Source organism: Frigoribacterium sp. 2355, from assembly GCF_054060695.1.
The window spans coordinates 55,740-107,221 of record NZ_JBSSDL010000010.1 but is presented as its reverse complement, the minus strand read 5'-3'; the positions used below and the strand labels follow the sequence as shown (position 1 = coordinate 107,221).

General features: G+C 72.3%; 54 protein-coding genes and 1 tRNA gene (1 of these 55 only partly in view). 23 read left to right on the top strand and 32 right to left on the bottom strand.

Going from position 1 to position 51,482, the window contains the following annotated elements:
* Nucleotides 1-403 precede the first annotated feature (403 nt).
* Together sigK and ACVJ1F_RS12320 are read left to right on the top strand one after the other, a co-directional pair.
* Nucleotides 404-988 carry an ECF RNA polymerase sigma factor SigK gene (gene sigK, locus ACVJ1F_RS12325; RefSeq protein ID WP_456886530.1) on the top strand — a complete coding sequence of 195 codons (585 nt, stop codon included), beginning with the start codon at nucleotides 404-406 and terminating at the stop codon, nucleotides 986-988.
* Between the two features lie 81 nt (nucleotides 989-1,069).
* A complete protein-coding gene (locus tag ACVJ1F_RS12320; RefSeq protein WP_456886528.1) occupies nucleotides 1,070-1,735 on the top strand; it encodes a haloacid dehalogenase type II in 666 nt (221 codons plus the stop codon).
* 123 nt (nucleotides 1,736-1,858) lie between these two features.
* Here ACVJ1F_RS12320 and ACVJ1F_RS12315 read toward each other — a convergent pair whose 3' ends face one another.
* Nucleotides 1,859-2,182 (bottom strand): DUF7882 family protein, encoded by a 324-nt coding sequence (locus tag ACVJ1F_RS12315; protein WP_456886526.1) that lies wholly within the window; start codon nucleotides 2,180-2,182, stop codon nucleotides 1,859-1,861.
* A gap of 477 nt (nucleotides 2,183-2,659) precedes the next feature.
* A complete protein-coding gene (locus tag ACVJ1F_RS12310) occupies nucleotides 2,660-3,124 on the bottom strand; it encodes a DUF4383 domain-containing protein (protein WP_456886524.1) in 465 nt (154 codons plus the stop codon).
* Between the two features lie 277 nt (nucleotides 3,125-3,401).
* On the opposite strand from ACVJ1F_RS12310, the gene ACVJ1F_RS12305 reads away from it, so the two are divergent.
* Both ACVJ1F_RS12305 and ACVJ1F_RS12300 read left to right on the top strand, forming a co-directional pair.
* Complete coding sequence (locus tag ACVJ1F_RS12305) at nucleotides 3,402-3,788, top strand: iron chaperone (RefSeq protein WP_056042961.1); 387 nt, start codon at nucleotides 3,402-3,404, stop codon at nucleotides 3,786-3,788.
* Nucleotides 3,789-3,969: 181 nt separating this feature from the next.
* Nucleotides 3,970-4,869: an SDR family oxidoreductase gene (locus ACVJ1F_RS12300; RefSeq protein WP_056042968.1), complete on the top strand. Its 900-nt coding sequence runs from the start codon at nucleotides 3,970-3,972 to the stop codon at nucleotides 4,867-4,869.
* A gap of 82 nt (nucleotides 4,870-4,951) precedes the next feature.
* Here ACVJ1F_RS12300 and ACVJ1F_RS12295 read toward each other — a convergent pair whose 3' ends face one another.
* On the bottom strand, nucleotides 4,952-7,429 hold the full coding sequence (locus ACVJ1F_RS12295; protein WP_456886522.1) for an ATP-binding cassette domain-containing protein: 2,478 nt from the start codon (nucleotides 7,427-7,429) through the stop codon (nucleotides 4,952-4,954).
* 163 nt (nucleotides 7,430-7,592) lie between these two features.
* On the opposite strand from ACVJ1F_RS12295, the gene ACVJ1F_RS12290 reads away from it, so the two are divergent.
* Complete coding sequence (locus ACVJ1F_RS12290) at nucleotides 7,593-8,840, top strand: zinc-ribbon domain-containing protein (protein WP_456886520.1); 1,248 nt, start codon at nucleotides 7,593-7,595, stop codon at nucleotides 8,838-8,840.
* A gap of 244 nt (nucleotides 8,841-9,084) precedes the next feature.
* On the opposite strand, the gene ACVJ1F_RS12285 is transcribed toward ACVJ1F_RS12290, so the two are convergent.
* The 3 genes from ACVJ1F_RS12285 to ACVJ1F_RS12275 are packed head-to-tail and all read right to left on the bottom strand — an operon-like array spanning nucleotide 9,085 to nucleotide 10,742.
* On the bottom strand, nucleotides 9,085-9,687 hold the full coding sequence (locus ACVJ1F_RS12285) for a GIY-YIG nuclease family protein (protein ID WP_456886518.1): 603 nt from the start codon (nucleotides 9,685-9,687) through the stop codon (nucleotides 9,085-9,087).
* A 44-nt stretch (nucleotides 9,688-9,731) separates the two neighbouring features.
* Nucleotides 9,732-9,965 carry a PLDc N-terminal domain-containing protein gene (locus ACVJ1F_RS12280; protein WP_159827332.1) on the bottom strand — a complete coding sequence of 78 codons (234 nt, stop codon included), beginning with the start codon at nucleotides 9,963-9,965 and terminating at the stop codon, nucleotides 9,732-9,734.
* Between the two features lie 33 nt (nucleotides 9,966-9,998).
* The gene (locus ACVJ1F_RS12275) at nucleotides 9,999-10,742 is read right to left on the bottom strand and encodes an SDR family oxidoreductase (protein WP_456886516.1); all 744 of its coding nucleotides are present in this window, start codon (nucleotides 10,740-10,742) and stop codon (nucleotides 9,999-10,001) included.
* Nucleotides 10,743-10,914: 172 nt separating this feature from the next.
* Here ACVJ1F_RS12275 and ACVJ1F_RS12270 point away from each other — a divergent pair, with 172 nt between their 5' ends.
* Nucleotides 10,915-11,760 (top strand): helix-turn-helix transcriptional regulator, encoded by an 846-nt coding sequence (locus ACVJ1F_RS12270; protein WP_056042983.1) that lies wholly within the window; start codon nucleotides 10,915-10,917, stop codon nucleotides 11,758-11,760.
* A 131-nt stretch (nucleotides 11,761-11,891) separates the two neighbouring features.
* The gene (locus ACVJ1F_RS12265; RefSeq protein WP_456886513.1) at nucleotides 11,892-12,929 is read left to right on the top strand and encodes a Gfo/Idh/MocA family protein; all 1,038 of its coding nucleotides are present in this window, start codon (nucleotides 11,892-11,894) and stop codon (nucleotides 12,927-12,929) included.
* A gap of 111 nt (nucleotides 12,930-13,040) precedes the next feature.
* Here the strand turns inward: ACVJ1F_RS12265 and ACVJ1F_RS12260 are convergent, their stop codons facing one another.
* Nucleotides 13,041-13,988, bottom strand: coding sequence for a hypothetical protein (locus tag ACVJ1F_RS12260; protein WP_456886511.1), 948 nt, complete (start codon nucleotides 13,986-13,988; stop codon nucleotides 13,041-13,043).
* Nucleotides 13,981-14,490, bottom strand: coding sequence for an RNA polymerase sigma factor (locus tag ACVJ1F_RS12255; protein ID WP_043594763.1), 510 nt, complete (start codon nucleotides 14,488-14,490; stop codon nucleotides 13,981-13,983). The genes ACVJ1F_RS12260 and ACVJ1F_RS12255 overlap by 8 nt, the downstream gene beginning before the upstream one ends.
* Before the next feature lie 248 nt (nucleotides 14,491-14,738).
* Here ACVJ1F_RS12255 and ACVJ1F_RS12250 point away from each other — a divergent pair, with 248 nt between their 5' ends.
* Nucleotides 14,739-15,482 (top strand): CHRD domain-containing protein, encoded by a 744-nt coding sequence (locus ACVJ1F_RS12250; RefSeq protein WP_267659366.1) that lies wholly within the window; start codon nucleotides 14,739-14,741, stop codon nucleotides 15,480-15,482.
* A gap of 1 nt (nucleotide 15,483) precedes the next feature.
* Nucleotides 15,484-16,146 carry a class F sortase gene (locus ACVJ1F_RS12245; protein WP_456886509.1) on the top strand — a complete coding sequence of 221 codons (663 nt, stop codon included), beginning with the start codon at nucleotides 15,484-15,486 and terminating at the stop codon, nucleotides 16,144-16,146.
* Nucleotides 16,147-16,185: 39 nt separating this feature from the next.
* Here the strand turns inward: ACVJ1F_RS12245 and ACVJ1F_RS12240 are convergent, their stop codons facing one another.
* The 8 genes from ACVJ1F_RS12240 to ACVJ1F_RS12205 form a co-directional block, all read right to left on the bottom strand.
* Nucleotides 16,186-17,379 (bottom strand): M28 family metallopeptidase, encoded by a 1,194-nt coding sequence (locus ACVJ1F_RS12240; protein ID WP_456886507.1) that lies wholly within the window; start codon nucleotides 17,377-17,379, stop codon nucleotides 16,186-16,188.
* A complete protein-coding gene (locus tag ACVJ1F_RS12235; protein WP_456886505.1) occupies nucleotides 17,376-18,638 on the bottom strand; it encodes a hypothetical protein in 1,263 nt (420 codons plus the stop codon). The genes ACVJ1F_RS12240 and ACVJ1F_RS12235 overlap by 4 nt, the downstream gene beginning before the upstream one ends.
* Nucleotides 18,635-19,333: a TenA family protein gene (locus tag ACVJ1F_RS12230; RefSeq protein ID WP_456886503.1), complete on the bottom strand. Its 699-nt coding sequence runs from the start codon at nucleotides 19,331-19,333 to the stop codon at nucleotides 18,635-18,637. The genes ACVJ1F_RS12235 and ACVJ1F_RS12230 overlap by 4 nt, the downstream gene beginning before the upstream one ends.
* Nucleotides 19,315-20,064 (bottom strand): glutamine amidotransferase, encoded by a 750-nt coding sequence (locus ACVJ1F_RS12225; protein ID WP_043593262.1) that lies wholly within the window; start codon nucleotides 20,062-20,064, stop codon nucleotides 19,315-19,317. Before ACVJ1F_RS12225 ends, ACVJ1F_RS12230 begins: the two co-directional genes overlap by 19 nt.
* 75 nt (nucleotides 20,065-20,139) lie before the next feature.
* Nucleotides 20,140-21,228, bottom strand: a complete 1,089-nt coding sequence (locus tag ACVJ1F_RS12220; protein ID WP_456886501.1) for a phosphotriesterase family protein — start codon at nucleotides 21,226-21,228, stop codon at nucleotides 20,140-20,142.
* Entirely contained in the window at nucleotides 21,225-22,280 is a 1,056-nt protein-coding gene (locus tag ACVJ1F_RS12215; RefSeq protein WP_052505095.1) for an ABC transporter permease, read from the bottom strand. Before ACVJ1F_RS12215 ends, ACVJ1F_RS12220 begins: the two co-directional genes overlap by 4 nt.
* Nucleotides 22,277-23,032, bottom strand: a complete 756-nt coding sequence (locus tag ACVJ1F_RS12210) for an ATP-binding cassette domain-containing protein (RefSeq protein ID WP_056043006.1) — start codon at nucleotides 23,030-23,032, stop codon at nucleotides 22,277-22,279. The genes ACVJ1F_RS12215 and ACVJ1F_RS12210 overlap by 4 nt, the downstream gene beginning before the upstream one ends.
* The gene (locus ACVJ1F_RS12205) at nucleotides 23,032-24,063 is read right to left on the bottom strand and encodes a substrate-binding domain-containing protein (RefSeq protein WP_159827362.1); all 1,032 of its coding nucleotides are present in this window, start codon (nucleotides 24,061-24,063) and stop codon (nucleotides 23,032-23,034) included. The genes ACVJ1F_RS12210 and ACVJ1F_RS12205 overlap by 1 nt, the downstream gene beginning before the upstream one ends.
* Nucleotides 24,064-24,318: 255 nt before the next feature.
* Here ACVJ1F_RS12205 and ACVJ1F_RS12200 point away from each other — a divergent pair, with 255 nt between their 5' ends.
* Complete coding sequence (locus tag ACVJ1F_RS12200; protein WP_456886499.1) at nucleotides 24,319-25,344, top strand: LacI family DNA-binding transcriptional regulator; 1,026 nt, start codon at nucleotides 24,319-24,321, stop codon at nucleotides 25,342-25,344.
* Between the two features lie 63 nt (nucleotides 25,345-25,407).
* On the opposite strand, the gene ACVJ1F_RS12195 is transcribed toward ACVJ1F_RS12200, so the two are convergent.
* The gene (locus tag ACVJ1F_RS12195; RefSeq protein WP_456886497.1) at nucleotides 25,408-26,514 is read right to left on the bottom strand and encodes a M20 family metallopeptidase; all 1,107 of its coding nucleotides are present in this window, start codon (nucleotides 26,512-26,514) and stop codon (nucleotides 25,408-25,410) included.
* Between the two features lie 106 nt (nucleotides 26,515-26,620).
* On the opposite strand from ACVJ1F_RS12195, the gene ACVJ1F_RS12190 reads away from it, so the two are divergent.
* Nucleotides 26,621-27,097, top strand: a complete 477-nt coding sequence (locus ACVJ1F_RS12190) for a hypothetical protein (RefSeq protein WP_456886495.1) — start codon at nucleotides 26,621-26,623, stop codon at nucleotides 27,095-27,097.
* Nucleotides 27,098-27,300: 203 nt separating this feature from the next.
* Nucleotides 27,301-27,933, top strand: a complete 633-nt coding sequence (locus ACVJ1F_RS12185; RefSeq protein WP_456886493.1) for a Pr6Pr family membrane protein — start codon at nucleotides 27,301-27,303, stop codon at nucleotides 27,931-27,933.
* A 212-nt stretch (nucleotides 27,934-28,145) separates the two neighbouring features.
* Here the strand turns inward: ACVJ1F_RS12185 and ACVJ1F_RS12180 are convergent, their stop codons facing one another.
* Nucleotides 28,146-28,718 (bottom strand): YdeI/OmpD-associated family protein, encoded by a 573-nt coding sequence (locus ACVJ1F_RS12180; protein ID WP_456886491.1) that lies wholly within the window; start codon nucleotides 28,716-28,718, stop codon nucleotides 28,146-28,148.
* Nucleotides 28,719-28,884: 166 nt separating this feature from the next.
* Between ACVJ1F_RS12180 and ACVJ1F_RS12175 the strand changes: the two genes are divergently transcribed.
* Nucleotides 28,885-30,348: a CDP-alcohol phosphatidyltransferase family protein gene (locus tag ACVJ1F_RS12175; RefSeq protein WP_456886489.1), complete on the top strand. Its 1,464-nt coding sequence runs from the start codon at nucleotides 28,885-28,887 to the stop codon at nucleotides 30,346-30,348.
* A gap of 46 nt (nucleotides 30,349-30,394) precedes the next feature.
* Here ACVJ1F_RS12175 and ACVJ1F_RS12170 read toward each other — a convergent pair whose 3' ends face one another.
* Nucleotides 30,395-31,027, bottom strand: coding sequence for a LysE/ArgO family amino acid transporter (locus ACVJ1F_RS12170; RefSeq protein WP_456886487.1), 633 nt, complete (start codon nucleotides 31,025-31,027; stop codon nucleotides 30,395-30,397).
* Between the two features lie 69 nt (nucleotides 31,028-31,096).
* On the opposite strand from ACVJ1F_RS12170, the gene ACVJ1F_RS12165 reads away from it, so the two are divergent.
* Nucleotides 31,097-32,047, top strand: a complete 951-nt coding sequence (locus ACVJ1F_RS12165; protein WP_456886485.1) for a LysR family transcriptional regulator ArgP — start codon at nucleotides 31,097-31,099, stop codon at nucleotides 32,045-32,047.
* A 163-nt stretch (nucleotides 32,048-32,210) separates the two neighbouring features.
* Here the strand turns inward: ACVJ1F_RS12165 and ACVJ1F_RS12160 are convergent, their stop codons facing one another.
* Nucleotides 32,211-34,421 carry an NADP-dependent isocitrate dehydrogenase gene (locus tag ACVJ1F_RS12160; protein WP_456886483.1) on the bottom strand — a complete coding sequence of 737 codons (2,211 nt, stop codon included), beginning with the start codon at nucleotides 34,419-34,421 and terminating at the stop codon, nucleotides 32,211-32,213.
* 121 nt (nucleotides 34,422-34,542) lie between these two features.
* The gene (locus tag ACVJ1F_RS12155; protein WP_236557041.1) at nucleotides 34,543-35,184 is read right to left on the bottom strand and encodes a GNAT family N-acetyltransferase; all 642 of its coding nucleotides are present in this window, start codon (nucleotides 35,182-35,184) and stop codon (nucleotides 34,543-34,545) included.
* Between the two features lie 92 nt (nucleotides 35,185-35,276).
* On the opposite strand from ACVJ1F_RS12155, the gene ACVJ1F_RS12150 reads away from it, so the two are divergent.
* The 3 genes from ACVJ1F_RS12150 (at nucleotide 35,277) to ACVJ1F_RS12140 (ending at nucleotide 38,120) form a co-directional block, all read left to right on the top strand.
* The gene (locus tag ACVJ1F_RS12150) at nucleotides 35,277-35,939 is read left to right on the top strand and encodes a TetR/AcrR family transcriptional regulator (protein WP_456886481.1); all 663 of its coding nucleotides are present in this window, start codon (nucleotides 35,277-35,279) and stop codon (nucleotides 35,937-35,939) included.
* Between the two features lie 56 nt (nucleotides 35,940-35,995).
* Nucleotides 35,996-36,538, top strand: a complete 543-nt coding sequence (locus tag ACVJ1F_RS12145) for a GNAT family N-acetyltransferase (protein ID WP_456886479.1) — start codon at nucleotides 35,996-35,998, stop codon at nucleotides 36,536-36,538.
* Between the two features lie 226 nt (nucleotides 36,539-36,764).
* Nucleotides 36,765-38,120: an APC family permease gene (locus ACVJ1F_RS12140; RefSeq protein ID WP_456886477.1), complete on the top strand. Its 1,356-nt coding sequence runs from the start codon at nucleotides 36,765-36,767 to the stop codon at nucleotides 38,118-38,120.
* 97 nt (nucleotides 38,121-38,217) lie between these two features.
* Here the strand turns inward: ACVJ1F_RS12140 and ACVJ1F_RS12135 are convergent, their stop codons facing one another.
* From ACVJ1F_RS12135 to ACVJ1F_RS12125, 3 genes are all read right to left on the bottom strand, one after another.
* Nucleotides 38,218-39,546 carry an ABC transporter substrate-binding protein gene (locus ACVJ1F_RS12135; RefSeq protein WP_456886475.1) on the bottom strand — a complete coding sequence of 443 codons (1,329 nt, stop codon included), beginning with the start codon at nucleotides 39,544-39,546 and terminating at the stop codon, nucleotides 38,218-38,220.
* Nucleotides 39,547-39,692: 146 nt separating this feature from the next.
* Nucleotides 39,693-40,526, bottom strand: coding sequence for a carbohydrate ABC transporter permease (locus ACVJ1F_RS12130; protein ID WP_056044474.1), 834 nt, complete (start codon nucleotides 40,524-40,526; stop codon nucleotides 39,693-39,695).
* Between the two features lie 89 nt (nucleotides 40,527-40,615).
* Nucleotides 40,616-41,548, bottom strand: coding sequence for a carbohydrate ABC transporter permease (locus tag ACVJ1F_RS12125; protein WP_456886473.1), 933 nt, complete (start codon nucleotides 41,546-41,548; stop codon nucleotides 40,616-40,618).
* Between the two features lie 294 nt (nucleotides 41,549-41,842).
* Between ACVJ1F_RS12125 and ACVJ1F_RS12120 the strand changes: the two genes are divergently transcribed.
* Nucleotides 41,843-42,865, top strand: a complete 1,023-nt coding sequence (locus ACVJ1F_RS12120; RefSeq protein ID WP_043593549.1) for a LacI family DNA-binding transcriptional regulator — start codon at nucleotides 41,843-41,845, stop codon at nucleotides 42,863-42,865.
* Between the two features lie 55 nt (nucleotides 42,866-42,920).
* Here the strand turns inward: ACVJ1F_RS12120 and ACVJ1F_RS12115 are convergent, their stop codons facing one another.
* Entirely contained in the window at nucleotides 42,921-43,361 is a 441-nt protein-coding gene (locus ACVJ1F_RS12115; RefSeq protein ID WP_456886470.1) for a MarR family winged helix-turn-helix transcriptional regulator, read from the bottom strand.
* A 72-nt stretch (nucleotides 43,362-43,433) separates the two neighbouring features.
* Between ACVJ1F_RS12115 and ACVJ1F_RS12110 the strand changes: the two genes are divergently transcribed.
* Nucleotides 43,434-43,796: a VOC family protein gene (locus ACVJ1F_RS12110; RefSeq protein ID WP_056043063.1), complete on the top strand. Its 363-nt coding sequence runs from the start codon at nucleotides 43,434-43,436 to the stop codon at nucleotides 43,794-43,796.
* Here the strand turns inward: ACVJ1F_RS12110 and ACVJ1F_RS12105 are convergent.
* A complete protein-coding gene (locus ACVJ1F_RS12105; RefSeq protein WP_456886468.1) occupies nucleotides 43,774-44,691 on the bottom strand; it encodes a phosphatase PAP2 family protein in 918 nt (305 codons plus the stop codon). The genes ACVJ1F_RS12110 and ACVJ1F_RS12105 overlap by 23 nt on opposite strands.
* Before the next feature lie 155 nt (nucleotides 44,692-44,846).
* Here ACVJ1F_RS12105 and ACVJ1F_RS12100 point away from each other — a divergent pair, with 155 nt between their 5' ends.
* Nucleotides 44,847-45,023 carry a hypothetical protein gene (locus ACVJ1F_RS12100; RefSeq protein WP_158612924.1) on the top strand — a complete coding sequence of 59 codons (177 nt, stop codon included), beginning with the start codon at nucleotides 44,847-44,849 and terminating at the stop codon, nucleotides 45,021-45,023.
* Between the two features lie 431 nt (nucleotides 45,024-45,454).
* Here the strand turns inward: ACVJ1F_RS12100 and ACVJ1F_RS12095 are convergent.
* The 4 genes from ACVJ1F_RS12095 to ACVJ1F_RS12080 all read right to left on the bottom strand — a co-directional run bounded on the left by ACVJ1F_RS12095 (nucleotide 45,455) and on the right by ACVJ1F_RS12080 (nucleotide 48,381).
* Nucleotides 45,455-45,526: transfer RNA gene (locus tag ACVJ1F_RS12095), tRNA-Arg, on the bottom strand.
* A 142-nt stretch (nucleotides 45,527-45,668) separates the two neighbouring features.
* Nucleotides 45,669-46,163 (bottom strand): HNH endonuclease, encoded by a 495-nt coding sequence (locus tag ACVJ1F_RS12090; RefSeq protein ID WP_159827583.1) that lies wholly within the window; start codon nucleotides 46,161-46,163, stop codon nucleotides 45,669-45,671.
* 364 nt (nucleotides 46,164-46,527) lie between these two features.
* Nucleotides 46,528-47,361: a C40 family peptidase gene (locus ACVJ1F_RS12085; RefSeq protein ID WP_456886465.1), complete on the bottom strand. Its 834-nt coding sequence runs from the start codon at nucleotides 47,359-47,361 to the stop codon at nucleotides 46,528-46,530.
* A 327-nt stretch (nucleotides 47,362-47,688) separates the two neighbouring features.
* On the bottom strand, nucleotides 47,689-48,381 hold the full coding sequence (locus ACVJ1F_RS12080) for a metal-dependent transcriptional regulator (protein ID WP_056043076.1): 693 nt from the start codon (nucleotides 48,379-48,381) through the stop codon (nucleotides 47,689-47,691).
* A gap of 88 nt (nucleotides 48,382-48,469) precedes the next feature.
* Between ACVJ1F_RS12080 and serC the strand changes: the two genes are divergently transcribed.
* On the top strand, nucleotides 48,470-49,582 hold the full coding sequence (gene serC / locus ACVJ1F_RS12075) for a phosphoserine transaminase (RefSeq protein ID WP_456886463.1): 1,113 nt from the start codon (nucleotides 48,470-48,472) through the stop codon (nucleotides 49,580-49,582).
* 96 nt (nucleotides 49,583-49,678) lie between these two features.
* Here the strand turns inward: serC and ACVJ1F_RS12070 are convergent, their stop codons facing one another.
* A complete protein-coding gene (locus ACVJ1F_RS12070; RefSeq protein WP_456886461.1) occupies nucleotides 49,679-50,326 on the bottom strand; it encodes a DUF3027 domain-containing protein in 648 nt (215 codons plus the stop codon).
* Nucleotides 50,319-50,696 (bottom strand): cold-shock protein, encoded by a 378-nt coding sequence (locus ACVJ1F_RS12065; RefSeq protein WP_043593516.1) that lies wholly within the window; start codon nucleotides 50,694-50,696, stop codon nucleotides 50,319-50,321. The genes ACVJ1F_RS12070 and ACVJ1F_RS12065 overlap by 8 nt, the downstream gene beginning before the upstream one ends.
* A 91-nt stretch (nucleotides 50,697-50,787) precedes the next feature.
* On the opposite strand from ACVJ1F_RS12065, the gene ACVJ1F_RS12060 reads away from it, so the two are divergent.
* Both ACVJ1F_RS12060 and ACVJ1F_RS12055 read left to right on the top strand, forming a co-directional pair.
* Nucleotides 50,788-51,066: a hypothetical protein gene (locus ACVJ1F_RS12060; protein WP_054146822.1), complete on the top strand. Its 279-nt coding sequence runs from the start codon at nucleotides 50,788-50,790 to the stop codon at nucleotides 51,064-51,066.
* Between the two features lie 39 nt (nucleotides 51,067-51,105).
* A protein-coding gene (locus tag ACVJ1F_RS12055; RefSeq protein WP_456886459.1) for a helicase-associated domain-containing protein crosses the window boundary here: on the top strand, nucleotides 51,106-51,482 show its beginning. Its footprint extends 1,483 nt past the window's final position; 377 of the gene's 1,860 nt are visible here — the first part of the coding sequence; it begins with the start codon at nucleotides 51,106-51,108; its stop codon lies off the right edge, out of view.

Sequence of the window (51,482 nt, the reverse complement as noted above, 5' to 3'; positions counted from 1 at the left end):
GACGCCGCGTCGCTGCTGAACCAGACCTTCAAGACCGACGCCGTCCAGGACGAGATGCTCGTCGGCGTCGCGAAGATCACCGCCGCCACGGAGTAACACCCGAGGCCGCACCCCGCCTCGCGAGGTGCGGCCTGGAACCCGGGTCGTCTCCGTGACGACGCACCGGCCCTCGCCCTGCCTCGAGGGCCGGTGATCCCGGTGGGCCCCCTCCTGCATCCGTGCAGGAGGGGGTTTTCCTCTGTCCGGGCCGGCCGACAGACGGGCGAGCGCCACCGTGTCGACCACCGCGGACACGACTCGTGCCCCTTGGTCTGGGGTCACCGCTTTGAATTCAATTGCATAGAGTTCGTCGGGTGCCGTCATCGGCACGAAAACCCCCTCCTCTGCCCCCGGACTGGACGCCATGTCTCTTGCACCTGCGCCACCCTTGGGAACCGAGCGCTCCGACGACGACCTCCTCGTCCTCGTCGCCGAAGGCAACCAGCAAGCTTTCGCCGTCTTCTACGACCGCACGGCCGCCCGTGTCCTCGGACTGGTCCGTCGCATCCTGGTCGATCCGGCGCAGTCCGAGGAGGTCACGCAGGAGATCTTCCTGGAGGCCTGGCAGACCGCCGGGCGCTTCGATCCCGCGCGTGGCAAGGCATCGTCGTGGCTGCTCACGATGGCGCACCGCCGCGCCGTCGACCGGGTGCGCGCCTCCCAGTCCTCACGCGACCGCGACCTCGCGGTCGGTGCGAAGGAATTCGTCGACGCACGGGACGACGTGGCGGAGACGGCCGAGACCCGGGTCGAGCACGAGCGAGTGACGAAGGCCATGCGGACCTTGACCGACCTGCAGCAGCAAGCCCTCGAGCTGGTGTACTTCGGCGGGCTGAGCCACAGCGAGGCTGCTCGTGAGGCCGGCGTCGCCATCGGGACGATGAAGACCCGCATCCGCGATGCCCTGATCACCCTCCGTCGACTGATCGCAGAAACGGAAGCGGCTTGACCGACCGAGAGATCCGGTCGGCCACCACCGCGAAACCCCGATCCGGGCCGTGCACCCGAGAGACGAGAGCACAGTGGTGAGATGACCCGGCAGCAAGCGACCATCGTCTTCGACGTCAACGAGACCCTCTCCGACCTCAGCCCCGTGGCCGCCTCGTTCGAACACCTCGGAGCAAGCCGAGAGCTGGCGACGACGTGGTTCGCCACTGTCCTCCGAGACGGTTTCGCTCTCACGACCTCTGGCGGCGACGCCTCGTTCCCCGACATCGCCTCGAACAACGCCCGCGACCTGCTGAGCACGTGGGTGCTGCCCCGGGACCTCGACGAGAGCGTGAACACCGTGATGACCGCGTTCACCCACGCGCCACCGCACCCCGACGTCGCCGACGGGCTGCAGGCGCTCCACGCTGCCGGACATCGGCTGTTCACCCTGTCCAACGGTCCCACCACCACAGCCGAACGACTGCTCGACGAAGCCGGCGCCCGAGGGACCATGGAAGAACTGCTGACAGTCGACGGCCACTCGCCCTGGAAACCCGCCCGATCCGCCTACACCGACGCCCGCGGACGCATCGGGGGCTCCGACCCCTTCTACCTCGCCGCCGTCCACCCCTGGGACGTCCACGGCGCAGCCAACGCCGGTCTCTCGACGATCTGGATCAACCGGTCCGGGCGGGACTACCCCGCGCACTTCTCGCCACCCACCCTCACCGTGTCGGGCGTCGACGAGATCGCCACCCACCTCTGACGCCGACTCGACCCGGGATGCGGGGCCGCCCACGAAGCGCAGGACCGATCTGCTCTGTCACGGTCTCGCGGTCGATGTCGTGGATCGTGTGGACGAACCCTCCGTGGTGGACGTCGACCCGGGTCACGACGTGACCGTTTCTGCCGACCTGATCGTGTCTTCGTCGATGAGGTGCAGCCCCTGGTGGGTGTTCGCGGCGACTTCGAGAGCATGAACCCAGTCTCCGTTGATCCGTGGGAGCCGGCTGCCGTAGAACTTGTACACCAGCGGGATCGACGGGTGCAGCCAGATCGCGGTGCGTCCGTTGCCGACTCGTTGGTCGTCTTTCCAGGAGAAGGAGAACGGCTCTCCCCGGCGTAGCTTCATCCCGATCACGATCTGCAGGTGAGCGAGGGTGCGGTCCTCGAAGTCGACCGACAACGAGTGGTCGTAGGTGAGCTTGCCCACGGGGCTCCCTTGTTCGACGAACGCGCATCCGGCAGGACACTCGTGTTCGCATCCCTGATCCCCTGTGGCGGGAGGGACCCCGTGAACCTATCGACCAGGTCCCTCTTTCCCGGGAGGGGTTGCTTTCACGAGCCCCATGGCAGTAATGCACCCGGCACGAGAAGGAGTCCCCCGATGAAGCGAAGCTGACGTCGGCACCACGGGTGCTGCTCCTCATCGGTCGAGCACTTCCATCCGGCCGAGGCGGCGCCGTTCACAACACCACCCGCAGACGGTCGCAATGATCGGCGCACCTGCGAGGCATCTCCGCCGTGCACCACGAGCCGACGGGGTCGCCGGCCTCCAGGACTCCGATCGACGAGCGCGACGCGGTCGCGCACGCGGTCAGCAACGCCCGGATGACGGGGACGGGGGAATGGACCCCTGTGCTGCGCTGACACACGTGCTCCTCGCCTTCACCTCGTCCTCCTGCGACCGTCAGTGATCGGCCCGGGCCGTACGTCGACGGCCGAGCAGCAGCCCGAGGCCGACCATGCCCACCGCGAGCACGAAGTGCAGCCAGTCGTCGGCCGTGTTGAGGGGCACGAAGTTCGCCTGGCTGCCCTTGTCGACCACGAGGCCGTAGATCCACAGCACCGCGTACACGAGCCCGCCCACGACCAGGTAGAGCCGGGCGGCACGGACCGTCCGGGCAAGGACGACGCCCACGACTCCGAAGAGCAGATGAACGACGTTGTGCAGGACCGAGACCTGGAACAGGCCCAGCAAGAGGGCGCCGGAGTCGTGGCCCGCGCCGTGCAGCTCCCCCACGTCCGTGGTGATGCCGGGCACGAAGCCGGCGACGCCGACGACGAGAAAGACGATGCCCACGACCAGGGCTGCTTTCTGGACGGGCGTCTCAGCGAAACGGCGACGGACGTTCGGGGTGCTCGACGCATTCATGGCGGAACTCCTCCTTCGATGCGGTCCCGTCATCCAGCCACTCCCCCGACCCACTCGTGAGGGCATTGACACCCAGCCCCACCACGTGAGAGGCGGTGGGGGATCTCCTCGTCGGCGGTCGTCGCAGGCTCTGCTCCACAGGGAGGACTACTGCACCTCGCCGGGAAACGCATCCTGATCGACGCGCACGGCGAGCGCACGCGAACGCTCGGCCCGGGGGCTGGCGCCCGCGCCCGTTCCGTCGCACACTGGTGCCCAGCGAACGAGAGGACTCGTCATGAGCGACACCGTGGTCGATCAGTACATCGCGGGGTTCCCGCCCGAGAGACGCGAAGCGCTCGAGCGGGTGAGACGGGCCATCCACGCCGGCTGCACCGGCGGCGTCGAGAGCCTGCGGTACGGCATGCCGGCCATCCGCTTCGAGGACGGGCAGACGCTCTACTTCGCTGCCTGGACGCGCCACCTCGGCATCTACCCCGTGCCCCGGTTCGACGAAGCCCTCGAAGGCGACGTCTCCCCTCACCGACGCGCCAAGGACACCGTCGCCTTCGGCTGGGGCCGCCCCGTCCCCGACCAGCTGGTCGAGCGGATCAGCCGCGCGATCGCGTGCGGCGCGGCGACGATCGTGGACGCGCCTCCCCCGGCGTTCGCCGTCACCCGCTGACGGGCCCCCGCACTCCGCCGACGATCCGGACGAGTGGTCGCCGATCGTCCTCCGCCACGATGGCGGGCACGGTCCGCGGTCACTCGTCCGCTGCGTCCGGGCCCGTACCCCGAACGCGCCGCGTCGGCGGAGGCGGCCCGGCGTAGCGTCCAGGGCACCCCAGAACCAGAGAGGACCCCGCATGACCCGCGACCAGTACACCTTCTCCGACCCGCGCACGCTCTACCCCACGATCAGCCCCGAGGTGCAGCACCAGGACGAGCCCGGCCTGCAGTCGCAGATGACGCCCGTCCCCGACCTCGGCGAGGAGACCTACCGCGGCACGGGACGCCTGCAGGGTCGCAAGGCCCTCATCACGGGTGCCGACTCGGGCATCGGCGCCGCCGTCGCGATCGCCTACGCCCGCGAGGGTGCCGACGTCGCCCTGAACTACCTGCCGAGCGAACAGTCCGACGCCGACCACGTCATCGCGCTCGTCGAGGCCGCGGGGCAGAAGGCCGTGGCCCTCCCCGGGGACCTGACCAGCGCCTCCTTCTGTCGCGAACTGGTGCAGAAGGCGGTCGACGGACTCGGCGGCCTCGACGCCGTCGTCAACGTCGCCGGCAAGCAGGTCTGGCACGAGGACATCGCCGACATCACCGACGAGCAGTTCGACCTGACCTTCCGCACCAACGTCTACGCCCCGTTCTGGATCGTCAAGGCCGCCGTGCCGCACCTCGCCCCCGGCTCGACGATCATCAACACCGCCTCGGCCGAGGCCCACACGCCCGCGCCCGACCGCCTCGACTACGCCGCCACCAAGGGTGCGGTCAACAACCTGTCGAAGGGCATGGCGCAGCAGCTCATCACGAAGGGCATCCGCGTCAACGTCGTCGCGCCCGGCCCGACCTGGACCGTGCTGCAGGTGACCGACGGCGTCGACCCCGAGTCGCTGCCCGAGTTCGGCTCGAGCGAGGCCCCGCTCGGTCGCGCCGGCCAGCCCGCCGAGCAGGCACCGGCCTACGTGTTCCTCGCCTCGGCCGAGTCGAGCTTCGTCTCGGGCGAGACGCTCAACGTGAACGGCGGCATGGTCTCGCCGTAGATCGACCGACGACGGAACCGAGGAGGCGCGGGTCGGCTGGACCGCGCCTCCTCGGCTCCTCGGGTCAGCGGCCCCCGGCGGCTCAGGCGGGCAGCGCCGCCGCGAGGTACGGCGCCGTGCGACTACCGGTCGCTCCGGCCACCTGTTCGGGAGTCCCGACGGCGAGCACGCGCCCGCCCGCGTCCCCTCCGCCGGGGCCCAGGTCGATGACGTGGTCGGACGCCGCCACGACGCCCATGTGGTGCTCCACCACGACGACCGTGTTGCCCGCGTCGACGAGCAGCTGCAACTGGGCGACGAGCAGCTCGACGTCGGCGGGGTGCAGGCCCGTCGTGGGCTCGTCGAGCAGGTAGAGCGTGTGGCCCGAGCGTGCCCGCTGCAGTTCGGTCGCGAGCTTGATGCGCTGCGCTTCGCCACCCGAGAGTTCGGTGGCCGGCTGACCGAGTCGCAGGTAGCCGAGCCCGACTTGCCGCAACGTCTCGAGGGCCCGGGAGGCGCTGGTCACCTCGGCGAGGAACGTCGCCGCCTCGTCGACCGTCATCGCGAGCACGCCCGCCACGGTCGCGCCGTGCCAGGTGACCTCGAGCGTCTCGGCGTTGTAGCGGGCTCCGTGGCACTCGGGGCACGGCGAGTAGCTGCCGGGCAGGAAGAGCAGCTCGACCGAGACGAATCCCTCGCCCTGGCAGACCTCGCAGCGGCCCCCGGCGACGTTGAACGAGAAGCGTCCGGCGCCGTAGCCCCGGGCCCGCGCCTCGTCGGTCGCGGCGAAGGCCTGGCGCACCGCGTCGAACAGGCCCGTGTACGTCGCGAGGTTCGACCGAGGAGTCCGGCCGATCGGCTTCTGGTCGACCTGCACGACGCGGTCGACCCGCTCGTGGCTCGTCGCCGTCTCGGCCAGCACGCCGCCGACCAGCGTCGACTTGCCCGAGCCCGACACCCCCGTGACCGCGGTCAGGACGCCCAGCGGCAGGTCGACGTCGACGCCGTCGAGGTTGTGCCGGGTGACGCCACGCAGTTCGAGGGTGGCGGTCGGCTCGCGGCGGACGAGCGACCCGCCCCGGGCGCGACCGTCGGCGGAGGGGTCGAGGAACCGCCTCGTGACGGAGTCGGCGACCCCGGCGAGCCCGGCGACGGGACCGCTGTAGAGCACCGCGCCTCCTTGGCTGCCGGCCCCCGGGCCGACGTCGACGACCCAGTCGGCGCGACGCACGATGCTCATGTCGTGCTCGACCACGAACACCGAGTTGCCGCTCGCCCGTAGCCGCTCGAGCACCTCGACGAGGGACTCGGCGTCGGCGGGGTGCAGGCCGGCGCTCGGCTCGTCGAGCACGTAGACGACGCCGAACAGGCCCGAGCGCAGCTGGGTCGCGATGCGGAGCCGCTGCATCTCGCCCGGCGACAGGGTCGGCGTCGCACGGCCGAGGCTGAGGTAGCCGAGCCCGAGGTCGGCGAGCACGGTCGTCCGGGCCAGCAGGTCGGAGGCGATGCGGACGGCGACCTCGGTGACCTCGCCCGACGACGCGTTCGACACCGCCGCCGACGCACTCGTCAGGGTCGCCGTCGGCCGCAGGACGTCGCCCAGCTCGGCGATCGGCAGGGCGTTGAGCTCGGCGATCGTCCGGCCGGCGAAGGTCACGGTGAGCGCCGCCCGGGTCAGGCCGCTGCCACCGCAGAGCGAGCAGGGACCGCTCTCGACGTACTGCAGGACCTTGGTCCGCTGGGTCTCGCTCTGCGAGTCGGCGAGGGTGTGCAGGACGAAGGCGCGGGCGCTCCAGAAGCGGCCCTTGTACGGCTTGGCGACGCGGTCGCGCTGGGGGGTCACCTCGACCACGGGCTGCTCCTCGGTGTAGAGCAGCCAGTCGCGATCGGCCTGCGGCAGGTCACGCCAGGGGCGGTCGATGTCGTAGCCGAGCACGCCCGTGACGTCGCGGAGGTTCTTACCCTGCCAGGCTCCCGGCCAGGCGGTGATCGCGCCGTCGCGGATGCTCAGGTCGGGGTCGTGGACGGCGGACGCCTCGGTCACCTCGTGCGCGATGCCGAGCCCGTGGCAGCGCGGGCAGGCCCCCGCGACCGTGTTCGGCGAGAACGAGTCGGACTCGAGCCGGTCGGCCCCCGATGGGTAGCTGCCGGCCCGCGAGTAGAGCATCCGCATCGAGTTCGACAGCGTGGTCAGGGTGCCGACGGTCGACCGCGAGCTCGGGGCGCCGCGGCGCTGCTGCAGGGCGACGGCCGGGGGCAGGCCGGTGATCTCGTCGACGTGCGGGGCGCCGCCCTGGGCGATCAGCCGCCGCGCGTAGGGGGCGACGGACTCGAAGAAGCGGCGCTGCGCCTCGGCGAAGATCGTGCCGAAGGCCAGCGACGACTTGCCCGAGCCCGAGACGCCGGTGAACGCGACGATGCTGTCGCGCGGGACGTCGACGTCGACCGCACGCAGGTTGTTCTCGCGGGCGCCCCGGACGCGGACGAAACCGCGGGCGTGGACATCGGCGGGGGTGTCGGCGGGGGCGTCGGAGGGGGCGTCGGGCACGTCGGGCACGTCGGGAGGGGCGGTGTCGGGCATCCGGTCGATGCTACGGGTGTCCGACGGAGTCGGCCCGGGTGCCGGTGGCCCGTCGGGGTGCCGGTGCGGCGTCGGCGGGGTGTCGGCGGGGCTGCGGGGCTGCGGGGCTGCGGGGCTGCGGGGCTGCGGGCCGAGTGTCGGTGGCCCGTCGTAGCGTGTGCGCGTGCCCGAGCCGATCGCCGCCTGGTGGGCGCGACGCCGGTCGTCGCGCGGCCTCGCCGTGCCCTACCCCGTGGGCAGCTACCGCGAGGCGTGGGCGTCGTACCCGGTGCTCGTGCGGCAGTACCGGCCCGAACACAACGGCGGCATCGTGCTCAGCCAGATCCCGCCCGCGGCCGACGTGTGGCTGTGCTGGCTCTGCGACGCGGGCCACGTCTTCGTCGCCACCCCCGACGAACAGCGGCACCGGCCCGGGCGCGAGCGCCGGCGGTCGTCGTGGTGCCCCGAGTGCAGCGAGCTCGCCGCTCCGCGCGCCCTGCCGATGAGACCGCCGATGGCACCCGCGGCGGCGGTCCGCGCACAGGCCGAGAGCATGCCGGCGCAGGGCGCGAGCGCACCGGGCCAGGCCCGGCCGGCACCGGGCGATGCCGGGACGGCGTCCGGCCAGGCCTGGGCGGCCCAGACCGCAGGAGGCGCGGTGCCGGCGGCCCCGTCACCTCCGCCCCGGCGTCGCCGCGGCTCGAGCACCGGTCTGCCGTCGACGACGCCGCGCGCGGAGGCGAGCCGCAGTCCCGAGCCCTCCCGCGCCTCGCCCACCTCGCCGCCGGTCAGCGACATCCGCACCGAGCGTGCCTCCCCGCCCACCGGCGCCTCCCGCACCGAGCGCGCTTCCCTGCCCATCAGCGGCTCCCCCACCGAACGCGCCTCCCCGCCCATCGGCGCCTCCCGCACCGAGCGCGCCTCCCGGCCGGCCCGCGCCTCTCGGCCGGCCCGCGCCTCCCGGCCGGTGTGCGACAAGACGCCGGCCCTGCCGACCGGTACGCCTTTCGTCAGCGCGTGTGCCCCCGAGCCGGCGTCGGCGGTCGAGGCCGAGCTGCGAGCCGGACTGACGGCCCGGCTCGAGTTCGAGCCCGGTCTGAACGCGGTACGGGTCGGCCGTCCGTTCTTCGACCACGTCGAGGTGTGGCCCGACATCGTGCTGAGCGAGCTGCGGGTCGCGATCGAGTACGACTCGACCGGGCGGCATGGGCTCGAGCACGTCGGGCACCGCGAGACCGCCGACCGCCGCAAGGACGCCGCCCTGCGGGCCGCCGGCTGGGAGGTCGTGCGGCTCCGGACCGGAAAGCTGCCCCCGCTCGGCCCGCACGACCTGCAACTCTCTGGGCTGACGCGGCAGACGGTGCCCCTGCTGCTCGACGAGCTGCGTGACATCCGCGGCCCGCTGCTCGTCGACGCCTACCTGCGCCGCTGAGTACGGCGCGCCCCCCGGCACGGCAGGGCGCGACCACGACACCGCACCGCGTTTCGTGCACGGCACCCGATCTCGTCGCGGTGCGCTGCACGAAACACGGTGCGACGTTCAGAACGTGGTGTGACGCGACCCCCGGACGAACCTGCAGCCGAGCCAGCCGCGCCAGCCAGGCCAGGCGGGCCAACCAGTCAAGCCAGGCCAGGCGGGCCGGCCGAGCCAGGTGGGCCAGCCATCCGAGGCGGACTCAGCCGCGCAGGGCCAGCGCCTCGCTGCGCCAGCGGGCGTAGCGCTGCCACGGGTCGTCGATGCCCTCGGCGAGCGCCGCGACGTGGGCGTCGAGCTCGGCACTCCGGGCGAACCATTCGGTGCGACCGAACCGGGACGCCGCGAACTGGCCGTGCCGTCGTCGCTCGACCAGGCGGTCGCCACGCTCGAAGGCCAGGAGTTCGTCGTGCCAGAGCGTCCCCAGTCGCTGTCGGGGGTTCGACGAGGTACCGATCTTGATGCGGTCCTCGAAGCGGATGTAGTAGACCACGTCGACCCGCACGACCCCGAGCTCGCCGTCGGGCACGTCGCCCTGACGCCACTCGCAGACGGCGCAGAGCCACCCCGACGGCCAGTGCACGCCGAGCCGCGACCCGCACGCGAGGCACGGCGACGGCAGCAGGTCGGTCACTCCCTCGCCCGACCCCTCGAGCGAGGCGGCCCAGTCGGCAGCGAGCGCGAGGTGCCGATCGCAGAGCGGCACGGGGGACGACGGATCGACCGGACGACCGCAGGAATCGTCGCCGAGCCGCCCCGTGCCTCCTCGGCAGGTTTCGTCGGGTCGGGGCGTCGGGCTGGTCACCCCCGCAGGCTAGGTGCGGCCACCGACACCCGGCCGGGCCCGGCTCAGTCGTGCTCGTGGTCGATGCGCAGCCCGAGCGGGTGCGGCCCGAGCAGCAGCCAGACCGCACCGGCACCGAGCGGGAAGAGGACGGCGGCGACCGTCCAGACCGTGCGCTCGAGCTGCGTCGTGTCGGCACGCCGTCGGACGGCACGCACGATGCTGACGACGATCACGAGGTACACGACCGCCACGACGATCGCCACCACCGCCGGACCCCAGTCACCCCATGTGCTCATCCACCCAGCCTAGGGTGCGGCCCTCGGTCCGCCTCAGTGACCGCTGAGCCGCGCCAGCACCTCGTCGTAGCGCCCCTCGGCCTCGGCGTTGCGCAGGAACTTGACCCGCTCGACCAGGATCTCGTGGGCGTCGGGCTGGGCCTCGAGCAGCGCCATGGTCTCGTCGAGGTACTCGTCGAGCGGCATGGCCGACGGGTCGTCCTGCTGGCCGAGCAGGGTGGTCTGCACGGCCGGCGGCACGAGTTCGACGACCTGGACGCTCGTGCCGGCGAGCTGCACGCGGATGCCCTCGCTGAACGAGTGGATCGCCGCCTTGGTCGCGTTGTAGGTCGGCGTGATCGGCAGCGGCACGCTCGCGAGCCCGGACGACACGGTCACGATCGATGCCGCCGGCCGTGACTGCAGGAACGACGTCCACGCGGCGATCAGGCGGATCGGCCCGAGCAGGTTCGTCGTGACCATCGCCTCGGCGGTCGGGAGGAACTCACCTGTCGTGACGTCCTCGGTCTGCATGATGCCGGCCATCGCGACCACGACGTTGGTCTCGGGCCAGCGGCGTTGCACCTCGGCCGAGACGTCGACGACGGCCTGCGGGTCGGTGGTGTCGAGCTCGACGGCCTCGAGGCCCGGGTGGTCGCGGACGATCTGGTCGAGCAGGGCCCGGCGCCGGCCCGCCACGACGACGGTGTTGCCGGCGGCCTGCAGGCGCAGGGCGAGGCCCAGGCCGATGCCGGACGTGGCTCCGGGGATGAACACGGTGTTGCCGCTGATCTTCACGGTTGCTCCTTCGGGTGTGCCGCGCTCGGCGCGGCCGGTGGTCGTCGCCGCGCCGAGGGTGGTCGGGGCGACGACCCCACTCTGACCCGGGGAGGCGCGCTCCGGCAGAGAGCGCTCGTCCAGGGATCGCCACTCCCTGGTCGGCGGCCGACGGGGCTGACAGCATGGGGCGATGGACCGCGCCGAACTCGCCGACTTCCTCCGCCACCGCCGCGAGGCGCTCCGGCCGTCCGACGTCGGGCTGCCCGAGGGCGTGCGTCGGCGAACCGCGGGACTGCGTCGTGAAGAGGTGGCGGGGCTCGTCGGCATGTCGACCGACTACTACGCGCGGCTCGAGCAGCAGCGCGGCCCCCAGCCGTCCGAGCAGATGCTGGTCGCGCTCACCCGGGCGCTGCGGCTGAGCCTCGACGAGCGCGACCATCTCTACCGCCTGACCGGTCACCACCCGCCGCGCCGCACACGCGGCGGCGACCACGTCAGTCCCGCCCTGCTGCGGGTGCTCGACCGTCTGGACGACACCCCCGCGCTCGTCCTCAGCGACCTGGCCGAGACGCTCGCGCAGAACCGGCTCGCGGTCGCCCTGCTCGGCGACCAGATGAGGCACGAGGGTCTCGACCGCAGCGCGTTCCACCGGTGGTTCACCGACCCGGCCGAGCGCGCCTCCTACCCGGTCGAGGACCACGCGCACCAGCTCGAGCTGCAGGCGTCCGGGCTGCGGGCGGCGCTCAGCCTGGCGGGCGGCCGCGGGCGACCGCGCGAACTGGTGGAGGCGCTGCTCGCCTCGAGCGACGAGTTCGCGACGATCTGGAGCCGTCACGCGGTCCACCAACGCTTCGACGACCGCAAGACGCTGCTGCATCCCGAGCTCGGCCGCATCGAGGTGGACTGCCAGGCCCTCTTCACCGAGGACCAGTCGCAGACGCTCCTCGTGCTGACGGCGACGCCCGGGTCCGACGACGACGCCAAACTGCGCTTGCTCGACGTGATCGGCATCGGGCGGTTCGCCGAACACGAGTGAGGGCGAGGGGCGACCGTCGGACACCCGCAGCCGCACACGCACACGCAGACTGGCAGCCGCCCGCACCCGCACCCGCACCCGCACCCGCGAAGATGGATGCACCCACGACGACGTGACCCCGAGGAGAACGCATGTCCCCGCAGACCCCGAGCACCCCGAGCTTCCCCGCTTCGACGGCCGTCCCGTTGCGGGGCGGGCCGGTCCTCCGCTGGGGCGTGATCGGCCCGGGCGAGATCACCGGCGACTTCACCGACGCCCTGCACGCGCACACCGACCAGCGCGTGGTCGCCGTGGCCTCGCGCAGCCTCGACCGGGCCGAGGCGTTCGCCCGCGCCCACGGCGTCGACACCGCCCACGGGGACGCGGAGGCGCTGGTCGCCTCCCCCGACGTCGACGTCGTCTACGTGGCCACGCCCCACACCCGGCACCTGCCCGACGCCCTGACCGCGATCCGTGGCGGGAAGCACGTCCTGATCGAGAAGCCGATGGCGACCAGCACCGCCGAAGCCGACGAGATCGTGGCTGCGGCGAGCGCCGCGGGGGTCCTCGCGATGGAGGCGCTCTGGACGCGGTACCTGCCGCACACCACCGTCATCGCCGAACTGCTCGCCGAGGGGGCGATCGGAGACGTGCGACTGGCGACCGCCGACGTCGCCTGGGCGAACGACCTCTCGGCCGGCGGACGCATGACCGACCCGGCCCTCGGCGGCGGCGCCCTGCTCGACATCGGCGTCTACGCCTTCTGGTTCACCCAGTTCGCCACCGGTCACCCCGTCGAGTGGCACGCCACCGGCTCGACCCGGGCCGACGGCGTCGACCTCGACGCGGCCGTCGTCACCCGCACGGCCGACGGGGTGCTGGCAACCGCGGCGACCAGCCTGCTCACGACCTCGCCCGGACTCGGCACGATCTCGGGCACGACCGGCTCGATCCGCACCCTGCAGAACCTCGTCTTCCCCGCGACGTTCGAGCTGACCACGGGCCGCGACAAGGCCGTCTGGAGCGACCCGTCCGTCCCGACCGGCCGCCAGGGCTTGGCCTACCAGGCGACGGCCCTGGCGTCCTACGTCGATGCCGGGCTGCGCGACTCGCCTCTGCACTCGCTGGCCGACTCGAGGTCGCTGCTCGCGACGATCGAGGCGACCCGCGCCTCCTTGACCGTCGTCTGAGCCCGGCGAGACATCACGACTCGCGGCTCACGTCCCGAGGTGAGCGGCACGTCGTGACATCTCGACGGACGAGAGCAGGAGGCGCGGGTCGACACGGCCGAGAGGCGCGGCTCAACTCGCGACCGGGGGCACCGACGCGACGGCGATGTCGTGGCCGTCCGCGGCACGGATCTCGACGGACGCCACGTCGGGCCGCAGCACGGCGGCGTTCAACCGACAGTCGACGCGCACGTCCGACCCGAGGAACGCACCGGACTCGTACTCACGCCCGTCGCCCCCGACCACCACGACCGTGAACGCCGAGCCCGTCGGCAGGCCGTCGATGCTGAGGACGGTCTCGGTGCCCCAGGTGTGGGCGACGAGGTCCCCGTCGAGGTCGACCCCGGCGGGCTGACCGACGAAGTCCACGTGCTCGACGGCGCCGAGGGTGCCGGCCGGGCCGGCCACCACCGTGTCGCGAGGCATCGCGAGCAGGACTCCGCCCCCGGCCCCGATCGCCAGGCATGCGGCGGCGGCGACGGCGATCAGCAGCGGGCGACGGCCCCGGCCCGAGCGGGCGGTGGCGACGTGCGGACCGATGCGCGGGAGCGTCGGGTCGTCCCCCGTCGTGCCGGCGCCGGACAGGATGCCGGCATCGGAGGCGGTGCCGACGTCGGAAGCGGTGCCAGCGTCCGAAGCCGTGCCCACGCCCGAGGCGGTGCCGACGTCCGAGGCGATGCCGTCATCGGTCGCCCGCCCCACGGCCGGGTCGTCTCCGGCCCGTCCGACGGCGTCCATGCGCTCGCGGAGTCCGTCGCTCGGGGCGACCTCGTCCCAACGACCGAAGTCCGAGAGCCCTCCGACGACGACGCCCAGCGACGCCAACTCGGCGTCGATCGACGGGTCGGCGGCCCGCAACGCGTCGAACTCGACGCGTTCGCTCGGCGAGAGGTCGTCCGCGAGCGCCGCGGACGTCAACTCGTCACGACGGGCGTCGGAGCCCCCGACACCGTCGGCGCCCCCGCCGTCCCCGGCACCGGCACCGTCACCGGCCCCCACCCCTGGCGTGCGGTCAGTCATCGGTCGTCTCCTGGTCGTCGAGGTGGGTGCGGAGGGCACGCAGCGCGTGGAACACGCGGGTGCGGAGGGTCGCGACGGGCACGCCCGTGCGCTCGGAGACCTCGCGGTAGCTCAGGCCCTCGAGGTGGACGGCCACCACGGCCGCCCGGTGGTCGTCGCTCAAGCGGGCGAGCCCCTCGGCCATGCCCAGGCGCTCGAGCGGGTCGGCGACGGTCGCCACGGGGTCGGGGGCGTGCTCGAGCGGCACGACCGACGGCGTGCGCGTGCGTGCCCGGTACACGTCGAGCACGACGCGGCGTTCGATCGCGAACAGCCAGGTGCGGACGCTGCCGCGGTCGGCGTCGAACGAGTCGCGGGCGCGCCAGGCCCGCACGAAGGTCTCTTGCACGCAGTCCTCGGCGAGCGCCCGGTCGCGGAGGGCGTTGACGGCGAAACCGAGCAGCGACGAGCCGTGTTCGACGAACGCGGCCCGGACGTCGAGACCGGACGACCCCTCGCTCATCGGGCTCCGATCTGCGACGCGGCCCGGGACGGGCCCCGCGCGACCCATGACGGCGATCATCCGCCTGCCCTCCAGCCTATCCACGCCGTTCGCGGATGCCGACGGGGTCTACGTCCGCTGCGTCTCCGGTGTTCACCGCACCGCCGAGAAAACTTTCTCGGCACCGGGTGAACGCGTCGAGGCCCGACGACGTAGGCCCTGTCGAGCGGCACCCGCCCGGGCGCCGCCCCGTCGAGAGGACCCGGAGCATGCCGAAGATGACGCGCACGACCAAGAAGACCGCCATCCGCACCCTGACGATCGGTGGCGCCGCCGCGACCGCCGTCACCCTGTTCGGCGTGACGCCCGCGTTCGCCGAGACCGAGGTGCCCGAGCCCGCGACCTTCACCAGCGCCTACACGGTGATGGCGACGCCCGACCAGGTGATCAACAACGACGGGGTCGCCACCCCGGGCGAGGCCGGTGCCACGGGCACGTTCGACTTCCGCGTCAACAGCGACACCGAGGTGATCTGCTACGACATCACCCTGCGCGGCGTCACGGGCGAGTACCAGAGCCCGGCGAAGACCGCGACGCACATCCACGAGGCGGCGAAGGGCCAGGCCGGCCCGCCGCGCATCGCGTTCCCGAACCCGGTGGACCGCGGTGACGGCACGCGCACGAGCAGCGGCTGCCTGCAGGGGCCCTTCACGACCGGCGTCATGAGCGCCGCCGGGGCCGACACGGGCACCGGCTTCAGCCTGAAGCAGCTCGAGGCGAACCCGGCCGGCTTCACGGGCGACTCGCACACGGCCACGTTCGCGGCCGGCGTCGTCCGCGGCCAGCTGACGCAGGTGCCCGTCGGTGGCGTCGACACCGGACTCGGAGGCGCGGCCGCCGAGAGCGCGTCGGCCGGCGGTCTCGGCCTCGCGGCCGGTGGCGCCGGGGCCCTCGCCCTGCTCGGTGCGGGTGCGTACGTCCTGACCCGTCGTCAGCGCGCGGCCCGGGCCTGACGTGCTCCGCTCCCTCCGCCCGGTGGTCGTCGTCGGCGTCGTGCTGGCCCTCGCCGGGTGCGCGTCACCCGGGGTGGTCGCACCGACGGTGACGCCGGCCCCGGGGGCGGGGGCGAGCCCCTCGGCGACCGCGGCTCCGTCGGCGACGGGCACCGCACCTCCTGCGGTGGGCGGGGTCGACGGCGGCGGGGTCGACGGCAGCGGCGAGGTGGTCGGCGAGGGCGTCGCTCCGGCGGCCGTCTCGGTGCCGGCCATCGGGCTGGACGCCCCGCTGATCGATCTCGGCATCGCCGACGACGGTGCCATGGAGGTACCCGTGGACGCGGACGACGTCGGGTGGTTCACCGGCGGGGGCCGACCCGGCGGGCGCGGGCCGACCGTGATCGCCGCCCACGTCGACTCGGCGTCGGGCCCAGCGGTCTTCGCCCGCCTCGACGAGCTCGTCGTCGGCGACCGGGTCGACGTGACCACGGTCGACGGGGACGTCGTCGGCTACGCCGTCACCGAGGTCGTCGACGCGCCGAAGGCGGAGTTCCCGACCTCCCGCGTCTTCGGGGCGCAGCCGACCGACCAGCTGCGGCTGATCACCTGCGGCGGCGTCTTCGACCGCGGCTCGGGCCACTACGACCAGAACCGGATCGTCTTCGCCGAGCCGGTGGCCTGAGCCCGGCGCCCTGTGCCCGCCGCCCGGCATCCGGCTGGTCTACAACACCCCGGGAGGCGCGGCCCGCGTCGGTCGCGCCAGGGTCGCCACGAGGTGCTCGACGAGCGGCACGGTCCACGCGACGTTCGCCGCGATGCCGCGGTTCGGTTCGTCGTCGGGCTGGTGCAGGCGGTGCAGATCGTTGAAGGTCAGGAACGCGCTGGGCACGCCCGCCCGGTAGAACGACGCGTCGTCGGTGCCGGTCGTCGGTGGGAACCGGGTGACCAGCTCGAGGTCGGGCCGGGTGGCCGCGGCGTGCTGCAGCAGCGCCCCGCGGAACGCCGTCGAGAACGCCTCGGGGGCGCCGAAGGCCTCGACGAACGATCCGCGCCCGAGCCCGTCGACGTTGAGCACGTAGTCGATGGCGTCGAGTTCGTCGGACGAGGCGCTGTCGACGAAGTGCCGGGACCCGCCCAGGTGCCACTCCTCGGCGGTGAAGAAGACGAGGCGGACCGACGCGACCGGCGGGGCCGCCGCCCACCGCTCGGCCAGCTGCAGCAGGGTGATCGTGCCGCTGCCGTTGTCGTAGGCGCCGACCGTGTTGAAGAACGTGTCGTAGTGCGCGCAGAGCAGCACCGACCCGTCGCCCGTGCCGGGCACGTCGACGACCAGGTTGTCGCTGGTCGCGGCATCGACCGGGCCGCCGTCGGCCTCGATCTCGACCTCGACGGGCTTGCCGTCGGCGATCCACTCGGTCAGCTGCAGACCGTCCACGCGGCCGATCGCGAGGTGGGCCACGTCGTGGTCCGACCCGGAGGGCAGCGGCTGCGGTGCGGCGGGTCCGTCGTCCCGCGCGTGCAGGTAGGCCACGACGTCGCCGTCGTCCGCCCGCACGACGAACTTCTGCCAGACCATCGAGTCGCCCCAGAGCCCCTGCGGGCCGACGGCCTCGACCGTTCCCCGGCGCGCACCGCCGGTCGACCCGCTCCAGAGCATCGGCCAGGCGGGCAGCTCGCGGGCGATCGGCTGCTGCACCGCGACCCGGTGCACGCTGCCCGGCTGCCAGCCGGGCAGCGTCACGGGCTGCCGGGCGACCGGCCACCCGACCGCGGTCAGCCGCTGCTCGAGCCAGTCGGCCGCGGCCGCGATCCCTGCGGTGCCGTGGAACCGGGGGCCGTGCTGGACCAGGGCGACGAGGTCGTCGTAGGCGCGTTCCGCGCGCTGCGCCGCGGCCGGGTCGGTGTCGTGGGTCATGTCGTGCCTCTCGGGGACGGCTCTGGGGTGGGTGACGGGGACGGGGACGGTGTCGTGGTGGCGGTCGACGACGCGGCCGACGGACCGAGGAGGCGCGGCGCGGCCCCCCGGGCGGCCTGCGCCACCGTCGTGGCGGGCACCCCGAGCAGGTGCTGGGCCACGCGGGCGACGTCGTCCGTCCTCCCCCGGAACCACCAGCTGGCGAACCGGTCGGTGACCGCCTCGGGTCGCGGCCCGAGGACGGGCGTGCCCCGGGCCTCGATCTCGGCGAACCCGCCGAGCCCGCCGTCGTCGTCGTACAGGTGCAGCGAGTCGCCCCGGACCCCCGGGGACGGGTCGGGCTCCTCCGAGTACTCGGCCGACGGGTCGCTGTGGCTGCCACGCACGAACAGCACGGCACGGTCGTCGGCCGGGTCGCCGACCGCGCGCACGTACCCGACGCGTCCGGTGACGTGCGGTGCCGCGAAGCCGATCTTGAAGCGGTCGGCACCGGTCAGCGACACGGCGACGCCGCCGGGCACCTCGGCGAGCAGCTCGCCGACCGGCTCGTAGTAGTCGGTCACCTGGGTGTCGGGCACGGCCGCGACGAACGCCGTGCCGCCCGCCCGCACCTGGTCGAGCATCCACGACTCGGCCTCGTGCGCGCCGTCCGAGGTGATGCCGAGCCGCACCTCCGTCACGTAGCCGCCGTACTCGACGGCGTCGACGAGCGGTGCGCCGCCGGGGCCCCCGGCCGACGCCCCGCGCAGGTGTCGCAGCGGGTGGGCCGCCGGCCGCACGACGAGCGTCAGGTCGGCCCGCACGAGCCCGGTCGGCTCCGTGAACGCCTCGAGCTCGGCGACCCGCGACAGCGTCACGCGGTCGCCCGTGCGACCGAGGTCGTGGCGGCCGGGGTCGAGCGACGGCGGCATCTCGTAGCTGCCCCAGTAGTCGCTGCGGTCGCGGATCATGTAGGCGATCTCGGGCCCGATCCAGACCCGGTCGCCGCCGACGTTCCAGTCGCCGGAGCCGACCAACGCGCCGAACGCGTCGTCGTCGGCGAACGCGTCGGGCAGCCAGTTCTCGGCCTCGCCCTCGGCGAAGAAGGGGCCGTAGACGCGTCCGCCGTAGGACGAGACGACCACGACGGCGTCGGCTCCGACGACCACCCGTTCGGAGGCGATGCCGGCCGCGGCGAGACGGGCCTCGACGGCGCGCAGGTCGACCGCGACGGGGCCGGCGGCCGGGTCGACGGCCGGGTCGACGGCCGGGCCGGTCACGCAGCCACCTCGACGAGGGCGCTCGCGTGGAACGCGTCCTCGGCGCGCAGCATGCCGACGAACCAGGCGTCCAGTCGTGCGTCGGTCACGTCGGCGGGCAGCTCGTCGACCAGCTGGTGCAAGAAGGCCACCTGGGCGCGGAAGCCGTCGGTGACGTGCAGCTCGATCCACCGTTGCACGTCGTCCGGTCGGGGCACGCCACGCTCGGCCGCCCGCGTGCACCACCGCAGGTAGAGCGTCTCGGCCGCGGCGAGGCTGGTGACGACCCCGGCGTAGCCGCCCTCGGCGAGTGCCGCCGTCACCGCCCCCTCGAGGACGGAGGCGCGGCGCAGCAGGTCGGTCGAGGTCGCGTCGTCGACCGGTCGCGTCGAGAGCAACCGCTCGAAGTACCGGCTCTGCGGACCGACGAGGTCGGCGACGGCCTCGGCGTGGCGCTCGGCGCGGGACCACTCGGGCTGCTGCCAGAGGCAGTAGCCCGCGAGGCGGGCCGCCGTCCGGACGAACGCCTGCTCGATCGCGAGGTAGCGACCGAAAGCGGGGTCGTCGAGCGTGCCGTCGGCCATCCGGGCCAGGAGCGGGACCGACGCCGAGGCGTCGAGCTCGGTCGAGCAGCGGGCGACCAGCGCCGCCGCCCTACCCGTGCCGACGCTCTCGGGCCGAGTCGTGCCCGCCACCGTCAGCGGCCGGTCAGCCACGACACGATGCCGTTGAAGACCCGGGCGTAGCCGTCCCACTCCTCGCAGAACGCCGGCGGCGCCCAGTGCGGCGAGCAGTCGCTCGTGAAGACCGCCGTGCGCCCCGCACCGGCCTCGCCGACGACGACGAGCGGGTCGCCGTCGAGGCGGGCGAGCTCGACCGCGCCCGGCTTCACGACGGTGCGGTTGTAGCCGAGCAGCAGCGGCCACTCGGTGCCCGCGCCGCCGAGGGCGGGGTGCTCGGCGTCGAGCACGGTGGCGACGACGCCGGCCGGGCGCTCGACGCGGTCGTCCCCGATCAGCATCTCGACCGGCAGCACGTCGGCGATCTCGGTGCGGGCGTAGCCCGCACGACCCTGCCAGCCCGAGAACGACAGGTAGCCGCCGATCATCAGCAGCGCGCCTCCGGCCTCGACCCAGCGGGCGAGCTCGCGGACGCGGTCCCGACCCGGGATGCTCTTCTCGAAGACGGCGGGCGCGAGCTGCAGCGAGTTGACGCCGATGTCGGACAGCACCACGACGTCGTAGGCGTCCAGCGCCTCCTGCGTCTCGGGGAAGTCGGTGGCGACGAGGTGGGCGGGCAGGTGGACGACCTCGTGGCCGCCGGCCTGCAGGGCCGTGCGCAGCTGCGCGACGCCCTCGGTGTACGAGTGGGCGGTGAACTCGTCGACGCCCTTGGTGTGGGTGGTCGCGGTGATCCAGCTCTCGCCGGCGATGAGGATGCGGGACATGGTGGGGCCTTCCGGTGGTGACGGGACGGTTCGGGACGAGGAGGCGCGAGCGGCTCGGTGCCGCGTCGTCGCCCCTCAGCGGGTCAGGGCGGCGCCCTCGAAGAGGTCGCGGACGTTGCGGGTGCCGACGCCGTGCACGATCTCGGCGTCGACGCCGAGGTCGGTCAGCCGGTCGAGGAACACCGCGGGGACGTACGAGAGGCCGTTGCCGCCGTGCTTGCGCAACATGCTCTTGAGGAAGAGGTCGTGGCTGAAGAGCAGACGGCGGCCGAACCCGGCCGAGGCCAGGCGGGCGATGGCCGTGGCCGTCTCGACCGGCGACGGCGACTGTCCTTCGCCGGGGAGGGAGAAGCGGTACGGCATGCCGATCATGTCGAACTCGAGCCAGACCCCGCGCTCGGCGAGGCTGCGCTGGTAGTCGGGGTCGCTGCCGGACGGGTCCATGTGGCAGAGGACGACCGCCGTGGGGTCGACGCCCTCGTCGCGCAGCACGACGTCGAGCACGCGGCCGCCGTGCCGGACGAAGCCGGGCAGGTGCACGAACATCGGCAGGCCGGTCTCGCGTTGCAGGCGGCAGGCCGCGCGCAGCGAACGCTCCTCCCGCTCGGTGAAGCCGGGCGAGACGCCGATCTCGCCGATCACGCCCGACCGGGGCACCCCGGTCTCGGCCGGGTCGGCCCGGTACTGCGCGACCAGGCGGGAGGCCAGGTCGTCGACGGTGTCGCGGCCCGTGGCCTCGGGGTGGAACCGCTCGAGGTACCAGCCGCCGCCGGTGACGACGGCGACCCCGCTGCGGCGCGAGATCTCGGCGAGACGTCGGGGGTCGCGCCCCTGTCCGTCCGAGGTCAGCTCGACGACCGTGCTGCCGCCGAGCTCGCGGAACGCCACGAGCTCGTCGACCGCGTCGTCGTCGCCGTCGAGCACGCAGTTGTCGCGGCAGGCGAGCGGACGGTCGCGCAGCAACCAGGCGATCTTGGGAGTGACCGGGGCGTCGAACAGCTCGGGGAAGTCGGGATCGGGTTCGAGCCCGCCCTCCTCGATGCTGTTGATCAGGTGCTCGTGCGGCAGCGTGTAGCCGAGGCGGTCGCTCGGCACGGGACCGGTGACCGTCTGCACGTCGACGACGGTGGTCGTCTCGACGCCGAACCCTCCGACGCGGCTCATCGGGTCACCCGCTTGCGCACCAGGTCGGTGAACGAGCCGCCCCGCAGGTTGATCCAGATGACGATGATCAGGAGGCTGCCGGTCACGATGGGCACGATGTAGGGGCTCAGGCCGAGCAGCGTGAGGCCGTTGGTGATGACGCCGGTCAGGATCGCCCCGATCGCCGTGCCGATGACGCTGCCCTTGCCGCCGAGCAGGTTCGTGCCGCCGATGACGACGGCGGTGATCACCGTCATGGCGAAGTCGACGCCCGAGTTGGCGTCGCCCGACCCCAGTCGGGCCGCGGTGATGATGCCGGCCGCGCCGGCCGCCGTGCCGCTGAGCACGAGGGCCATCATCTTGACGAAGCGGGTGTCGACGCCCGCCCGGCGGACCGACTCCTCGTTCGAGCCGATGCCGGTGATGTACTGGCCGAACCGCATGCGCTGCAGCCCCACGATGCCGACGCCGACGATGATCAGCGCGAGCCAGGCCGGGTACCCGAGCCCGAACAGCCGGCCCTGCCCGACCTGGGCGAAGATCAGCCCCGAGCCGATGGCGATCGAGTAGCCCTTCGTGATCAGCAGGGCGACGCCCCGCACGATCGACATGGTGGCCAACGTGACGATGAACGACGGGATGCCCTGGTAACTCGAGAACCAGCCGTTGACCAACCCGCAGAAGGCTCCGACGGCCAGGCAGATGACGATCACCAGCACCGACTCGAGACCGGCCCGCAGCAGGACCGCCCCGATCACCGAGACGAGGGCGAGCGTCGACCCGACCGAGAGGTCGATCATGCCCGCCGTGATGACGAAGGTCATCGCGACGGCCACGATCGCCGCGGGGGCGACCTGCACGGCGACGTTCCGCAGGTTCGTGCCGGTGAGGAAGGTCGGGGTCGCCACCGAGAAGACGACGATGACGACCAGCGTCACGACGAGCATCAGCAGGGTGGACTTGTTGACGCGTTGCAGGGCTTCCCAGCGGCGCTCGCGCACGTCGGTGGAGCCGTGTCCGCGACCCGGCTCGGGGCCGTCGGTGCGGGTGGGGTCAGAGGTCGTCGCGGTCATGCGGCAGCGCTCCCTTCACGGGTGATCATGTCGACGAGCGACTCGATGGTGAGGTCGTCGATGCGGGCGTCGTCGACGCTGCGCCCCTCGTACATGACGGTGATGCGGTCGCAGACCCGGAAGAGGTCCTGCAGCCGGTGGGTGATCAGGATGACGCCGACCCCTCGGGCCGCGACCTCCTTGATGAGGCGCAGCACCGACTCGACCTCGGTGACGGCGAGGGCGGCGGTCGGCTCGTCGAGGATCAGCACGTCGGGGTCGACCGACGCGGCGCGCGCGATGGCGACGGACTGGCGCTGACCACCCGACAGCTGCGAGATCAGCTGGTGCGTGGACGTGACGCGGACGCCGAACTCCTTGAGCACGGCCGTGGCCTCGGCGTGCATCGCCCCGACCTTGAGGAAGGGCCCGACCCGAGGCTCGCGGCCGAGGAACAGGTTGGCGGCGACGTTGAGGCTGTCGCAGAGGGCCAGGTCCTGGTAGACGATGCCGATGTCCTCGGCCTGGGCGTCGCTCGGGGACTGGAACCGCACCTCCTTGCCCTTGATGCTGATGCGGCCGCCGTCGTGCTGGACCGAACCGGCGAGCACCTTCATGAGGGTGGACTTGCCGGCGCCGTTGTCGCCGACCAGGCCGAGCACCTCGCCGCGCGCGAGGCGCAGGTCGACGCCGCGCAGGACGTCGACGGCGCCGTACGACTTGCGGATGCCCTCGAGTTCGACGAGCAGGTCGCCGGTGGTGACGTCGGTCATCAGCCCTCCAGGTAGTACGAGAAGTCGGCCAGGTTGTCGGGCGTGACGATCGTGATCGGCACGTCGACGGTCGCCGGCACGTCGGCGGTGCCGCAGGCCAGGTTGATCGCGGCCTTCGCGGCCTCGTAGCCGAAGCCGAAGGTGTCCTGCTGGATGACGGCCTTCACGTAGCCGTCCTGCAGACCCTCGACGGCCGAGGGCGAGAGGTCCCAGCCGACGATCGTGACGCGGTCCTGGGCGCCCTGGCTCTTCACCGCGGCGATGGCACCGTTGAGCGCGGGCTCGCCCGTGGCGTAGATGTACTCGAGGTCGGGGTTGCCGGTCAGCAGGTTCTCGGCCGCCGCCTGGGCGTCCTCGTTGACGTTCTGGCCGTCGACGATCGTGCCGATGGTCATGCCGCCGGCCTCGACCGCGTCGGTGAAGCCGTTCTGGCGCTGGATCTGGATCGCGCTGTTGAGCGCTCCGACGACGCCGACCTCGCCCTCGCCACCCGTGATGTCGAGGAAGGCCTTCCCGAGCTGGGCGCCGCCGTCCTCGTTCGCCGTGCCCACGTACGAGTCGATCGCCGAGGCGTCCTCGACCGAACCGTCGGCCGCGACGACCGGGATGCCGGCCGCCTTGGCCGCGGTGAGCGCCGGGATCAACGCGGTCGCGTCGACCGGGTCGACGATGAGCGCGTCGACCCCCGAGGCGACGAGGTTCTCGACGCCCGAGACCTGCGTGGCGCTGTCGTTGTCGCCGCTGACGATCTGCAGGTCGGCACCGGCCTCGTCGGCGACGTCCTGGACGCCCTCGTTCATCTGGGTGAAGAAGGCGGTCTGCTCGTTGATGTCGACCATGCCGAGCTGCAGGGTGCCGCCGCCGTCGGGGGCACAGGCCTGGGGGACGTCGGTGGGGGCCGGGCGGGTCGAGGTCGAGCCGCCGGACGCGGAGCCGGAGGCGGTGGTCGAGGACGAGTCGCAGCCGGCGAGGGTGCCGATGGCGATGGCGCCCACGGCGAATGCGGCGAGGACGGTACGGGTCGTGGGCATGAGGAGCCTTCCTGGGGAGGACGAGGTGGAGCATGCGGGACTGGCGAGGGGGCGATCTCGGTGGGGTCGAGATCGGCGGGCAATCGATTTCCGTCGGGAACTGCGTCAAGAGTGACGCCTCCGTGTTTCGAGTGTCAACACCTTTGTGTTTCCGACGTGTAAAAGAGATCTCGGGCGGGCAATCGGTTTCCCGCGAGGGGACGATACGATGACGGCATCACCCGTCGTCCCCGGCGGCCACGCCCTGAGGAGCCCATGAACGCCGTCACCATCTCGGACGTCGCCCGCCGGGCGGGCGTCTCCGCCGCGACGGTCTCGCGCGTCATGTCGGCGTCGCGCCCGGTCGGCCGCGAGGTCGAGGCCCGCGTGCGACTGGCGGCCGACGAGCTGGGCTATTCGGGCAACGGCATCGCGCGCGCCCTGCGCACCCGCCGCACCGACACGGTCGGAATGGTCGTCCCGAGCATCCTCAACCCGTTCTTCACGACCCTGGTCGACAGCCTCGAGAGCGCGTTGCACGGCGAGGGCAAACAGCTGTTCCTCTGCGACTCGCGGCAGGACCCCGCCGTCGAGGCCGAGCACCTCCGGTCGCTCATCGAGCGGCACGTCGACGGCATCGTGCTCAGCCCCGTGCACGACACCGAGAGCGCGGCGGCCGTCGCCGCGTCCGCCCGGGCCGTCCCGCTGGTGCAGCTCGACCGCCGGGTCGACGTCGCCGGCACCGACTGGATCGGCCTCGACGACGCCGAGGCGATGAAGCTCGTCCTGACGCACCTCGCCGGGACCGGTGCCCGCTCGGCCGCGTTCGTGACCTCCGAGCTGACGAACTCGTCGACGACCCTGCGCCTCCGGGGCTTCCGGCACTGGGCGGCCGAACTCGGCATCCGCGAGGTGCGCGACGGGGTCGTGCTCGGCGACTACTCGGTCGACAGCGGCGACGCGGCGGCCCGCCGACTGCTGACCTCCGACGACCGCCCGGACGCCATCGTCTGTGCGGACGACCTGATCGCCATGGGCGTGCTGAGGGCGGCCCGCGAGCTCGGGGTGTCGGTGCCCGACGAGCTGCAGGTCACGGGCTTCGACGACATCGTCTTCGCCTCGTACGTGACCCCGGCCCTGACGACCCTGGCGCAGCCGACCGACCGCATGGCCGCCGAGGCGCTGCGACTGCTCTCGCTGCGGGGCTCCGACGACGGAGGACTCGGAGGCGCGCGCGTCTCGTTCGCGCCGAGGCTCGTCCGCCGGCAGAGCACGCGGTCGTCGACTCCCGAGCCCGCCTGACCCGTCCGCCCCGTCGGGCGTCGGTCAGTGCTCGACGGCCCCGACCGCCCCGTCGGGCGTCGGTCAGTGCTCGACGGCCCACCGCCCGCCGACGCGGCCGAACTGCTCGACGGCCCGCAGGACCGCCTCGACCGACACGGACTCGTCCACCGTGTGGACGACGGTGGGGTCGCCCGGGCCCCAGACCACGACGGGCACCCCGTCCTCGAGCGACCGCACGAGCACCGAGGCGTCCGTGAAGTACGACGCGGGCGCCTCCGAGACCGGGGCGTCGAGCCCGGCGAGCCAGGGATGGTCGCGCGGGGTCCACACGGCGGCCAGGTCGAGGTCGACGCGGACGTCGGTCACCTCGGGCTGGCCACGCCACCAGTCGACGAGTTCGTCGACGTCGTCCCGGACGACGCGCAGGTCGATGCGCGCCTCGCACACGTCGGGCACGATGTTCGGCACGCTGCCGCCCGACACGACGCCGACGTTGACCGTCTCGCGCCCGAGGTCGGCATGGGACGAGAGCGGCAGGTCGTCCAGGCGCCCGAGCACGGCCACCAGGTCGAGGATCGCGTTGTGGCCCCGCTCGGGCGTGCTGCCGTGCGCGGCGACGCCCGAGGTGCGGACGGTCGCCCAGAGCGCGCCGCGGTGACCGAGCACGACCTGCCCGTCGGTCGACTCGGGGATCACCACGGCCCCCACGCGCAGGCCCGCGAGCAGGTCGACGACGGCAGGAGCCCCGAGGCAGCCGACCTCCTCACCGGTCGAGACGGCGAGCGCGACGGGTGCACCCTGGCGCAGGAGGTCCCGCACGGCGACGATCGAGGCGGCCAGGCCGGACTTCATGTCCGAGGCACCCCGCCCGTACAGGCGGTCGCCCACGACGGTCGAGGCGAAGGGATCGTGGGTCCAGGCCGAGGCGTCGGTCACCGGGACGACGTCGGCGTGGGACGCGAAGACGAGCAGCGGCCGGTCGACGGCGACGGACGTCGGCGAGACCAGGAGGGCCGCGGGCTCGCCGTCGGCCCCGGGGGCGAAGGCGACCCGCGCCTCCTCGACGCCCTCGAACTCCTGGGCCACACGGCGGAGGACGGCCGCCTCGCCGGGCGTGCCGCTCGTCGAGTCGATGGCGACCAGGTCGCGGAGCAGGGCGATCACGGGCGGTGCGGACGGGTCGGTCATGGCGTCACGTTAGCGGCCGGGGCGCCACGGCTGGACGACGTCCCAGGCCGACGTGCCAGCGTGGGGCCACACGCCCGATGCGTCCGACCGAAGGGGATCGCCGATCATGGCCGACCAGAAGAAGCTCAAGAAATCCGCCGCCAAGGCCTACGACAAGGCCGAGGACGCCGTCACCGATGCCCGCGCCGCGGTCGCCGAGGCCAAGCGACGTGCGAAGAAGCTCGCCAAGAAGAGCCGCCCGTCGGTGAAGCCGCTCGAGAACGCCCTCGACGACGCCACGTCCGGCTTGAAGGACGCCAAGAAGACGGCCAAGGGTGCCGTGCAGGGCTCGACGGGTTCGTCGTCGAGCAGTTCGTCGTCGAGCACGCCGTCCCCCACCCCGGCCGAGCCGCGCTCGATCTACACGCCGCCCCTGCCCGAGGTCGACGAGACCACCGTCCAGCTGTCCGACGGTCACGACGCCCATGTCGACCTGCACGCGCAGACCCTCGTCGCGCTGCGCGCCCTCGCCCGCACCAAGGGCATCACGAACGTGTCGCGTCACCCCAAGGCCACCCTGATCGAGAAGATCGAGCAGGCCTGACCCGCGCGTCGGCGTCCGACCCGGCCGGGCGCCAGCCCGCCTGCCCGACGTTCGCCTGCCCGACGTTCGCCTCCGGTCGCACCGCCGACTGAACGTCGCACCGCCGATGTGCGCGGTGCGACGTCCAGGCGGCGGTGCCATCGGCGGCAGGTGGGCGAGGGCAGGAGGGCCGTCGCATCCGCCGCGCTCACTAGGGTGAGGACATGACGCGCGCTCAGCTCATGGTCCCGTACCGGTTCGCCTTCGCCGCGCTCGCCCTCGTGGCCGTCGCCGCCCAGTTCGCGGACACCCTCGAGAACGACTACAGCGTCGTCAACTTCTTCTCGTTCTTCACGAACCTCAGTAACCTGTTCGCCGTCGTGGTCTTCGTCGTCGGCGGCGTCCGCACCCTGCGTCGTCGCCCCGGCAGCCGAGCCTGGGACGTCGTCCGGCTCGTCTCGGTGGTGAACATGGTGTTCGTCGGCCTCGTCTTCAACGTGTTGTTGACCGAGGTGGCCGGGGGCGTCCTGCCCTGGGTCAACGTCGTCGTGCACATGGTGATGCCCGTCGCCGTGCTGGTCGACTGGCTCGTGCTGCCCGCCGGTCGCCGCCTGCCCTGGTCCGCGGCGGCGACGGGGCTCGTCGTGCCCGTGCTCTACAGCGTGTACTCGCTCGTCCGTGGGGCCGTCACGTCGTTCTACCCGTACCCCTTCTACAACCCGGAGGCGCTGGGCGGCTACGGTCCCGTGGCGCTCTACATGGTCGTGCTGCTCGTCGCACTCGCCGTGCTGTCGGTGGCCCTGGTCGGTCTGGCGCGCCTGGCCGGCCGCTTCTGGAAGCAGCGCTCGCGCCGCTGACGCGACCCGCGCCTCCTGCGCTCGGCACGTCGCGCCGCCGCCGCGACGTCACGTCCCGCCACCCCGCCACCCCGCCACCCCGCCGCCCCGCCGCCCCGCCGCCCCGCCACGATGTAAACAAACCGCCACGAGTTTGCGTGGCGGTTTGTTCACATCGTGGCGGGGTGCGCCCATGACGCGACCCGCGCCTCCAGCGCGCGGCCCGCGTCGGCTCAGCGGTAGTGCTGCTCGCCGCGGGCGGCCGCGGCGACCACGTCGCGGATGCGCGCCGCGCGGGTCTCGGGCCGCTTGAGCGAGGCCAGCCGGAAGTACACCCGGAACCGCTCGGTCTTCGTCAGCGACGCGAAGTGGGCGGCCGCCACCGGGTCGGCGTCGAGCGCCGCCTGCAGGTCGTCCGGAGGCGCGGCGTCCTTCTGGCGGTAGGCGGCGTCCCAGCGCCCGTCGGCCTTCGCCCGGTCGACCTCGGCCTGCCCCGCCGGGGTCATGCGCCCCTCGGCGACCAGGCGGGCGACGTGCTCGCGGTTCACCTGGGACCACGGACTGTCCTTCCGCCGCGGTTGGAACGCGGTGAGCGTGAAGTCGTCGTCGAGCCGACTGGTCTGGCCGTCGATCCAGCCGTGGCAGAGGGCGACGTCGAGCGCCTCGGACCAGGTCATGCCGGGCTTCGTCGACCGCACCTTGCGGAGCGTCAGTCGCACCCCACCCACGTCGGGGTCGCCCTCGAGGTACTCGCGCCACTGCTCGACCGTTACGTCGAGCACGGGCTTGTCCGCGAAGCTGACCATGCGGCGACCCTACCGACTCGGACCGACTCGGACCGACTCGGACCGACTCGGACCGACCCGCATCCGCCCCGCGGCCGACATCGTCCCGCCCCCCCCCCCCCCGGACGACCACGCCCCCGTCCCCCGGTCGACGCGCCCCTCAGCACCCCTCCCCTAGCCTGGCGGGATGGACCTCATCGGGTGGATCACCGACGTCGGCTCGTCGTTGCCGACCCCGCTCGTCTGGGCCCTGGGCGCCCTGTTCTCGTTCACCGAGTCGGGGCTCGGCCTCGGTGTCTTCGTGCCGGGCGAGACGATCGTGCTGCTGCTCGCCGCGACCTTCGACAGCCCCTGGCCGGCGGTCGCGTTCTTCGTCTCCGTGGCGATCGGCGGCTCGCTCGGCGACCACGTCGGCTACCTGCTCGGTCGCCGCTTCGGCACGGGGTTCCGCGACACGCGCATCATCCGCCGGATCGGCGTCGACAGCTGGGACCGTGCCGTCGCCGTCCTCGAGCGGCGAGGGGCGGCCGCCGTCTTCCTCACCCGCCTCGTGCCGGTGGTCCGCACCCTGACGCCGGCGGCGGCCGGCGTCGCGAAGGTGCCCTACCGGTCGTTCCTGCCCGCGTCGCTCGGCGGGGCGCTGACCTGGGCCGCCGTCTACGTCGGCATCGGGTTCCTGCTGCGGTCCTCGCTCGTGGCGGCGCAGGAGTACCTCGGGCAGTTCTCGTCGTGGGCCCTGATCGGCGCCGCGGTGATCGTCGCGATCGTGTTCGTCGTGCGGCTCGTGCGCCGGCGTCGGGCGGCAGCCGCCGACGACGCGGACGGCACCGTCGACGAGACGGTCGCCGCCGACGACGCGGAGGCCCGCGACGCCGAGGCCCGCGACGTCGCTGAGACCCTCGACGACGCAGCGGACGCGGAGGCGCGGGTCGACGACCGCGGGCCCGTCGCGTCCGCCGTCCACGCGGCCGGGCACGCCGTCGCCGATCCCGTCGTCGCGGGGGCGTCCGCCTCGGGCGAGTTCGTCGCGGAGCACCTGTCGTCCCGTCGGCTCGGCGCTCTGCGCCACCGCCTCTTCGAGGTGGACGACTGGCGGACCGTGCCCAACGCGATCACGGCTGCGCGCCTCCTGCTGTTGCCGCTCTTCGCCGGCCTGCTGATCGCCGAGCTCTGGTGGCCGGCCCTCGTCGTGATCGCGGTCGTGTTCGCGACCGACTGGCTCGACGGGTTCGTGGCCCGGCGCACCGACTCCGTCTCGGTGCTCGGGTCGTGGCTCGACCCCGTGGCCGACCGGTTGACCGTGGTCGTCGTCGCCGTGGCGTTCGCGACGGCCGACGTCTTCGGCTGGCAGGAGGCCGTGCTGCTGATGGTGCCCGACGTGCTGCTCGCGATCGGCGCCGTGCTCGCGTTCCGCGGCGACCCCGCGTTGCCGGTCTGGTGGGCCGGGCGGCTGCGCACCGGGCTGTGCTTCGTCGGCCTCGCGGTGCTGCTGCTCGGGGTGGCGCTCGACGGCCCCGAGTGGACGACCGTGATCGGCGTCGGGTACCTGGTCTTCCTGGTCGGGCTGGTGTTCCACTACGTGTCGGCGGTGCACTACGCACGGGTGATGCTCGTCCGTTGGCAGCGAGCCATCGCCGAGCGTCCGGTCTGACGTCGGGGCGGCTCGACATCGGACCGGGTCGACCGACCTGGCACCGTCAGAGTCCGAACAGCAGCCGCAGTCCGAGGGCCACCATGACGACGGCGATCACCGCGTCGAGCACCCGCCAGGCGACCGGCTTCGCGAACAGGGGACGCAGGAGGCGCGCGCCGAACCCCAGCGCCGAGAACCACACGAGACTCCCCGCGGTCGCCCCGGCTGCGAACCACCAGCGCAGTTCGGGCGGCTGGTGGTTCGCGACCGAGCCGAGGAAGACGATCGTGTCGAGGTAGGTGTGGGGGTTGAGCCAGGTGAAGGCGAGGGCGCCGAGGACGGCCGGGACGACCCGGGCGGGCGGCGCGCCGGCCTCGACCGTGAGCGCGCCGACGGGCCGGATCGCGCGCTTCGCGGCGAAGGCGCCGTAGACCAGCAGGAACCCCGCTCCGACGATCTGCACGACGACGACCGCCTGAGGCGCGGCCTCGACGAGCGCGCCGACCCCGGCCACCCCGGCGCTGATAAGCACGGCGTCGCTCACCGCGCAGACCACGACGACCGGCACGACGACGCGGGTCACGGCCTGGAGCCCGACGCGCAGCACGTAGGCGTTCTGGGCACCGATGGCGACGATCAGGGCGAGGCTCGTGCCGAAACCGAAGAGGGCGGCGGGCAGCACGGTCGCGAAGGTCATGGCGACACGCTAGGGGCGCACCAGGCCATCACGCCAACTCATGTTCGCGATGCTGCATAAGCTCGACTCATGGCCCGTTTCGCGCTCGACCAGCTCGACACCCTCCGCACCGTCGTCGACGAGGGCACGTTCGAGGCGGCGGCGAGACGCCTGCACGTCACGCAGTCCGCGGTGTCGCAGCGCATCAAGCAGCTCGAACGAGCGGCCGGGCAGGTGCTGCTGCGACGCACGACACCGGTCACCACGACCGAGGCCGGTGACGTGGTGCTGCGTCACGCCCGCCAGGTCGACCTGCTCACGTCGGACGCGCTGGCCCGGCTCGGCGCCGACCGACCCGACGGAGGGGACGACGGTGACGACCCCGTCCCCACCACCCTCCCCATCGCCGTCAACGCCGACTCGACGGCGACCTGGTTCCTCGACGCGCTGGCCGCCGTCCCGCCCACGGTGCCCGTGGTGTTCGACCTGCGCCGGGCCGACCAACAGCACACGGCCGAGCTGTTGCGATCGGGGGACGTGCTCGCCGCCGTCACCGCGACCCGGGAGCCCGTGCAGGGCTGCAGCTCGGAGCCGCTCGGCGTCATGCGCTACCGCGCGGTCGCCAGTCCGGGGTTCGTCGAACGGTGGCTGGGCGCCCGACCGAGCGCAGGGGGAACCGCCGAGCCCAGGGGCCTCGACCACGGACGGCTCGATCGTGCCCCGATGGTGGTCTTCGACCGCGCCGACGACCTGCAGCACGACTTCGCCCGTCGGCTCACCGGTCACGAGCCGCTCGCGCCCCGGCACCACGTGCCCGCCTCGGCCGACTTCGCCCGGGCCGTCGTGCTCGGCCTCGGCTGGGGCATGCTGCCCGAGGCGCAGGCCGGCCCCGAACTCGACGCCGGCCGTCTGGTCGAACTGGCCGCCGGCGACCCGGTCGACGTGCCGCTCTTCTGGCAGCGCTGGACCCTCGCCTCGCCCCTCCTCGAGGCCGTCACCGACGCCGTCCGCGCCACCGCTCGCCACGCCCTGCACCCCTGACGCCCCGCCTCGCCGGTCGAGTGGTCGCGAATCGCCCTTCGCGCGCCCCCGAAGGACGATTCGCGACCAGTCGACGGCCCGACCCGACGGACGACGGGAGGCGCGGTGCCGACCGGCACCGCGCCTCCTGTTCTCGAGCGACCTGCGCCCGGCGACCGACGACCTACAGCGTCGCGAGCGCCTCGTTCAGCGTGCGCGACGGGCGCATCACGGCTTCGGTCTTGGCTGCGTCGGGGTGGTAGTAGCCCCCGATGTCGACGGCCGTGCCCTGGGGCTCGATCAGTTCGGCGACGATCGCCTCTTCGGCCCCGCCGAGGGTGGCGGCCAGCCCGGCGAAGGCAGCGGCCAGTTCGGCGTCGTCGGTCTGGGCGGCGAGCTCGTCGGCCCAGTACTTGGCCAGGTAGAAGTGGCTGCCGCGGTTGTCGATCGAGCCGAGCTTGCGACCGGGCGACTTGTTCTCGTCGAGGAAGGTGCCGGTGGCGCGGTCGAGCGTGTCGGCGAGGATCTGCGCCCGCGCGTTGTCGGTCGACGTCGCGAGGTGCTCGAAGCTGACCGCGAGGGCGAGGAACTCGCCCAGGCTGTCCCAGCGCAGGTAGTCCTGTTCGACGAGCTGCGAGACGTGCTTCGGGGCCGAACCGCCGGCACCCGTCTCGAACAGGCCGCCGCCGTTGATCAACGGCACGACCGAGAGCATCTTGGCCGAGGTGCCGAGCTCCATGATCGGGAACAGGTCGGTCAGGTAGTCGCGCAACACGTTCCCGGTGACCGAGATGGTGTCGTCGCCACGGCGGATGCGCTCGAGCGAGAACGCCATCGCGTCGACGGGCGAGAGGATCTCGATCTGCAGGCCCTCGGTGTCGTGTTCGGCGAGGTACGTGCGGACGAGCCCGATCAGGGTCGCGTCGTGGGCACGGGTCTCGTCGAGCCAGAAGACCGCCGGGGTCTGACTGGCGCGGGCCCGCGTGACGGCGAGCTTGACCCAGTCGCGGATCGGGACGTCCTTCGTCTGGCAGGCGCGCCAGATGTCGCCCGTGGCGACCTCGTGCTCGATGAGCGTCTCGCCCGCCTGGTTCACGACGCGGACGGTGCCGTCGCCGGGCACCTCGAAGGTCTTGTCGTGCGAGCCGTACTCTTCGGCGGCCTGCGCCATCAGGCCGACGTTCGGCACCGAGCCCATGGTCGCGGGGTCGAAGGCGCCGTTCGCACGGCAGTCGTCGAGCACGGCCTGGTAGATGCCGGCGTAGCTCGAGTCGGGGATGACGGCGAGGGTGTCGTGCTCGTCGCCGTCGGGGCCCCACATGTGGCCCGACGTGCGGATCATCGCGGGCATCGACGCGTCGACGATGACGTCGCTCGGCACGTGGAGGTTGGTGACGCCCTTGTCGGAGTCGACCATGGCGAGGTCGGGCCCGTCGGCGATCCCCTGGTCGAAGGCGGCCTTGATCTCGTCGCCGTTCGGCAGTGCCGCGAGGCCCTGCAGGATGCCGTTGAGACCGTTGGCGGGGTCGAGCCCGGCAGCCTGCAGATCGGCACCGTACTGCTCGAAGGCGCGGGGGAAGAAGGCGCGGATCACGTGACCGAAGAGGATCGGGTCGCTGATCTTCATCATCGTGGCCTTGAGGTGGACCGAGAACAGGACGCCCTCGGCCTCGGCCCGGGCGATCTGTGCGGCGAGGAACTCGTGCAGCGCGGCGACGTGCAGCACGGTGCCGTCGACGACCTCGCCGGCCAGCACGGGGATCGACTCGCGCAGCACGCGGGTCTCGCCGTCGGTGCCGACGAACTCGATGCGCAGGGTGTCGTCGGCCGGGATGACGACCGTCTTCTCGTTCGAACGGAAGTCGTCGACGCCCATGGTCGCGACGTTCGTCTTCGAGTCGGCCGTCCAGGCGCCCATGCGGTGCGGGTGCTTGCGGGCGTAGTTCTTGACCGAGAGCGGAGCACGACGGTCGCTGTTGCCCTCGCGCAGCACGGGGTTGACCGCGCTGCCCTTGACCTTATCGTACCGGGCCTTGAGGTCGCGCTCGGCGTCGGTCGAGGGCGAGTCGGGGTAGTCGGGCAGGTCGTAGCCCTGCGACCGGAGTTCGGCCACGGCGGCCTTGAGCTGCGGCATCGAAGCCGAGATGTTCGGCAGCTTGATGATGTTGGCCTCGGGCGTCTTCGCCAGGGCCCCCAGCTCGGCGAGGGCGTCGCCCTGGCGCTGCTCGTCGGTGAGGCGCTCGGGGAACTGGCTGATGATGCGGGCCGCCAGCGAGATGTCGCGGGTCTCGACGTCGACCCCCGCGGTCTTGGCGTAGGCCTGGATGATGGGCAGGAACGAGTAGGTCGCCAGCATGGGCGCCTCGTCGGTCAGCGTGTAGATGATCTTCGCCATGCGGCAGGTGCTCCCTCGTTGTCGGGCATGCGTGTGCTCGGTGGTGCTGCCTCTACGCTACCGCGCAGAAGTCTCTCGACATGAAGATACATGCCCGGTCTGGACGGCCCGCCCACGCGGCTCAGGTCGTCCGTGTCGCCGGGCGCCACATCGCCGCGGGCGTCGCCCCCGGGAGCCCGCGGATCGGCCCCAGCTCGACGAAGCCCAGGCGCCGGTAGAGCGCCCGGTTCCGCTCGGTCGACGACTCGAGGTAGGCGGCGGCGCCCGTCTCGTCGATCGCCGCGAGGCGGTGCTCGATCAACGAGGTGCCCACGCCGAGCCCCCGTGCCGCGTCGCCGACCGCGATCTCGCCGAGGTACCAGTGCGGCAGCCGCGGGCGGGGTGCCGCCAGGGTCGCCTGGTGGCGGGCCGCCGGCACGAGCCCGCCGAGCCCGAGGGCCCGCAGGTACCCCGGCAGCTGCCCGAGCTCCGCGAGCGACACCGGCAGGCGCAGCGGCGAGGACGGTCGGGTGCGCGGCGCCTCCCAGACGGCCGCCCCCACGACGTCCCGGCCGGCATCCGCCACGGCCACGTCGACCGTGCGACGGCCCGCCGGGATCGACCGCATCATCGCCGCGAAGAGGTCGACCAGACGGGCATGCCGCCGCCGCCCGCGCGGGACGAACCCGAGCATGACGGGATCGTCGCGGAACCCCTCGGCGAGCACGGCGGCGGCCGCGTCCAGCTGGTCCGGGCGGGCGGCGGTGATGGTCACGTCGGGCACGGTGTCTCCTCGAATCATTCGTCATACCTGACGGATTCGTCAGTCGTGACAGAATGTAGCCAGACATCCCGCCCGACACGTGAGAGGCCGCTGTGAAACCGGACGACGAGGAGGCGCGGGTCGCCCCCTCGAGGACGTCCCGCCGCACGCGCGACACGCGTCGCAAGTTGATCGAGGCCGGCGTCGTCCTCTTGCGGAGGGCCGACTACGCCGCCGTCCCCGTCGCCGAGATCACACAGCTGGCCGATGTCGGCCTCGGCACGTTCTACAACCACTTCGCCGGCAAGGACGCGTTGTTCGACGAGGCCGTGCAGAGCGTGCTCGACGCGCAGACCGAGCGCATGGCGACGCTCGGGCGCGCGGACGACTCCCCCGTGACGACCGCGGCGATCGCGATGCACGTGGTCCTCGGGCTGGCCGACAGCGACCCGGCCGTGGCCGTGGTCGTCGCGCGCAACGGCCTGCGCCTGCTCGACGCCGAGGCCGCGCTGGTGCCGCAGGCGCGGGCTCTCGTGCAGGCCGGGCAGGCGGCGGGCTCCTTCGCCGAGCTGGACGTCGACCTGGCGCTGTCCCTGGTCGGCGGCAGCCTCCTCGGCGGGCTGCACACCTGGTGGTCGACCCCCGAACTCGTCACCCCCGCGTGGACGGTCGAGCTGGTCGCCCGCGTGCTCGTGGCCCTCGGGTGCGACCTCGGGGACGCTCGCCGCGCCTCCTCGTCCGGTCTCGACCGGGTGACCGGGCGCGACGCGGACTGACGCACCGGGCCACACCGGGCCGAGCCGCACCTCGCCTGATCGGCGAAGATGGTCCGGTGACCACTCCGGCGCCCGCGACGAGCATCGAACCCCGCCCCTACGACCACCCCGACGTGCAGCAGCTCGTCGAGGGACTGCAAGAGCTGTACGTCGAGATCTACGGCGGGCGCGACGACAGCCCGATCGACCGCTCCGAGTTCGAGCTGCCGAGGGGCACCTTCGCCGTGGCCTACGAGGCCGGCGAGCCCGTGGCCCTCGGAGCCTGGCGCCTGCTGCCCGACGGACGGGCCGAGCTGAAGCGGATGTACGTACGGCCCGACCGACGCGGGCACGGCCTGTCCCGGCTCGTGCTGCACTGGCTCGAACGGTCGGCCGCACACGCCGGCGTCACCGAGATGGTGATCGAGACCAACGTGGCCCACGACACCGCGATCCGCCTCTACGAGTCGGCCGGCTACCGGCCGATCGCGCCCTACGGCCACTACGCGGACGACGAGGGCACGGTGTCGCTCGGGCGCACCCTGGACGGCACCCCGACGCACGGGGCCGGGCTCGCCCAGGCGGCCGGGCCGTCGGACCGCGCCCGCCCCACCGACTGAGCGGGCCGCAACACCCGACCGGGTCGGCTCGACGCAGCGACCAGGTCGCCGCGACACCGACCGGGTCACCCCGACACGGCGACCCGGCCGACCACGTCGGCCAGCTCATGGCCCACGAGGTGACCGTTCGTCAACCCCCGGCCGGCACTCGGCCCCCGACGGCTCGGTCGTGGTTCGTTCGTCGGCGAGGCCTGCGCACCCCGCCCGGCCCGGACGAGGAGGACCCATGGCCGAGCCGGCGACCCGCGACGTCCCGCAGCCCCCGACCGGAGGCCCGGCCGTCGGGCAGTCCAAGCTCAAGCAGGCGATCACGGGCCCGCTGCTCTACCTCTTCATCCTCGGCGACGTGCTCGGGGCCGGGATCTACGCCCTGATGGGAACCCTGTCGGCCGAGGTCGGTGGGGCGCTCTGGGCCCCGCTCGTGCTCGCCCTGCTCCTGGCGCTGCTGACCGCGGGCTCGTACGCCGAGCTCGTCACCAAGTACCCCAAGGCAGGAGGGGCGGCGATCTTCGCCGAGAGGGCGTTCCGTCGGCCACTGGTCTCGTTCCTGGTCGGCTTCAGCATGCTGGCGGCCGGCGTGACGAGTGCGGCGGGCCTCTCGCTGGCCTTCGCCGGCGACTACCTCGGCACCTTCGTCGACCTGCCCCCGGTGCCGACCGCCATCGCCTTCCTGGCACTCGTCGCCCTGCTCAACGCCCGGGGCATCAGCGAGTCCTTGCGGGGCAACGTGGTCATGACCGTCGTCGAGGTGAGCGGTCTCGTCATCGTGATCGTGGTCGTTGCCGTGATGCTCGGCGGCGGGGGCGGAGACGTCTCGCGCGTCGGGGAGTTCCCCGTCGACGCGGACCCCGCCCTGGCCACGCTCGGTGCGGCGATCATCGCGTACTACTCGTTCGTCGGCTTCGAGACGAGTGCGAACATCGCCGAGGAGGTGCGCGAACCGAGCCGGGTCTACCCCCGCGCCCTGTTCGGCGCGTTGGCGACGGCGGGCGTGGTCTACGTGCTCGTCGGGCTCGCGAGCGCCGTGGCGTTGCCGCCGACCGAGCTCGCGGACTCGACCGGTCCCCTGCTGGCGGTCGTCGCCGCGACCGGCGTCGGCGTGCCCACCTGGGTGTTCAGCCTCATCGCCCTCGTGGCCGTCGCCAACGGCGCCCTGCTGACGATGATCATGGCGAGCCGCGTGACCTTCGGCATGGCCGAGCAGGGGCTGTTGCCCCGCTCGCTCGGTGCGGTCCTGCCCCGACGGAAGACGCCCTGGGCCGCGATCGCGGTCACCACGGCCGTCGCCATGGCGTTGACCACCGTCGGCGACATCAGCGTCCTCGCCGAGACGGTCGTCCTGTTGCTGCTGTTCGTGTTCATCAGCACGAACGTGGCCGTGCTGGTGCTGCGTCGCGACCGGGTCGACCACGCGCACTTCCGCGTCTGGACGGCCGTGCCGGTGGCCGGCGTCGCGTCCTGCCTGCTGCTGATGTCGCAGCAGAGCGGGCAGGTCTGGCTGTTCGGGGCGATCCTGCTCGCGGCGGGCACCGTGCTGTACCTCGTCGCGCGGGCGCGGAACCGGGCCACCGCGGGGCACTGAGGCGCCACGGCCGGACACCGGCCGGCGCGATACCGGCCGGAGACGCAGAGGAGGCGCGGTGCCGGGATCACCGACACCGCGCCTCCTCGGATCATCGCTACTCGACGGTGATCGACTGGGCCTTCATCGCGGCCACGGTCTTCTCCTGGCCCGACGTCAAGGCGTCGAGGAGGGTGCCGTCACCCGAGGCGGCCGCCCCGAAGCCGTCCGAGATGTCGCTGTAGGTCTGCGTCATCGTCGGTCCCCACGTGAAGGGCTGGATGTTCTCGGCGGCCTTCGCGAAGTCCTCGTAGATGGCCTGGTCGCCGTAGAACTCGACGCCCGAGGTCAGGGCCGGCAGGTCGGCACCGGTCGTGGAGGCCGGGTAGAGGTTGGCCTCCTTGTTCAGCGCCTCGAGCGACTCGGTCGAGGTGTTCAGCCACACCAGGAACTTCGACGCCTCTGCGGGGTGCTCGCTGCCCTTGAAGACGACGTTCGACGATCCGCCCCAGGCGGCCGACGCGGACTCGCCGTCCTTCCACTGCGGCATGGGCGCGACGGCCCACTTGCCCGACGTGTCGGGGGCGCCGCTCGAGATGGTGTTGGCACCCCAGACGGCCGAGACCCAGGTCCAGTCCTGGTCGGTGTTGTACGCGTTGTTCCACTCGTCGGTGAAGCTCGGCAGGGTCGTGACGAGGTCCTTCGAGATGAGGTCCTGCCAGTAGTCGGCGACCTTGGTCGAGGCCTCGTCGCCCATGTCGACCTTCCAGGTGCCGTCCGCGGTGTCGAACCACTGGCCACCGGCCTGCGACACCAGACCGGCGAACTGGTTCACGTCGCCCTTGGCGAAGTTGGTGATGCTGCCGCCCATCTCCTTGATCTTCACGGCGTCCTCGGCGTACTGCTCCCACGTGGTGGGGACGTCGAGGCCGGCCTGCTCGAAGAGGTCCTTGCGGTAGTACAACGCCATGGGACCGGAGTCCTGCGGGATCGCGTAGACGGAGTCGTCCTCGCCGAAGGTGACCTGGTTCCAGAGGCCGTCGGAGTAGTCGGCCTTCGCGGCGGAGACGCCCTCGCACGAGGCGATGTTCGCCAGTCCGTCCTGCACGCGGAAGGCGGGCAGGGTGTCGTACTCGACCTGGCCGATGTCGGGAGCGTTGCCGGCCTGCAGCTGGTTGAAGAAGTTCTGGTAGGTGCCGCTGTTGCCGTTCGGCACGATCGAGACCTTGACCTGGATGTCGGGGTTCTCCTCGTTCCAGAGGGCGACGACCTTGTCCATGTTCGGCACCCAGGTCGTGAAGTTCAGGGTGACGTTGCCGGAGGACGCCTCGCACGAGGCGGAGTCGCCGGAGGCGCCGTCCGAGCCGCTGCCGGAGCTGCAACCGGCGAGGGCCATGGTCGAGACCACGGCGGCCGCCGCGATCGTGAGTACTCGGGATGTCTTCATCTGGTGTCCAATCGGGGTGCGGAGCCGGAGGGGCCGGCCACGGGAGGGAACGACGTCGTTGCCTTGCGGAGAGGAGGTCGAGGAGGTGCGGGTCGGTGGATCAGGACGGGAGCGGCTGGTCGGGACGGCCGGGGCCGCGGGATCGGCTACTTGAGGCCGCCGGACCCCAGGCCGCTGCGCCAGAAGCGCTGCAGGCTGAGGAAGGCGACGAGCAGGGGGATGATCGAGACCAGCGCGCCGACGAGCACCAGGGTGCGCAGTTCGGGGTACTGGCTCACGTTGGAGTTCCAGGTGTAGAGGCCGAGGGTCACCGGGAAGAGTTCCTGGGACCGCAGCATCACCAGCGGCAGGAAGAAGTTGTTCCAGATCGCGACGAACTGGAACAGGAACACCGTCACGAGGGCGGGCGACATCAGCCGGATCGCCACGGTGAAGAACGTGCGCAGTTCGCTCGAACCGTCGATGCGGGCGGCCTCGACGATCTCGTCGGGGACGCTCGACGCGGCGTAGATGCGGCTGAGGTACACGCCGAACGGGCTCACGATGCTGGGCAGGAAGACCGCCCAGAAGGTGTCGGTCAGTTCGACCTTGCTGAAGATCAGGAACAGCGGCAGCGCCAGGGCCGTCGCCGGCACGAGCACGCCACCCAGGAAGATGTTGAACAGCGCCTCACGACCCCAGAAGCGGTACTTGGCCAGGGCGTAGCCGCACATCGCCGACAGGATCGTGCCGAGCGCGCCGGCGACCGTCGCGTAGACGATGCTGTTGAGCATCCACCGCGGGAAGATGCCGTCGTTGTACGTGAACAGCCGGCCGACGTTGCCGACGAAGTCCTGCGCCGACGTCGGCGAGAACCACAGGGCGGCACTCGAGTTGAAGTTGTCGAGCGTCTTGGTCGACGACACCAGCAGCCAGAAGATCGGCACGAGGAAGTACAGCGTGAAGGCACCCATGATGACCATGGCGGCCGTTCGCGACATCACGCTCTCGCGGGGCCCCCCGCCGCGTCGGCGAGCAGGGGTCGTCGCGTCGTCGAACGACTGGGCGGGACGGATGGGGGCGTCGACGGTCACTGGTCGGCCTTCCGCTGGGTCAATCGGAGGAACCCGATCGAGAGGATGAACGTGGCGACCGCGAGGACGACGCTGAACGCCGCCGCGAGGTTGAAGTTGGGCACCGAGGACGTCGAGTAGACGAGCATGTTCGGCGTGAAGGTCGACGAGATGGTCGACGTGAACTGGCGGAAGACCAGCGGTTCGGTCAGCAGCTGCAGGGTGCCGATGACCGAGAAGACGGCGGTCAGCACGATCGCCGGGACGACCAGCGGGATCTTGATCGCCACGGCGATGCGCCACTGCGAGGCCCCGTCGAGGCGGGCCGCCTCGTAGATCTCGGTGGGGATCGCGAGGAGCGACGAGTAGATGATCAGCATGTTGTAGCCGACGAACACCCAGGTGACGACGTTGGCCACGGCCCAGAGCACCGTGCCGCCGTCGAGGAGGCCGGCCCGCGACGTGACGGCCGAGAACGGCGAGAGGCTCGGCGAGTAGAGGTAGCCCCACATGATCGCCGCGATGACGCCGGGCACGGCGTAGGGCGCGAAGAACGCGAGGCGGAAGAACCGTTTGCCGCGCAGCAGGGGCGAGTCGAGCAGCAGCGCGAAGAGCAGGGCGAGCAGCAGCATCACCGGGACCTGGACGACGCCGAAGAGCAGCACCCGCCCGATGGACGACCAGAACTCGGTGTTCTGGAAGACCAACGCGTACTGCGAGAGGCCGCCGAAGACCTGGGTCGGGGCGCCGAACGTGCCCTCGCGTTCGACCTTCTGCAGCGACTGGAAGACGGCGTAGAGGATGGGCGTCAGGTAGAACGCCGCGAAGAGCGCCGCGAAGGGGACGATGAAGATCGCGATCGCCTTGCGGTACCGGAACGGCTTCCGCGGTCTCGTCGGACGCGGGGACGGCGGGGCGACGACGGCGGGCTCGGCAGCAGTCTGGGTCACACGGGGCCTCGGCTTCTTCGGCGGGTGTCCTTCACGAACGGCCGGAGGCCCTTCGACAGCGAAGGTTCACAGGGTTTCTGTGATCGTTCCCAGACGATGACCCGGAGGATCGGGTGGCACTTTCTGGGAACGTTCACAGAGCTAAGCCCACGGCCGCCGGTTTGTCAAAGCGGAGGGGCCGACCGTGATCGTACGGTTACCCGACCGGCCGCCCGTCCTTCGCCCTCCGTTCGCCCTCCCTTCGCCCTCGCGGGAACGATCCCGAGGGTCCCGGGCTCCGCTAGGGTGACCGACATGCCCGGTCCGAGATCTCCGCGTCGGCGTGCCACGATCCACGACGTGGCCGCCGAGGCCGGCATCTCCCGGGGCACCGTGTCGCGCGTGCTGAACAACGAACCGTACGTCTCGCACCAGGCGCGCGAGGCCGTCGAGGCCGCCGTGGCCAAGGTGGGCTACGTCCGCAACGCGGCCGCGCGCAACCTCGTCACCCAGCGGTCCCGCGCGATCGCGCTGATCGTCCACGAGCCCCATTCGGTCGTGCTCGACGACCCGAACATCGGCAACATCCTGATCGGCACCAACGCCGTGCTGTCGCAGGCCGACCACCAACTCGTCACGCTGATGATCGACTCCCAGCGCGACAGCGACCGCGTGGTCGAGTACCTGCGCGGCGGCTTCGTCGACGGGGCGATCATCCTGTCCGCCCGGACGGGCGACCCCATCTCGCAGGCCGTCGCCGAGCTCGGGCTGGCGGCCTCGTTCGTCGGCCACCCGAGCGACGCTCCCGACATCCCGTTCATCGGCATCGACAACCAGGCCGCCGCCGAGGCGATCGTGCGCCGTCTCGTGTCGACGGGGCGCACCCGGGTCGGCATGCTCGCCTCGGGACTCGACCGCGACTCGGGCGAAGACCGCCTCGCCGGGTTCCGCGCCGCGCTCGGCGACCTGTACGACCCGGACCTCGTGGTGCGCAACCCGTTCTACAGCTACTCGGCCGGCGTCGACGGCATGACCGAGCTGCTCGAGCGGGACCCCCGGGTCGACGGGGTCTTCGCGGCGTCGGACGCCGTCGCCGCCGGGGCTCTCGACGTCCTCCACCGGCGCGGGATCTCGGTGCCCGGCGACCTCGGCATCGTCGGCTTCGACGACAGCTCGTGGGCGCTGCGCTGCACCCCGCCCCTCTCGACCGTGCGCCAGCCCGCCGAAGAGCTGGGCCGACGGGCCGCCCGCCAGGTCCTCGACCAGCTCGGCGGCACCGACGAGACGCACACCGCGCTCCTGCTGCCGACCGAGATCATGTGGCGCGAGAGCGCCTGACCCGTCCCCGGCACCACACGGGGAGGCGCGACGAGACGAACCCTGACCGCGTCGGTCAGCGCAACGCGGCCGCGAACCCCCGCAGGGCCGTGACCACCTGACGCCGCGCCTCCTGGTCGAGCCCCCGCGTCATCGCGTCCTCGACGCCCCGCACGGCGGCACTCGCCGTCGCCAGTTGGCGGCGGCCCGCCGCCGTCAACTCGGTCGGCAGCGCCCGCCCCGACGGCGCCCGGTCGGCCCGCCGCACGAGCCCGTCGCGCTCGAGCGACTGCAGCAGCACGTTCATGGACTGTCGCGTGACGAAGGCGCCGCGGGCGAGCTCGGAGTTCGAGAGCCCGGGGCGCTGGGCCAGGAGTTCGAGGCACGAGTAGTGCGTGATCGTCATGCCCAACGGGCGCAGCTCGGCCTCCATGGCGGCGCGGAGGGCGCTCGACGCCTCCTTCAGCAAGTAGCCCACGGAGGTCTCGAGGTCGATGGTCGACGCGCCTTGACTCATGTCAGTAGTCTGACATAGGTTCTGCTGTGTCAGTCAACTGACATCAACCGCGACGACACGAGAGCAGGCACCATGACCGCCACCGGCCCCGACTTCATCTCCCTCCAGGTCCGCGACGTCGAGCGCTCGGCCGCGTTCTACGAACGGCACCTCGGGCTCACCCGGCAGGACGGCCCGCCCCACGCCGTCGTCTTCGCCACGACCCCGATCGCGTTCGCCGTGCGGGGCCCGCTGCCCGGCGTCGACCTCGACGCGGCCCCGCTCGGTCGCGGCGTCGGCCTCTGGCTGCTCGCCCCCGACGCGCAGGCGATCCACGACGCCCTGGTCGCCGCCGACGTCGAGATCGCCACCCCGCCGGTCGACGGCCCCTTCGGCCGTACCTTCACCTTCGTCGACCCCGACGGCTACCAGGTCACCCTGCACGACCGCGCGTGACGCCCGTCGCCGCCGTCCGACTACGAGGCCCCGGACGAGGAGGCGCGGCGCCCGCCCGCCGCGGTGGTCGCGTCGGTCGGGCTCCGCGTCGCTCGTGGACGTCGTCGTCGTCCTGGGTGCTGAGGTAGAGCCGGTGGCTCGTGACGATCAGCGAGAGCCAGCCGATGCCGCTGACCCAGCCGACGGCGACGTCGGTGAACCAGTGGGCCCCGAGCAGCACGCGGGACAACCCCACGACGCCGGCCGTCCCGGCCGCCGCCCCGACGAGGGCGACCTGCGGTGCCTGCTTCTCCTGCCGGAGAGCCAGGAGGTAGGCGAGCACGCCGAGGACCGTGGTGGTGTTCAGGGTGTGGCCGGACGGGAACGACGGGGACTTCTCGTAGGGCGGGATGGCCTCGTGACGGTCGGGCCGGTTGCGCTTGATGAGCCTCTTGCCCACGACCGTCATGGCGAGCGATCCCGCACCGGCCGCCACGACGAGGGCGACGGGGCTGGGGTGGCGGTCCCGGAAGCCGAAGGCCGCCGCGGCTCCGACGGTGACGGCGGGCAGGACGACGGGCCCGAAGACGTGGGCGAGGGCGGCGGCCGCGCCGTTCGTCGCCGGGCTCCGGAGCTTCTTCGCGCGCTCGAGCGCCGGCCGGTCGAGGCTCTCGATGCCGTCCCGACCCGTGACACCGTCGTAGATGTAGGCCGCCCCGGCGGTCGCCGCGAGGGCGATGCCTCCGCCGACGGCGAGCGTCGCGACCAGGGCGCGGCGGGCGCCGACCTTCTGCGCGACGACCTTGTGTCGCGACGCGAGACGCCGGCCCGGCCTCGAGCGCCACTCGGTGAGGTCGCGACGGCCGATCTGCCGGTCGTAGCGGGTCGTGCGGGCGGTCTCAGCGGCGGTCGGCATGAGCCCACTCTGGCCCCTCGGCGATCGGGGCCTCCAGGTAGCGTGGTTCCCGGCCGTCTGAGCGCGACAGGTACCCACGGTGGCGTGTGCGCCGGCGACTCCCCCACGCAGGCTCGGCGACGTCAGCACCGTCCCCACCAACCGGAAGGTCCCTCATGGTGTTCTCGATCACCCTCCTCGTCCTCGGGCTCGTCGGCATCGTCGGCGGCGTCCTGATCGTCCGGCAGCGGGACGGCGGTAGCGCCCTGCCGGGCGTGGCGATCACGGCGTTGGGAGCGGTGGCGGCCGCACTCGGCATCGCGCTCCTGGCCCTGCCCGAACTGCCCGCGTAGCCGATCGGCGCTCGCGAGGCGTTCCCCTGGACGGGCGCGCGGAGCGCGGAGCCGCAGGGGTTCGAGTCCCTCCAGGGGCATCGTCGCGAAGCGACGTCAGGTGCCCCTGGAGGGGACGGCGCGCCAGCGCCGTCGGGCCGCGCGGGTTCGAGGCCCGCAAGGGGCTCGACGAGCGCAAGCGAGGAGTGCCCCTGGACGGGCGCGCAGAGCGCGGAGCCGCAGGGGTTCGAGTCCCTGTAGGGGCATCGTCGCGAAGCGACGTCAGGTGCCCCTGGAGGGGACGGCGCGCCAGCGCCGTCGGGCCGCGCGGGTTCGAGGCCCGCAAGGGGCTCGACGAGCGCAAGCGAGGCGTTCCCCTGGACGGGCGCGCGGAGCGCGGAGCCGCAGGGGTTCGAGTCCCTGCAGGGGCATCGTCGCGAAGCGACGTCAGGTGCCCCTGGAGGGACTCGAACCCCCAACCCTTTCCTTAGGACGGAACTGCTCTTCCATTGAGCTACAGAGGCTGACCCCGCGAGTCTACCGAACCCGCGCCTCCTGCCGTCCGGCCCGCCATGCACCCCGTTCGCGAAGATGAACCCCGATGAACCGGGGTTCGTCTTCGCAAACGGGGTTCATGGGCAGACGAGCGGGCGCCGGCGCCAGGCGTCACGCAGCGGCGAGGTACTCGTCCCAGTTCGCCTGCGTCCGCTCCATGCCGCGCACGACCCAGCCGACCCCGTGCGGCGGCTTGGGCGTGAAGAGCAGCTCCCAACCCATCTCGTGCGGGGTGCGGTCGCTCTTGAGGTTGTTGCACTTGAGGCAGCACGCGACGAGGTTCTCCCAGCTGTCCGCCCCGCCCCGCGACCGCGGCTGCACGTGGTCGATCGTCGTCGCGGACCGACCGCAGTAGGCGCACCGGTGCGAGTCGCGCCGCATGACGCCCCGCCTCGAGACGGGGATCTGCCGGGTGTGCGGGATGCGCACGTACCGCGTCAGCACGATGACCGACGGGCGATCCCACGACGTCGCCGCCCCGAGCACGGGGTGTTCCGCATCGGCGGCGACGACGGTCGCCTTCTGGCTCATGACGAGGACGAGGGCCCGCCGGTCGGACACGACGGCGAGGGGCTCGTAACCGGCGTTCAGGACGAGAGTGCGCATGCTTTCCCTTTCGAAGCACCCTGGACGGCTTCCAGGGATTCGATCTCTCGGGGCGGCGCAGGCCCAACAGGCCCACCGATACGAAAAGAGCACCGTCACGAGGACGGTGCTCTGTCACATGGCGGGGTGTCGTATGTGCTCGTGCGACAGCGCACCCATGGTGCGGGTGGCGGTCGAACGAGGCATCTGACGCTCCTGGTCTCAGCGGAACTCCGAGATCGCCAGGTTAACCCCGGAAGGGTCGCACTGCCTAGAGGCAGGACGACCCTTCACAGGTTGTTCACGCGGGGCGCCGTCCGGGCGCACGATGCCCCGGGAGGCGCGGTGTCCCGGGAGGCGCGGTGCCCCAGGAGGCGCGGGTCGCCTACGCCCCGTAGCGCACGTAGTGCACCGCGGAGGTCCACAGCGGGCGCACGCTGACCGAGCCACCGGGCTTCGGTGCGTCGAGGATCATGCCGTTGCCGGCGTAGAACCCGTCGTGCGACCCGTCGTTGAAGATGACGACGTCGCCGGGCTGCGCCTCGGCCGCCGAGATCGGCGTGCCCAGGGCTCCCTGGCGGGTGACCGAGTGCGGCAGCGAGATGCCGTACTGCGAGTAGACGTACATCACGAAGCCCGAGCAGTCGAAGCCGGCCGGGGTCGCGCCACCGAAGACGTAGGGCGTGCCGACGTACTGCAGGGCCGTCGCGTAGACGGCGCTGAGGCTGAACGCGCCCGGCGTGGCGACGGTGCCCGTCGCCGAGCTCGTCGCGGCGGCCACGTTCTGGGCGGCTGTCGGGCCCGTGTAGCTGGCGTAGCTCGCGGCCAACGCCGCACGCTCGGCCTCACGCTGGCTGGCGAGGGCGGCCGCGTTGAGGTCCGCCTGCGACGTCGCCGTGTAGCCGTCTCGGGTGGCGTCCGCGAGGGCGACGTCGTCCGCGACCGCGACGCTCTGCGCGTGGCTGGTCGACGAGCTCGTCGACGAGGCGCCGACGCTCGGGCCGTTCGCCGCCGCCGGGTTCGACGCGAACGCCGGCAGCGCCATCGTGCCGATCAGACCGGCGGTGAGCGTCATCACGGTCACCGAGACCACGCTGCGCTTGACCGACGGGCGGCCCGGGCGGGCGGCGGGCGCCGCCGTGGCCTGGGCGCGACGCAGCGACGAGCGGGTCGGCAGATCGGCGGGGGTGCGGGTGGCGACGGTGCGGTTCGGGCGCACGTCGGGGGTGTGGTCTGAGCCGGGGAGGGTCAAGAGGGTGGGTCTCCTGCGTCTCGACAGCTTTCGGGAAGCTGTCCCGTCCGTTCGTTCGTATCGCGACGACACACGGCAGGAGACGGGCGTGAGAGACGTCCTGCCACGGGTCCGGCGGCCGGTTCAGCAGCCTGGGGACTCAGCGACTGTAGCCCAGCGACCCCTGCGAGATCATCCTCGAGAGGGATATTTGTAACGAATCGGTAAACGACTGCGTGATCCGGCGCAGAACGCAGGAGGCGCGGCGCACGGACGCAAGAATCCCGCGTGGCCCCATCCCGCGTCGGTGAGCGGTCAGAGCCCGACGTAGATGTGCTGTGCGACCTCGGTCGGCAGCTCGAGGCCCTCGTCGTGGCCCTCGACCTTGACGAAGACGTACGACCCCGCCGAGCGGAGGGTCGCGACGCCGCCCGGCAGCACGCCGGCGCCCTGCAACTGCTGAAGCAGCTCGGGCTCGAACTGCACCGGCTCGGCCAGGCGACGGATCGGCCGGGTGACGCCCTCGGGGTGCTCGGCGAGCACGGCCACGAGGTTGACCACGCCGTCGAGGAAGCGCCCCGCAGGAGAGTCGCCGAGCTCGTCGAGCCCGGGGATCGGGTTGCCGTAGGGCGACTCGGTCGGGTGGTCGAGCATGTCGAGCAGGCGTCGTTCGACCTGCTCGCTCATGACGTGCTCCCACCGGCAGGCCTCGTCGTGCACGTAGGCCCAGTCGAGGCCGATCACGTCGGCGAGCAGCCGCTCGGCGAGGCGGTGCTTGCGCATGACGTGCGTCGCCTTCGCGCGTCCGTCGTGCGTGAGCTCGAGGTGTCGGTCGCCGGAGACGACGACCAGGCCGTCGCGTTCCATGCGGGCGATGGTCTGCGACACGGTCGGACCGGAGTGGCCGAGACGCTCGGAGATGCGCGCACGCAGCGGCACGATGTTCTCTTCTTCGAGGTCGAGGATCGTGCGCAGGTACATCTCTGTGGTGTCGACGAGATCGGTCAACAGGGGCCTCCCGGTGGAACACGTGGACTACCCCGCAAGCTTACCGGCTGCACGCTGGGCACCGCGCCGCGTCACTAGGATCGAGCGCATGGCGGACATCCGGATTCCCACTGACCTCTTGCCCACCGACGGCCGCTTCGGTTGCGGCCCTTCGAAGGTGCGGGCCGCCCAGCTCGAGCACCTCGTCACCGCCGGCGCGACGATCCTCGGCACCTCGCACCGTCAGGCCCCCGTGAAGGACCTGGTGGGTCGCGTCCGCGCCGAACTGGGCGAGCTCTTCCGCCTGCCCGACGGCTACGAGGTCGTGCTGGGCAACGGCGGCTCGACCGCCTTCTGGGACGCGGCGGCGTTCGGGCTCGTCGAGAAGCGTGCCGAGAACCTGTCGTTCGGCGAGTTCGGCTCGAAGTTCGCCAAGGCCGTCGCGGCCCCCTGGCTCGAGGCCCCCCACGTGGTCACCGCCGAGGGCGGCTCGTTGGCCGAGGTCGAGGTGCTCGAGGGCGTCGACGTCTACGCCTGGCCGCACAACGAGACCTCGACCGGCGTCATGGCCCCGGTCACCCGCGTCGCGGGCGACCCCGGCGCCCTGACCGTCGTCGACGCGACGAGCGCGGCGGGCGGCATCGACGTCGACGCCTCGCAGGCCGACGTCTACTACTTCGCCCCGCAGAAGAACTTCGCGAGCGACGGCGGCCTCTGGTTCGCGCTCTTCTCCCCCGCGGCGATCGAGCGCGTCGAGCGGATCGCCGCCAGCGGCCGTTACGTCCCCGAGTTCCTCAGCCTCAAGAACGCCGTCGACAACTCGCGGCTCGACCAGACGTTGAACACGCCCGCCCTGACGACCCTGCTGCTGCTCGAGGACCAGACCCGCTGGATGCTCGAGAACGGCGGACTCGCCTGGGCCGACGCCCGCACGCGCGAGTCGTCGTCGGCGCTCTACGACTGGGCCACCGCCTCCGAGTACGCGACCCCGTTCGTCGTCGACCCGTCGCACCGTTCCCAGGTCGTGGCGACCATCGACTTCGCCGAGTCGATCGACGCCGCCGCGATCGCGAAGGTGCTCCGCGCCAACGGCATCGTCGACACCGAGCCCTACCGCAAGCTCGGAAGCAACCAGTTGCGCGTCGCGACCTTCACGGCCATCGAGCCCGACGACGTCCGCCAGCTGATCCGGTCGATCGAGTTCGTCGTCGACGCCCTCTGACCGATCGCCCGCACGACGAAGGCCCCGACACGATCGTGTCGGGGCCTTCGTCGTGGTCCGACCCCGACGCAGGAGGCGCGGGTCGGGCCTGACGGACTACTTCCGTCGCCTGCTCAGCGGGTCTTCATCCTCGCCGTCCCAGTCGTCGTCGTGCGAGTCGTCGTCGAGGTCCGCCTCGGGGTGCGCTGCCGGCACGACGGGTGCGTCCGCGGCCTGCGCGGAGTCGTCGGAGTCGTCGTCGGAGGCGTCGTCGGAGTCCTCGGAGGCGTCGACCAGGTCGTCGATGTCGACGCCGTCCACGTCGCCGCCGTGCACGATCGACCCGCGCTCGTCGTCGGACTCGTCCTCGTCGTCCGAGTCGTCCGAGTCGTCGTCGTCCTCGTCCGACTCGTCGTCGTCCTCGTCCGACTCGTCGTCGTCCTCGTCGTCGCCGTGCGCCTCCTGGGCCTTCATGTCGGCGAGGCGGTCGGCCCACGGCACCCAGTCCGGGGCGAGCAGGGCGCCGTCACCGGGCATGAGCTCGGCCTCGAGCACCGAGGGCTCTTCGCCGTCGAGGTGGGCGACGCTCACCGTCCAGTGCCAGCCGGGGTAACCGGGCAGCAGCGTGGCGAAGCGCACCGAGGTGACGCCGGGCTCGTCGTCGACCGGGTCGGCCTCGGCACCGATCGTCTCGTCGGGCGTGATTTCGGTGAGGGCGCGACGGGCGAGCTCGGACCAGGGCGTGCGCGTGGCGGCCTCAGGCATCGAACGAGTCCGCGACGGTGCGCAGCAGCACGGCGATGCGGGCGCCGTTCTGCGGGTACCGGCCGTGACGGAGGTCGCCGCCGGCCTTGTCGAGCACCTTGACGAGGTCTTCGACGATGACGGCCATGTCGTCGGCGGAGCGACGGTTCATCTTGGCGAGGCTGGGGGCGGCTTCGAGCACGCGGACCGACAGGGCCTGCGCGCCGCGCTTGCCGTCGGCGATGCCGTACTCGAGGCGGGTTCCCGCCTTGACACCCACGGTGCCGGCGGGCAGGGCCGACGCGTGGAGGAAGACCTCTTGGCCGTCATCGCTGCTGATGAAGCCGAAGCCCTTCTCGTCGTCGTAGAACTTGACCTTGCCGGTGGGCATGACTGGACCTCTCGTGAAGACGGGTGACCCTGAGGGTGGGTCGCCCCAGCTTAGATCGCCGGGCAGGGCCGCACCGCACTATCGTTGACCCGTGGCCAAGAAGATCGAACCGAGTGCGCCCTCTGACGTCAATCGTACAGAGCGCGTCCTCCTCTTCATGATCCTCGCCATCGTCGTCGTCTCGGTCCTCGCGTTCTTCACGAGGTTCGTGGGCGTGGCGACGGGTGTCACCGACTTCACCGCGGGCGTCTGGCCCGCACTCACGATCCTGCCCCTCATCGGGCTCCCGATCGCCTTCGCGATGCTCCTCGCATTCGTGGTGGCGAGCGCCGTGCGTCGCAGCCGCGACTCACGGGGCACCAGACGGTAACCGCAGACCCGGGCTGCACGACGGCTGGAGGCCTCGACCATGGCTAGTGCACTCGACCTCGCAGGCGTCCTGCGCGCCATCGACGACGACGACCTGTTGCGCCGCCTCGCTCGACGGCAGGTCCGGGCGTCGAGCGTCCACGACGCCTTCGACCTCGCGGACGTCCTGCTCGAGCCGGCCAGCGTGCGCGACGCCCTCGCCCACCTCGACCGCGTCGCGCTCATCGTGCTGCAGGTCGTGCGGGTGCCGGGCGACGTCGACGCCGTGCACGAGCGCATCGACGCCGCCTTCGAGGTCGACCGCGAGACGGTGTCCGCCGCGCTCGACCGTGTGGACGAGGCCTTCCTCGTGGTCCGCCGCGGCGACTCCGTCTCGACCCTCGACGCCGTGGGCGAGCGACTCGACGACGACCCCGC

What these genes read in the sequence shown, in the direction of transcription:
- sigK (WP_456886530.1), top strand. Translation starts at nt 404, where the DNA reads ATGTCTCTTGCACCTGCGCCACCCTTGGGAACCGAGCGCTCCGACGAC.
- ACVJ1F_RS12320 (WP_456886528.1), top strand. Translation starts at nt 1,070, where the DNA reads ATGACCCGGCAGCAAGCGACCATCGTCTTCGACGTCAACGAGACCCTC.
- ACVJ1F_RS12310 (WP_456886524.1), bottom strand. Translation starts at nt 3,124, where the DNA reads ATGAATGCGTCGAGCACCCCGAACGTCCGTCGCCGTTTCGCTGAGACG.
- ACVJ1F_RS12305 (WP_056042961.1), top strand. Translation starts at nt 3,402, where the DNA reads ATGAGCGACACCGTGGTCGATCAGTACATCGCGGGGTTCCCGCCCGAG.
- ACVJ1F_RS12300 (WP_056042968.1), top strand. Translation starts at nt 3,970, where the DNA reads ATGACCCGCGACCAGTACACCTTCTCCGACCCGCGCACGCTCTACCCC.
- ACVJ1F_RS12295 (WP_456886522.1), bottom strand. Translation starts at nt 7,429, where the DNA reads ATGCCCGACACCGCCCCTCCCGACGTGCCCGACGTGCCCGACGCCCCC.
- ACVJ1F_RS12280 (WP_159827332.1), bottom strand. Translation starts at nt 9,965, where the DNA reads ATGAGCACATGGGGTGACTGGGGTCCGGCGGTGGTGGCGATCGTCGTG.
- ACVJ1F_RS12270 (WP_056042983.1), top strand. Translation starts at nt 10,915, where the DNA reads ATGGACCGCGCCGAACTCGCCGACTTCCTCCGCCACCGCCGCGAGGCG.
- ACVJ1F_RS12265 (WP_456886513.1), top strand. Translation starts at nt 11,892, where the DNA reads ATGTCCCCGCAGACCCCGAGCACCCCGAGCTTCCCCGCTTCGACGGCC.
- ACVJ1F_RS12260 (WP_456886511.1), bottom strand. Translation starts at nt 13,988, where the DNA reads ATGACTGACCGCACGCCAGGGGTGGGGGCCGGTGACGGTGCCGGTGCC.
- ACVJ1F_RS12255 (WP_043594763.1), bottom strand. Translation starts at nt 14,490, where the DNA reads ATGAGCGAGGGGTCGTCCGGTCTCGACGTCCGGGCCGCGTTCGTCGAA.
- ACVJ1F_RS12250 (WP_267659366.1), top strand. Translation starts at nt 14,739, where the DNA reads ATGCCGAAGATGACGCGCACGACCAAGAAGACCGCCATCCGCACCCTG.
- ACVJ1F_RS12240 (WP_456886507.1), bottom strand. Translation starts at nt 17,379, where the DNA reads ATGACCCACGACACCGACCCGGCCGCGGCGCAGCGCGCGGAACGCGCC.
- ACVJ1F_RS12225 (WP_043593262.1), bottom strand. Translation starts at nt 20,064, where the DNA reads ATGTCCCGCATCCTCATCGCCGGCGAGAGCTGGATCACCGCGACCACC.
- ACVJ1F_RS12220 (WP_456886501.1), bottom strand. Translation starts at nt 21,228, where the DNA reads ATGAGCCGCGTCGGAGGGTTCGGCGTCGAGACGACCACCGTCGTCGAC.
- ACVJ1F_RS12215 (WP_052505095.1), bottom strand. Translation starts at nt 22,280, where the DNA reads ATGACCGCGACGACCTCTGACCCCACCCGCACCGACGGCCCCGAGCCG.
- ACVJ1F_RS12210 (WP_056043006.1), bottom strand. Translation starts at nt 23,032, where the DNA reads ATGACCGACGTCACCACCGGCGACCTGCTCGTCGAACTCGAGGGCATC.
- ACVJ1F_RS12205 (WP_159827362.1), bottom strand. Translation starts at nt 24,063, where the DNA reads ATGCCCACGACCCGTACCGTCCTCGCCGCATTCGCCGTGGGCGCCATC.
- ACVJ1F_RS12200 (WP_456886499.1), top strand. Translation starts at nt 24,319, where the DNA reads ATGAACGCCGTCACCATCTCGGACGTCGCCCGCCGGGCGGGCGTCTCC.
- ACVJ1F_RS12195 (WP_456886497.1), bottom strand. Translation starts at nt 26,514, where the DNA reads ATGACCGACCCGTCCGCACCGCCCGTGATCGCCCTGCTCCGCGACCTG.
- ACVJ1F_RS12190 (WP_456886495.1), top strand. Translation starts at nt 26,621, where the DNA reads ATGGCCGACCAGAAGAAGCTCAAGAAATCCGCCGCCAAGGCCTACGAC.
- ACVJ1F_RS12185 (WP_456886493.1), top strand. Translation starts at nt 27,301, where the DNA reads ATGACGCGCGCTCAGCTCATGGTCCCGTACCGGTTCGCCTTCGCCGCG.
- ACVJ1F_RS12180 (WP_456886491.1), bottom strand. Translation starts at nt 28,718, where the DNA reads ATGGTCAGCTTCGCGGACAAGCCCGTGCTCGACGTAACGGTCGAGCAG.
- ACVJ1F_RS12175 (WP_456886489.1), top strand. Translation starts at nt 28,885, where the DNA reads ATGGACCTCATCGGGTGGATCACCGACGTCGGCTCGTCGTTGCCGACC.
- ACVJ1F_RS12170 (WP_456886487.1), bottom strand. Translation starts at nt 31,027, where the DNA reads ATGACCTTCGCGACCGTGCTGCCCGCCGCCCTCTTCGGTTTCGGCACG.
- ACVJ1F_RS12165 (WP_456886485.1), top strand. Translation starts at nt 31,097, where the DNA reads ATGGCCCGTTTCGCGCTCGACCAGCTCGACACCCTCCGCACCGTCGTC.
- ACVJ1F_RS12160 (WP_456886483.1), bottom strand. Translation starts at nt 34,421, where the DNA reads ATGGCGAAGATCATCTACACGCTGACCGACGAGGCGCCCATGCTGGCG.
- ACVJ1F_RS12140 (WP_456886477.1), top strand. Translation starts at nt 36,765, where the DNA reads ATGGCCGAGCCGGCGACCCGCGACGTCCCGCAGCCCCCGACCGGAGGC.
- ACVJ1F_RS12135 (WP_456886475.1), bottom strand. Translation starts at nt 39,546, where the DNA reads ATGAAGACATCCCGAGTACTCACGATCGCGGCGGCCGCCGTGGTCTCG.
- ACVJ1F_RS12130 (WP_056044474.1), bottom strand. Translation starts at nt 40,526, where the DNA reads ATGTCGCGAACGGCCGCCATGGTCATCATGGGTGCCTTCACGCTGTAC.
- ACVJ1F_RS12120 (WP_043593549.1), top strand. Translation starts at nt 41,843, where the DNA reads ATGCCCGGTCCGAGATCTCCGCGTCGGCGTGCCACGATCCACGACGTG.
- ACVJ1F_RS12115 (WP_456886470.1), bottom strand. Translation starts at nt 43,361, where the DNA reads ATGAGTCAAGGCGCGTCGACCATCGACCTCGAGACCTCCGTGGGCTAC.
- ACVJ1F_RS12110 (WP_056043063.1), top strand. Translation starts at nt 43,434, where the DNA reads ATGACCGCCACCGGCCCCGACTTCATCTCCCTCCAGGTCCGCGACGTC.
- ACVJ1F_RS12105 (WP_456886468.1), bottom strand. Translation starts at nt 44,691, where the DNA reads ATGCCGACCGCCGCTGAGACCGCCCGCACGACCCGCTACGACCGGCAG.
- ACVJ1F_RS12100 (WP_158612924.1), top strand. Translation starts at nt 44,847, where the DNA reads ATGGTGTTCTCGATCACCCTCCTCGTCCTCGGGCTCGTCGGCATCGTC.
- ACVJ1F_RS12090 (WP_159827583.1), bottom strand. Translation starts at nt 46,163, where the DNA reads ATGCGCACTCTCGTCCTGAACGCCGGTTACGAGCCCCTCGCCGTCGTG.
- serC (WP_456886463.1), top strand. Translation starts at nt 48,470, where the DNA reads ATGGCGGACATCCGGATTCCCACTGACCTCTTGCCCACCGACGGCCGC.
- ACVJ1F_RS12070 (WP_456886461.1), bottom strand. Translation starts at nt 50,326, where the DNA reads ATGCCTGAGGCCGCCACGCGCACGCCCTGGTCCGAGCTCGCCCGTCGC.
- ACVJ1F_RS12065 (WP_043593516.1), bottom strand. Translation starts at nt 50,696, where the DNA reads ATGCCCACCGGCAAGGTCAAGTTCTACGACGACGAGAAGGGCTTCGGC.